This is a genomic window from Apibacter muscae (assembly GCF_007845635.1).
GTDB lineage: Bacteria > Bacteroidota > Bacteroidia > Flavobacteriales > Weeksellaceae > Apibacter > Apibacter muscae.
In genome coordinates this window covers 1-57,671 of sequence record NZ_SELG01000037.1, presented here as the reverse complement: position 1 = coordinate 57,671, position 57,671 = coordinate 1, and the positions used below count along the sequence as shown (strand labels likewise).

Annotated in this window: 60 protein-coding genes, 1 tRNA gene and 1 other RNA gene (1 of these 62 running past the window's edge); 33 read left to right on the top strand and 29 right to left on the bottom strand. The window is 29.0% G+C overall.

The features are described from left to right. Positions 1–70: the start of a nicotinate phosphoribosyltransferase gene (gene pncB / locus ETU08_RS08510; RefSeq protein ID WP_146262602.1), read on the bottom strand. Its footprint begins 1,091 nt before the window's first position; 70 of the gene's 1,161 nt are visible here — the first part of the coding sequence; it begins with the start codon at positions 68–70; its stop codon lies off the left edge, out of view. Between the two features lie 192 nt (positions 71–262). On the opposite strand from pncB, the gene ETU08_RS08505 reads away from it, so the two are divergent. Together ETU08_RS08505 and ETU08_RS08500 are read left to right on the top strand one after the other, a co-directional pair. Continuing rightward, complete coding sequence (locus ETU08_RS08505) at positions 263–934, top strand: hypothetical protein (protein ID WP_146262601.1); 672 nt, start codon at positions 263–265, stop codon at positions 932–934. Between the two features lie 369 nt (positions 935–1,303). Continuing rightward, positions 1,304–1,489 carry a hypothetical protein gene (locus ETU08_RS08500; protein WP_146262600.1) on the top strand — a complete coding sequence of 62 codons (186 nt, stop codon included), beginning with the start codon at positions 1,304–1,306 and terminating at the stop codon, positions 1,487–1,489. A gap of 178 nt (positions 1,490–1,667) precedes the next feature. Here ETU08_RS08500 and pgi read toward each other — a convergent pair whose 3' ends face one another. The 6 genes from pgi to ETU08_RS08470 all read right to left on the bottom strand — a co-directional run bounded on the left by pgi (position 1,668) and on the right by ETU08_RS08470 (position 8,439). After that, the gene (gene pgi, locus ETU08_RS08495) at positions 1,668–3,320 is read right to left on the bottom strand and encodes a glucose-6-phosphate isomerase (RefSeq protein WP_146262599.1); all 1,653 of its coding nucleotides are present in this window, start codon (positions 3,318–3,320) and stop codon (positions 1,668–1,670) included. 214 nt (positions 3,321–3,534) lie between these two features. Beyond that, complete coding sequence (locus ETU08_RS08490; protein ID WP_221410548.1) at positions 3,535–4,176, bottom strand: GH25 family lysozyme; 642 nt, start codon at positions 4,174–4,176, stop codon at positions 3,535–3,537. 28 nt (positions 4,177–4,204) lie between these two features. Continuing rightward, positions 4,205–5,425 (bottom strand): GTPase HflX, encoded by a 1,221-nt coding sequence (gene hflX / locus ETU08_RS08485; RefSeq protein ID WP_146262598.1) that lies wholly within the window; start codon positions 5,423–5,425, stop codon positions 4,205–4,207. 316 nt (positions 5,426–5,741) lie between these two features. Continuing rightward, a complete protein-coding gene (locus ETU08_RS08480) occupies positions 5,742–6,317 on the bottom strand; it encodes a DNA-3-methyladenine glycosylase I (protein ID WP_146262597.1) in 576 nt (191 codons plus the stop codon). Between the two features lie 21 nt (positions 6,318–6,338). After that, entirely contained in the window at positions 6,339–8,009 is a 1,671-nt protein-coding gene (locus ETU08_RS08475) for an LptA/OstA family protein (protein WP_146262596.1), read from the bottom strand. After that, positions 7,990–8,439 carry a Fur family transcriptional regulator gene (locus ETU08_RS08470; protein WP_146262595.1) on the bottom strand — a complete coding sequence of 150 codons (450 nt, stop codon included), beginning with the start codon at positions 8,437–8,439 and terminating at the stop codon, positions 7,990–7,992. Before ETU08_RS08470 ends, ETU08_RS08475 begins: the two co-directional genes overlap by 20 nt. 300 nt (positions 8,440–8,739) lie before the next feature. Between ETU08_RS08470 and msrA the strand changes: the two genes are divergently transcribed. Both msrA and ETU08_RS08460 read left to right on the top strand, forming a co-directional pair. Then, positions 8,740–9,384, top strand: coding sequence for a peptide-methionine (S)-S-oxide reductase MsrA (gene msrA, locus ETU08_RS08465; protein WP_185145304.1), 645 nt, complete (start codon positions 8,740–8,742; stop codon positions 9,382–9,384). A 102-nt stretch (positions 9,385–9,486) separates the two neighbouring features. After that, positions 9,487–10,881, top strand: coding sequence for an NADH-quinone oxidoreductase subunit N (locus tag ETU08_RS08460; RefSeq protein WP_146262594.1), 1,395 nt, complete (start codon positions 9,487–9,489; stop codon positions 10,879–10,881). Positions 10,882–10,952: 71 nt separating this feature from the next. Here the strand turns inward: ETU08_RS08460 and pdxT are convergent, their stop codons facing one another. Next, entirely contained in the window at positions 10,953–11,522 is a 570-nt protein-coding gene (pdxT, locus tag ETU08_RS08455; RefSeq protein WP_146262593.1) for a pyridoxal 5'-phosphate synthase glutaminase subunit PdxT, read from the bottom strand. A gap of 64 nt (positions 11,523–11,586) precedes the next feature. Beyond that, positions 11,587–12,462 (bottom strand): pyridoxal 5'-phosphate synthase lyase subunit PdxS, encoded by an 876-nt coding sequence (pdxS, locus tag ETU08_RS08450; RefSeq protein ID WP_146262592.1) that lies wholly within the window; start codon positions 12,460–12,462, stop codon positions 11,587–11,589. A 123-nt stretch (positions 12,463–12,585) separates the two neighbouring features. Here pdxS and pdxR point away from each other — a divergent pair, with 123 nt between their 5' ends. After that, entirely contained in the window at positions 12,586–14,004 is a 1,419-nt protein-coding gene (gene pdxR, locus ETU08_RS08445; RefSeq protein WP_146262591.1) for a MocR-like pyridoxine biosynthesis transcription factor PdxR, read from the top strand. A 29-nt stretch (positions 14,005–14,033) separates the two neighbouring features. On the opposite strand, the gene ETU08_RS08440 is transcribed toward pdxR, so the two are convergent. The 3 genes from ETU08_RS08440 to secD form a co-directional block, all read right to left on the bottom strand. After that, on the bottom strand, positions 14,034–14,603 hold the full coding sequence (locus ETU08_RS08440; protein WP_146262590.1) for a phosphatase PAP2 family protein: 570 nt from the start codon (positions 14,601–14,603) through the stop codon (positions 14,034–14,036). After that, positions 14,603–14,896: a Sec-independent protein translocase subunit TatA/TatB gene (locus ETU08_RS08435; protein WP_260391079.1), complete on the bottom strand. Its 294-nt coding sequence runs from the start codon at positions 14,894–14,896 to the stop codon at positions 14,603–14,605. Before ETU08_RS08435 ends, ETU08_RS08440 begins: the two co-directional genes overlap by 1 nt. 112 nt (positions 14,897–15,008) lie before the next feature. Next, on the bottom strand, positions 15,009–17,876 hold the full coding sequence (secD, locus tag ETU08_RS08430; RefSeq protein ID WP_146262588.1) for a protein translocase subunit SecD: 2,868 nt from the start codon (positions 17,874–17,876) through the stop codon (positions 15,009–15,011). 197 nt (positions 17,877–18,073) lie between these two features. On the opposite strand from secD, the gene ETU08_RS08425 reads away from it, so the two are divergent. The 3 genes from ETU08_RS08425 to ETU08_RS08415 are packed head-to-tail and all read left to right on the top strand — an operon-like array spanning position 18,074 to position 20,650. Then, positions 18,074–18,637, top strand: coding sequence for an L-threonylcarbamoyladenylate synthase (locus tag ETU08_RS08425; RefSeq protein ID WP_260391078.1), 564 nt, complete (start codon positions 18,074–18,076; stop codon positions 18,635–18,637). A 15-nt stretch (positions 18,638–18,652) separates the two neighbouring features. Continuing rightward, on the top strand, positions 18,653–20,068 hold the full coding sequence (locus ETU08_RS08420; RefSeq protein ID WP_146262587.1) for a CCA tRNA nucleotidyltransferase: 1,416 nt from the start codon (positions 18,653–18,655) through the stop codon (positions 20,066–20,068). A 15-nt stretch (positions 20,069–20,083) separates the two neighbouring features. After that, positions 20,084–20,650, top strand: coding sequence for an IS1096 element passenger TnpR family protein (locus ETU08_RS08415; RefSeq protein ID WP_146262586.1), 567 nt, complete (start codon positions 20,084–20,086; stop codon positions 20,648–20,650). Positions 20,651–20,704: 54 nt separating this feature from the next. Here the strand turns inward: ETU08_RS08415 and accC are convergent, their stop codons facing one another. From accC to ETU08_RS08395, 4 genes are all read right to left on the bottom strand, one after another. Beyond that, positions 20,705–22,063: an acetyl-CoA carboxylase biotin carboxylase subunit gene (gene accC / locus ETU08_RS08410; RefSeq protein ID WP_146262585.1), complete on the bottom strand. Its 1,359-nt coding sequence runs from the start codon at positions 22,061–22,063 to the stop codon at positions 20,705–20,707. Positions 22,064–22,083: 20 nt separating this feature from the next. Continuing rightward, positions 22,084–22,563 (bottom strand): acetyl-CoA carboxylase biotin carboxyl carrier protein, encoded by a 480-nt coding sequence (gene accB, locus ETU08_RS08405; RefSeq protein ID WP_146262584.1) that lies wholly within the window; start codon positions 22,561–22,563, stop codon positions 22,084–22,086. Between the two features lie 117 nt (positions 22,564–22,680). Further along, complete coding sequence (gene rpmF / locus ETU08_RS08400; RefSeq protein ID WP_146262583.1) at positions 22,681–22,881, bottom strand: 50S ribosomal protein L32; 201 nt, start codon at positions 22,879–22,881, stop codon at positions 22,681–22,683. Positions 22,882–22,912: 31 nt separating this feature from the next. Further along, positions 22,913–23,398, bottom strand: a complete 486-nt coding sequence (locus ETU08_RS08395) for a YceD family protein (RefSeq protein ID WP_146262582.1) — start codon at positions 23,396–23,398, stop codon at positions 22,913–22,915. A gap of 677 nt (positions 23,399–24,075) precedes the next feature. On the opposite strand from ETU08_RS08395, the gene atpB reads away from it, so the two are divergent. From atpB to fumC, 10 genes are all read left to right on the top strand, one after another. Continuing rightward, positions 24,076–25,191, top strand: coding sequence for a F0F1 ATP synthase subunit A (gene atpB, locus ETU08_RS08390; protein WP_146262581.1), 1,116 nt, complete (start codon positions 24,076–24,078; stop codon positions 25,189–25,191). Between the two features lie 18 nt (positions 25,192–25,209). Beyond that, entirely contained in the window at positions 25,210–25,407 is a 198-nt protein-coding gene (atpE, locus tag ETU08_RS08385) for an ATP synthase F0 subunit C (RefSeq protein WP_185145075.1), read from the top strand. Between the two features lie 110 nt (positions 25,408–25,517). Continuing rightward, positions 25,518–26,012, top strand: a complete 495-nt coding sequence (locus ETU08_RS08380; protein ID WP_146262579.1) for a F0F1 ATP synthase subunit B — start codon at positions 25,518–25,520, stop codon at positions 26,010–26,012. 2 nt (positions 26,013–26,014) lie between these two features. Next, positions 26,015–26,557, top strand: a complete 543-nt coding sequence (atpH, locus tag ETU08_RS08375; protein WP_146262578.1) for an ATP synthase F1 subunit delta — start codon at positions 26,015–26,017, stop codon at positions 26,555–26,557. Between the two features lie 32 nt (positions 26,558–26,589). Continuing rightward, positions 26,590–28,167, top strand: a complete 1,578-nt coding sequence (gene atpA / locus ETU08_RS08370) for a F0F1 ATP synthase subunit alpha (protein WP_146262577.1) — start codon at positions 26,590–26,592, stop codon at positions 28,165–28,167. Positions 28,168–28,200: 33 nt separating this feature from the next. Further along, the gene (atpG, locus tag ETU08_RS08365) at positions 28,201–29,067 is read left to right on the top strand and encodes an ATP synthase F1 subunit gamma (RefSeq protein ID WP_146262576.1); all 867 of its coding nucleotides are present in this window, start codon (positions 28,201–28,203) and stop codon (positions 29,065–29,067) included. Positions 29,068–29,254: 187 nt separating this feature from the next. Next, positions 29,255–29,352: signal recognition particle sRNA small type (gene ffs / locus ETU08_RS08360), an RNA gene on the top strand. Positions 29,353–29,424: 72 nt separating this feature from the next. Further along, entirely contained in the window at positions 29,425–31,083 is a 1,659-nt protein-coding gene (locus ETU08_RS08355) for a CTP synthase (RefSeq protein ID WP_146262575.1), read from the top strand. After that, on the top strand, positions 31,061–32,884 hold the full coding sequence (gene yidC, locus ETU08_RS08350; protein ID WP_146262574.1) for a membrane protein insertase YidC: 1,824 nt from the start codon (positions 31,061–31,063) through the stop codon (positions 32,882–32,884). The genes ETU08_RS08355 and yidC overlap by 23 nt, the downstream gene beginning before the upstream one ends. Before the next feature lie 102 nt (positions 32,885–32,986). Then, a complete protein-coding gene (gene fumC, locus ETU08_RS08345; protein WP_146262573.1) occupies positions 32,987–34,381 on the top strand; it encodes a class II fumarate hydratase in 1,395 nt (464 codons plus the stop codon). Positions 34,382–34,404: 23 nt separating this feature from the next. Here fumC and ETU08_RS08340 read toward each other — a convergent pair whose 3' ends face one another. The 3 genes from ETU08_RS08340 to lpdA all read right to left on the bottom strand — a co-directional run bounded on the left by ETU08_RS08340 (position 34,405) and on the right by lpdA (position 36,959). Continuing rightward, positions 34,405–34,983, bottom strand: coding sequence for a Maf family nucleotide pyrophosphatase (locus ETU08_RS08340; protein WP_146262572.1), 579 nt, complete (start codon positions 34,981–34,983; stop codon positions 34,405–34,407). Between the two features lie 53 nt (positions 34,984–35,036). After that, positions 35,037–35,414, bottom strand: a complete 378-nt coding sequence (locus ETU08_RS08335; RefSeq protein WP_185145303.1) for a DUF5684 domain-containing protein — start codon at positions 35,412–35,414, stop codon at positions 35,037–35,039. A 156-nt stretch (positions 35,415–35,570) separates the two neighbouring features. Further along, positions 35,571–36,959: a dihydrolipoyl dehydrogenase gene (gene lpdA, locus ETU08_RS08330; RefSeq protein WP_146262571.1), complete on the bottom strand. Its 1,389-nt coding sequence runs from the start codon at positions 36,957–36,959 to the stop codon at positions 35,571–35,573. Between the two features lie 251 nt (positions 36,960–37,210). Here lpdA and ETU08_RS08325 point away from each other — a divergent pair. Next, a tRNA-Ile gene (locus tag ETU08_RS08325) sits at positions 37,211–37,284 on the top strand. A gap of 196 nt (positions 37,285–37,480) precedes the next feature. Further along, positions 37,481–38,695 (top strand): site-specific integrase, encoded by a 1,215-nt coding sequence (locus ETU08_RS08320; RefSeq protein ID WP_146262570.1) that lies wholly within the window; start codon positions 37,481–37,483, stop codon positions 38,693–38,695. A gap of 40 nt (positions 38,696–38,735) precedes the next feature. Here the strand turns inward: ETU08_RS08320 and ETU08_RS08315 are convergent, their stop codons facing one another. Beyond that, positions 38,736–40,208 (bottom strand): hypothetical protein, encoded by a 1,473-nt coding sequence (locus ETU08_RS08315; protein WP_146262569.1) that lies wholly within the window; start codon positions 40,206–40,208, stop codon positions 38,736–38,738. A 285-nt stretch (positions 40,209–40,493) separates the two neighbouring features. Here ETU08_RS08315 and ETU08_RS08310 point away from each other — a divergent pair, with 285 nt between their 5' ends. The 5 genes from ETU08_RS08310 (at position 40,494) to ETU08_RS08290 (ending at position 45,422) form a co-directional block, all read left to right on the top strand. Further along, positions 40,494–41,384 carry an ATP-binding protein gene (locus ETU08_RS08310; RefSeq protein ID WP_146262568.1) on the top strand — a complete coding sequence of 297 codons (891 nt, stop codon included), beginning with the start codon at positions 40,494–40,496 and terminating at the stop codon, positions 41,382–41,384. Positions 41,385–41,573: 189 nt separating this feature from the next. Then, positions 41,574–42,437, top strand: coding sequence for a DUF3871 family protein (locus ETU08_RS08305; protein WP_260391077.1), 864 nt, complete (start codon positions 41,574–41,576; stop codon positions 42,435–42,437). Positions 42,438–42,605: 168 nt separating this feature from the next. Then, positions 42,606–43,664 carry a LysM peptidoglycan-binding domain-containing protein gene (locus ETU08_RS08300; protein ID WP_146262567.1) on the top strand — a complete coding sequence of 353 codons (1,059 nt, stop codon included), beginning with the start codon at positions 42,606–42,608 and terminating at the stop codon, positions 43,662–43,664. A gap of 11 nt (positions 43,665–43,675) precedes the next feature. Further along, complete coding sequence (locus tag ETU08_RS08295) at positions 43,676–44,113, top strand: hypothetical protein (RefSeq protein ID WP_146262566.1); 438 nt, start codon at positions 43,676–43,678, stop codon at positions 44,111–44,113. A 37-nt stretch (positions 44,114–44,150) separates the two neighbouring features. Next, positions 44,151–45,422 carry a PAAR-like protein gene (locus tag ETU08_RS08290; RefSeq protein ID WP_146262565.1) on the top strand — a complete coding sequence of 424 codons (1,272 nt, stop codon included), beginning with the start codon at positions 44,151–44,153 and terminating at the stop codon, positions 45,420–45,422. A gap of 702 nt (positions 45,423–46,124) precedes the next feature. Here the strand turns inward: ETU08_RS08290 and gapS4b are convergent. Continuing rightward, the gene (gene gapS4b, locus ETU08_RS08285; protein ID WP_146262564.1) at positions 46,125–47,231 is read right to left on the bottom strand and encodes a GapS4b family protein; all 1,107 of its coding nucleotides are present in this window, start codon (positions 47,229–47,231) and stop codon (positions 46,125–46,127) included. A gap of 1 nt (position 47,232) precedes the next feature. After that, a complete protein-coding gene (gene gapS4a / locus ETU08_RS08280) occupies positions 47,233–48,213 on the bottom strand; it encodes a GapS4a family protein (protein WP_221410547.1) in 981 nt (326 codons plus the stop codon). A gap of 317 nt (positions 48,214–48,530) precedes the next feature. Here gapS4a and ETU08_RS08275 point away from each other — a divergent pair, with 317 nt between their 5' ends. The 3 genes from ETU08_RS08275 to ETU08_RS08265 all read left to right on the top strand — a co-directional run bounded on the left by ETU08_RS08275 (position 48,531) and on the right by ETU08_RS08265 (position 49,975). Then, the gene (locus ETU08_RS08275) at positions 48,531–48,935 is read left to right on the top strand and encodes a hypothetical protein (RefSeq protein WP_185145302.1); all 405 of its coding nucleotides are present in this window, start codon (positions 48,531–48,533) and stop codon (positions 48,933–48,935) included. Between the two features lie 121 nt (positions 48,936–49,056). After that, entirely contained in the window at positions 49,057–49,395 is a 339-nt protein-coding gene (locus ETU08_RS08270; protein ID WP_146262562.1) for a hypothetical protein, read from the top strand. Between the two features lie 145 nt (positions 49,396–49,540). Further along, the gene (locus tag ETU08_RS08265) at positions 49,541–49,975 is read left to right on the top strand and encodes a JAB domain-containing protein (RefSeq protein WP_146262561.1); all 435 of its coding nucleotides are present in this window, start codon (positions 49,541–49,543) and stop codon (positions 49,973–49,975) included. Positions 49,976–50,351: 376 nt separating this feature from the next. Here ETU08_RS08265 and ETU08_RS08260 read toward each other — a convergent pair whose 3' ends face one another. Then, the gene (locus ETU08_RS08260; RefSeq protein ID WP_146262560.1) at positions 50,352–50,585 is read right to left on the bottom strand and encodes a helix-turn-helix domain-containing protein; all 234 of its coding nucleotides are present in this window, start codon (positions 50,583–50,585) and stop codon (positions 50,352–50,354) included. A 95-nt stretch (positions 50,586–50,680) separates the two neighbouring features. On the opposite strand from ETU08_RS08260, the gene ETU08_RS08255 reads away from it, so the two are divergent. From ETU08_RS08255 to ETU08_RS08235, 5 genes are all read left to right on the top strand, one after another. Continuing rightward, positions 50,681–51,088 (top strand): hypothetical protein, encoded by a 408-nt coding sequence (locus ETU08_RS08255; RefSeq protein WP_146262559.1) that lies wholly within the window; start codon positions 50,681–50,683, stop codon positions 51,086–51,088. An 18-nt stretch (positions 51,089–51,106) separates the two neighbouring features. Further along, a complete protein-coding gene (locus ETU08_RS08250; RefSeq protein ID WP_146262558.1) occupies positions 51,107–51,502 on the top strand; it encodes a hypothetical protein in 396 nt (131 codons plus the stop codon). A gap of 74 nt (positions 51,503–51,576) precedes the next feature. Next, positions 51,577–51,978, top strand: a complete 402-nt coding sequence (locus ETU08_RS08245; protein ID WP_146262557.1) for a hypothetical protein — start codon at positions 51,577–51,579, stop codon at positions 51,976–51,978. Between the two features lie 191 nt (positions 51,979–52,169). Next, positions 52,170–53,441 (top strand): tyrosine-type recombinase/integrase, encoded by a 1,272-nt coding sequence (locus ETU08_RS08240; RefSeq protein WP_146262556.1) that lies wholly within the window; start codon positions 52,170–52,172, stop codon positions 53,439–53,441. Positions 53,442–53,966: 525 nt separating this feature from the next. Next, positions 53,967–54,917 (top strand): BspA family leucine-rich repeat surface protein, encoded by a 951-nt coding sequence (locus ETU08_RS08235; RefSeq protein ID WP_146262555.1) that lies wholly within the window; start codon positions 53,967–53,969, stop codon positions 54,915–54,917. A gap of 6 nt (positions 54,918–54,923) precedes the next feature. Here the strand turns inward: ETU08_RS08235 and ETU08_RS08230 are convergent, their stop codons facing one another. The 6 genes from ETU08_RS08230 to ETU08_RS08210 all read right to left on the bottom strand — a co-directional run bounded on the left by ETU08_RS08230 (position 54,924) and on the right by ETU08_RS08210 (position 57,559). Next, positions 54,924–55,421 carry a thermonuclease family protein gene (locus ETU08_RS08230; protein WP_146262554.1) on the bottom strand — a complete coding sequence of 166 codons (498 nt, stop codon included), beginning with the start codon at positions 55,419–55,421 and terminating at the stop codon, positions 54,924–54,926. Further along, the gene (locus ETU08_RS08225) at positions 55,418–55,966 is read right to left on the bottom strand and encodes a hypothetical protein (RefSeq protein WP_146262553.1); all 549 of its coding nucleotides are present in this window, start codon (positions 55,964–55,966) and stop codon (positions 55,418–55,420) included. The genes ETU08_RS08230 and ETU08_RS08225 overlap by 4 nt, the downstream gene beginning before the upstream one ends. Next, positions 55,953–56,318, bottom strand: a complete 366-nt coding sequence (locus ETU08_RS08220) for a hypothetical protein (RefSeq protein WP_146262552.1) — start codon at positions 56,316–56,318, stop codon at positions 55,953–55,955. Before ETU08_RS08220 ends, ETU08_RS08225 begins: the two co-directional genes overlap by 14 nt. Before the next feature lie 81 nt (positions 56,319–56,399). After that, positions 56,400–56,906, bottom strand: a complete 507-nt coding sequence (locus ETU08_RS08215) for a hypothetical protein (protein WP_146262551.1) — start codon at positions 56,904–56,906, stop codon at positions 56,400–56,402. A 59-nt stretch (positions 56,907–56,965) separates the two neighbouring features. After that, positions 56,966–57,139: a hypothetical protein gene (locus tag ETU08_RS11900; protein WP_185145301.1), complete on the bottom strand. Its 174-nt coding sequence runs from the start codon at positions 57,137–57,139 to the stop codon at positions 56,966–56,968. Positions 57,140–57,145: 6 nt separating this feature from the next. After that, positions 57,146–57,559 (bottom strand): M15 family metallopeptidase, encoded by a 414-nt coding sequence (locus ETU08_RS08210; RefSeq protein ID WP_146262550.1) that lies wholly within the window; start codon positions 57,557–57,559, stop codon positions 57,146–57,148. Positions 57,560–57,671 lie beyond the last annotated feature (112 nt).

Here is a 57,671-nt window from a genome sequence, read left to right as displayed (position 1 = left end):
ATAGCCTTTGAATAGCATGCATGACTGAAAATTTGTAGAGATCGTTATCTGTAAAATATTTTATTATCATAGATGACTGATTTAGGTTTAAATATTTATAATTATTTTTTTTATTTTATAGTAAAGGAATTTTATAATCAAAAATACAATATTAAAAATGAATGTATAGTTTCGTTAAGATTTATTTACACTAGATTATGAAAAATGTTAAACAAGATAAATATTAATTTAGTAATATTTATTTTTGTAAAAAATAATAACTATGATAAAAATTTGTAAATTTTTAATACTATTTATTCCTATAGAAGTTTTTACTCAAACGAGTATAGAAAAAAGTGCAAAAGATTTTATACCCGCAGGATACAATATCTACGAAACTGTTTTTGGAGACTTAAATAAAGATGGACTTGAAGATTGCGTACTCATTATAAAAGGTACAGATAAAAATCAAATCATACAAGATGAATTTCGTGGAGAGTTAGATAGAAATAGGAGAGGGATTATTGTTTTGTTTAATAAAGAAGATCATTACGAACCAGTTCTAACAAACTATAATTGTTTTTCTTCTGAAAATGAGGATGGAGGAATATATTTTCCTCCGGAGTTATATGTAAATGTAAATAAAGGAAATCTCTATATAGATTATTATTATGGAAGATATGGATATTGGACTTATACTTTTAGATATCAAAATTCTGATTTTGAATTAATAGGCTATGATATCACCTCAGGAGGAGTAGTAAAAAATTACATTTCAAGTATAAATTTTTCTACTAAAAAGAAATTTGAAAAAATAAATACCAATGAAGAGGCTGTAGGGGGTGACGAAGTATTTAAGAATGTTTGGAAAGATATTTATATAGATAAACTTCTTAGATTAAGCGAAATTAAAGATTTTGATGGATTGGAAATTCCTTATAAAGTGCTTAATTAAAAAGAAAGAAGATTGAGTTATTCATATTTTTAGTTTTTCTTATATTAATTATATGGCTTATTTATTAAGCCATTATTTGGATATTTAAAAAGAGAGTTAGAATCATATATATGTGTATGATGGCAGTTATTTATGTTATTTAAATGTATTTTACAGAGGTAGAGTTTATCCAATCGGAAGTTTACCCAGATTTATATTTAATTAAGAATAAAGATAAAAGCAAAGATTCATTAGAAATATGAATTAAAAATAAGGTTATTGAGAGAATAAATCTGGAATTTGTAGGCAATGAAAATAAATATACAAGAAAAACTTACAATTACTTTGACCAATAAAATGAAATGTTTATTAATTATTCATTAAAACTTTATGAATATTAAAATGGTTGGGGGTACAAATCCTTTTGGTTATGCTGGAACTGCCCATTTTATATTCCATAAGGAAGATCCTGGAGGTTTCAGTAGTGAACTAGAGTATTATACTCCATATGAATTAGCTTATTTCAATATAAAATTGTGTGAAAATGATTCTACTAAATTTTATGGGGTTTTATGATATTATGACAAGGGAATTGAAACTTATGAAACTATTATTAATATAAAAACTTGTTTATAAAATTAGTTTACCAAAAATGCTCTAATTTAAAACTAAGAAGTTATATATGAAAAGAGCAAGAAAACTATAAAATTTTTCTTGCTCGCAAATTAATATCTATAAACTTTAGTTAATTGAACTATTTTCTCATTTTTTTATAAGCATTGATTAATCCGTTGGTGGAAGAATCGTGAGAAGTTATTTCTTCATCATTAGCCAATTCTGGTTGAACTTTTACTGCCAGCTGTTTGCCTAGTTCTACTCCCCATTGATCGAAGCTATAAATATTCCAAATAACACCTTGTACAAATATTTTTTGCTCATACATGGCAATTAATTTTCCAAGCAATTTCGGAGATAATACATTGTACATAATAGAATTGGTAGGACGATTGCCTTCAAATATTTTGTAAGGTTTTAAAGCTTCAATTTCTTCTGAAGTTTTCCCTTGTTTTGTAAGCTCTTCAACCACTTGTTCCTCCGTTTTACCAAAAGCCAAAGCTTCTGTTTGTGCTAAGAAGTTAGAGACTAAAATTTCATGTTGGTTAGAAACCTTATTTAGGCTATTGGCACCTACTAACAAATCGCAAGGAATTAATTTAGTTCCTTGATGGATTAATTGATAGAAGGCATGCTGTCCGTTAGTACCAGGTTCTCCCCAAATAATAGGTCCTGTTTGTATAGATACTTTTTTACCATTTCTGTCTACATATTTACCGTTTGATTCCATATCTCCTTGTTGAAAATAGGCAGCAAAACGGTGTAAATATTGTTCGTAAGGCAATAAAGCCACGCTTTCAGCATTAAAGAAGTTATTATACCAAATACCTAATAAAGCTAAAATAACAGGAATATTTTTATTAAACTCAGTTTTACGGAAATGTAAGTCAATCTCATGTCCGCCCTCTAATAATTCAGTATAATGTTTAAAACCTATTCCTAAACATATACTAAGTCCTATGGCAGACCATAGAGAATAGCGACCACCTACCCAGTCCCAGAATTCGAACATATTACTCTTGTCTATTCCAAATTTGGTAACTTCTTTTTCATTGGTTGAAAGAGCTACAAAATGTTTAGCTATTTCTGCTTCAGATTTTGCTTGTTTTAGGAACCATTCACGTGCGGTGTGGGCATTAATCATGGTTTCTTGCGTAGTGAATGTTTTGGAAGCTACAATGAATAAGGTAGTTTCAGGATTTAAAGGTTTTAATGTTTCAGCTATATGTGTTCCGTCAATATTGGAGACAAAGTGTATATTTAATCGGGTTTTATAATGTTTCAAAGCTTCAACAGCCATTAAAGGCCCTAAATCAGATCCTCCAATACCGATATTAACAACATCTGTAATTTCTTTGCCTGTGTATCCTTTCCAATTTCCAGAAATTATATCATTGGAGAATTTTTCCATTTGTGATAATACCTTATTTACTTTAGGCATTACATCTTCACCATCTACAAAAATAGGGGTGTTATCTCTATTTCTTAATGCAGTATGCAGAACAGCTCTATTTTCAGTACCGTTAATTTTATCACCGGTAAATTGTTTTTCAATAGCTTCTTTAAGATTGGTTTCTTCAGCCAATTGCAATAACAATTCTATGGTTTTTTCTTCAATCCTATTTTTTGAATAATCAAACAATAGATCGTCGAGCTGTATTGAAAATTTGTTAAATCGATTGGGATCTTCTTTAAACCAATCTCTAAGATGTTTATCTTTTACATTATTATAATGTTCTTCAAGTAACTTCCAAGACTTTGTTTCCTTTGGATTAATTTTTGATAGCGCCATTTTAATATTTTAACTAGATTATTTATAAGTTGTTTTTAAGTTTAATCAAAGTTAATAAAATTAATAAATACATTAATAAATTTACTTGTTTAAATATGACAATTAAATATCAAATACTTATGTTGTATTATTAATTTAATAATCTTTTAAAATCTTTTTTATTCCCATGGAAAACATTTAAATCTACGTAAGTGTTAATACCATTCATGTGGCCTCAATTACTATATTGCCAAAATAACCAATTTCTGTCCCCTTTGATTTTTGGTGAGTGATAAATATTTCTATACCATAATGGATTATCGTGAAATTTATCCATTAAAAAATCTTCATAAAATTCTTGAGTTACATATAAAATTGGTTTTTTCCCGTAATAATTATGTATTTTTTCTTCAAAAATTTTAATTTCCTTTAAGATTTCATTCTTAGAATGGCTGGTTTTACAATTTCCCCCATATTCAAGATCAATTACAGGAGGTAGCATCTCGCTTAACTTAGGGACTGTATTAATAAAATTATTGGCTTGATCATTCCCACTTTTACAAAATGTAAAAAAGTGATAAGCTCCTACGGGAATATTTCTTTCCCAAGCTTTTTTCCAATTGTAACTAAATTTTCTATCAATAAAATCGCTTCCTTCCGTAGCTTTTATATATACAAAATGTACTTCAGTAGTATCTATAAGATCCCATTGAATATTATTCTGGTGTCTAGAAATATCAATACCTCTAATTGGATATTCAGTCTTCGAAGGATAATTAAACCGAAGGCAACCGGTATATAATGCTAGTAAAATTATTAATATTAAAAGTAAAATACTTCCCATGATGAGAAGTATTTTCTTGTTCTTAAATTTCATATTCTTAAATTTTATATAATAAAAGAATCTAGTTTAAATGGTTTCCTTCCTCATCGAAGTATTCAAATAAAAAGTCATTGTAAGGGAAACGTTGGGTATGTATATCTTTTACTTGTTCATAAATTAATTTTTTCATATCACTATAATTTTCTTTGGTTAGTGCAGAAATAAAGATGGTAGGATGTTGTGATTTAGCCATCCACGTTTTTTTCCAATCATCCAAGGAATAATTTTTTTGTGTGATTGGCGTAAGATCATCTTCATCCTTTTTTTCAAAAGTAAAATTATCTATTTTATTAAAAAGCATAATCATAGGCTTATCGGAACAATTTATATCTGCAAGAATTGAATTTACCGATTGTATATGGTCTTCAAAACTAGGATGTGAAATATCAACCACATGAACCAAGAGATCTGCTTCCCGAACTTCATCTAAGGTAGATTTAAATGATTCCACCAATTGAGTAGGTAGTTTTCGAATAAATCCTACCGTATCAGTAAGAAGAAATGGAAGATTACCGATAACTACTTTTCTAACAGTTGTATCAAGTGTAGCAAATAATTTATTTTCTGCGAAAACTTCTGATTTACTTAATACATTCATCAAAGTGGATTTTCCTACATTGGTATACCCGACCAAGGCAACTCGAACAAGTTTGCCCCGATTGTTTCTCTGGGTTGCCATTTGTTTATCAATTACTTTAAGTTTATCTTTTAGTAAAGAAATTCGATCTCGAATAATTCTTCGGTCGGTCTCAATTTCCGTTTCTCCCGGACCTCTTAAACCAATACCACCTTTCTGCCTTTCCAAGTGAGTCCACATACGGGTTAAGCGTGGAAGTAAATATTCATATTGTGCAAGCTCAACCTGTGTCCGTGCATACGAAGTTTGGGCACGTTGTGCAAAAATATCTAATATTAAATTTGTACGATCTATGATTTTCTTTTCTAATTCTTTTTCCAAATTTTTAAGTTGAGATGGGCTGAGTTCATCATCAAAAATTATGGTATCAATTTCATTCTCATTTGCATATTCTAATATTTCTTCCATTTTCCCACTACCTACAAAGGTGCGAGGATTGGGTTGTTCCAATTTTTGGGTAAATCTTTTATATACTTCAGCACCGGCTGTGTTGGCTAAGAATTCCAACTCATCCATGTATTCCTTAAGTTTTTCTTCATCTTGCAAAGGGGTAATTAATCCAACCAAGATGGCTTTTTCATAATGGGTTTCTTTTTTTTCTAGCATATATTTGCTTATAATTTTTTAGCTTCAATTAATTTAGTTTGAATTTAGAACCATGAATAGATTCTATAGATCTAAATTTAAATTTTTAAAATTTAGTCTAAGCTAAAATACCAATATTATTTTAGTTTATAGTTATATAAAGTTTGAAAATTGATTAGTAAAAGGCTTTACTAATCATGAATAGTTAATTAAAACGATCTTAGTAGGACTTAATATTTGGAATTTGTTTAAATAATCATTTGATTCTAAAATGTAGTAAAAAGTAATGTTACTTTGTTTAATGATTTTTTTTATTTAAAAAAACAAAGGTAAAAATTTATTTAGTAAGTGCCAAATTTTTATAACAAATACATTTTTTTAGATGATCGTTAACAATGCCAATAGCTTGTAAGAAAGAATAAACGATGGTTGTTCCTACAAATTTAAATCCTCTTTGTTTTAAATCTTTGGAAATAAGATCAGATAAAGGAGTTGAAGTAGGTACATCATTTATATCTTCCCAACCATTTACTATGGGTTGGTAATTTACATAAGACCAAATGTAGTTTGAAAAGCTGTCAAATTCCTTTTGTATATTCATGAAATGAATAGAATTGGTAACTATTGAATTTATTTTTAACTTATTTCTAATTATACCATCACAAACTAATAATTCATCTAGTTTTTTTTGATCGTATTTAGATATTAGCGTATAGTCAAAATTATCAAAGGCTTTTCTGAAATTTTCTCTTTTTTTTAAAATAGTAATCCAACTTAAACCTGCTTGGAATCCTTCTAATACTAGGAATTCAAAAAGAGTTGAATCCTCATAAACGGGCTTTCCCCACTCAAGATCATGATATTTTATATAGATTTCCTCTTTTCCCACCCAATCACAACGCTGAATAGCCATATTTTTATTGGTTAAAATATTTTAATTAGAAATAGGCTCTACCTCTGATTTCTGGATGGAAACGTCTATGTTATCAACTGAATCTATTCCTTGATCAGGAAAAACATCAGGGAAAATATCATTCCATTTCCTAAGTCTTTCCTTTCCTCTCCAGTTGAACTGAGGGAGATACCTTTGGTTTTCAGGTAGCTTGCTTTCAGGGTAAATTTTCGACTGAGCATCCAATTGGCAGGAAACAATATCAAGTTCTTCATTCACAAACTCCCCTTGAAGAATTCCACAGATAGATATTGCTATTCCAGTTCTTTCCTTTTTTCCTGTCTTTTTGGATTCTTCTTCTACATAAGCTATAGATTCAGCATTGCCTTTTAAATCAATGAAGTGGATTTTGTCATTTTCAAAATAAGCATATAATTTTCTTCCTTTGGCTTGGTTAAATTCGAACTTGGGTGATAATGAATCAACCTTGCTTATAACAAAAGCATTTTCTCTTCCATAAACCGAATCTATGGCTTGTGTTTGAGGATTTAGATATACGGAAAGCGTATCTGAAATTAATTGTCTTCCGCCAGTCGCCCAGAAAATAGGTCTTTTATAAAAGTCCAATCGGCTTGCATCTTCATGATAGACTAATGAATCACTTTTACCAGACATATTGGATTTAAATAGTCTACCGTTATGGTACCCCCTAATTGTTGATTGTTTATTCTTATCCTGTATAGCAATTATGGTATCTGAGTGCATATACAAAGAGTCTTTGGTGAAGGCTTTTACCATATAAGGTCTACCTGTAACTATCGCCGAGTCTTTGAATTGGAATACTTCTCCATACTCACCCATTAAATAACGTTTTTCTTTGGGTTCTTCTAATTTAACATTTTTGATTCCTTTTCCATATCCTGTGATTTCATTAAAATATAAATCATCGGCAGATAAAATTTTCCCTTGATAATGAACTACACCATCCTTTTTTAGGAAAGATTCTTTTGTCTTAGTATTGTAAGTTCCTTGGGTGCCAATAATATAAATGGTAAGATCTTTTTTATTAATAATTTCTGTGAAATTCTTAAAAATAGCAAGACCACTTTGTGTATTATATTTAATATCTGTGCCTAAGATGGTGTAGTCTGGTGATTCTAATGTAGAGTTTGCTCCAAGTTCAATTCTTTTATCTTTAACAAAATATTTACCAATTTTTGTTTTAGTAATATTTTCTCCTTTATATATGGTTCCCCAGTTATCAAAATAAGCAACGTCTGAGTTTGCATCGTAGATGAGCTCCTGAGTTTCAATAATTTGATCAGGAGAAGTTAGTTTTACATCATCATAAGCAACGGCAGTCTTAGTATTTGCATCATAGGTTAATCGCTTACATACCAAATAGGTGTCTTTATCCTTGAAATTTATATTTCCTCTTGCTTCAATAAAGTTTCTATCTTGGAAGTATATAATAGAGTCAGCTTTTAGACTAGAAGTTTCGTGTTCAGCAATTACATTGCCTGAATATACCATATTTCCGTTAAAGACCTTTTCATTAACTTCCTCCAAATCAGCATTGATTAATTTGATAGGAATAGGTTTATTATTTTTTATTGGAACTGGTGGATTAACTTGCGTATGATAGAAACCTAATATAAATAATAGGAAAAAGATGGTTAAATATACCTTTATATTATTTTTTTTTTCTTGCATAGAAATATAAGGAATGGCTTTCAATATCTATATTAAATATTTCTTGTAATGAATCTTTTATGGTCTGTATTCTAGGGTCACAAAATTCAATAACTTCACCGGTATCAAGTAATAATATATGATCGTGTTGTTTTGCATAATAAGATTTTTCGTATAAAGATTGTTGACCTTCACCAAACTGATGTTTTCTTACTAAATTGGCATCCAACAAAATTTCAATGGTATTATAGATAGTTGCTCGGCTTACTCTGTAGTTCTTCTCCTTCATTTTCATATAAAGCCAGTCAATATTAAAATGCTCGTCTGTAGAATAAATTTCTTCAATAATAGCAAATCTTTCAGGAGTTTTTCTATGTCCTCGTTCTTCTAAATATTTTTTTAAAACGTCTTTTACAGTTTCAATATTCTTATTTAGTGTTTCTGCACTCATATTACGATCTATATATTGCAAATATAATTAAAAATAAAGCTAGTATATTTATTTAGTCTCATATTATTTAGATATAGAACTATAATAATAAATAATCAGTACATGTATTTAGAATTAATAAAAATTCTACAATTTTATTTCTATTAAAATATTGATAATCAATATTTTGTATAAACTTAAATTTAATTCTTTTATAAATATAAATTTTTAGTATACTTTTTGATTATTTTGATATTATTATTAAAGAAAATCTGAATTATTATAATATTCTCAATAATTATAAGAAATTGATTTGAATAAATGAAACAGTATATTATTTTTTTTGTAAGTGTTTTTTTGTTCTTTATAGTAAGTTGTCAAACTACGAGAAAAAAAGAAAGCTATTCAGATTATACATCAGGAAAAATGGAAAATATAACAATTGGTGGAGGATGTTTTTGGTGCTTAAGTCCTTGTTTTGAAATGTTAAAAGGGGTGTATAAAGTTACTAGTGGATATTCCGGTGGTAGCACTGAAAATCCCAGTTACGAAGAAGTTTGTACAGGTGAAACAGGGCATGCAGAGGTCATCCAAATTGAATACAATCCGGAAGAAATTTCTCTATCGGAATTGTTGGATGCTTTTTGGTATTTGCATGATCCAACTCAATTAAACAGACAAGGCAATGATGTAGGTACCCAATACAGATCCATTATACTCTACAATTCGCAAGGACAAAAAATTTTAGCAGAGGAATCTATGTTAAAATCTCAAAATACAGATTTATGGAAAGATAAATATGTTACTGAAATTAAACCTTTAACTAAATTTTATCCTGCTGAACTTTATCATCAAGATTATTTTAAACAAAACCCAACTCAACCTTATTGCTCTATGGTAATATCGCTAAAGGTTAAAAAATTTAGAGATAGATTTTATTATAAAATAAAATCTGAATTTAAATGAAAATTTTTTAAAATAATTATTTAATTAATAATAGTTACTTTTTTTCAAAATTGACTTAAAAATAGTAACTTTGGCGACTTAGAAAAATTAAAAATAAGTATAATGAGTGTTATTGTAATTATTTTCCTGTCAGCAATTGTAAGTTTATATCTAGGCATATTTAAAGCAGGAAAGTATTCTCAGCATATTGCTATTTTAGGGTTATTATTAGCTTTAGCTACAACTTTCTTAGGGGAATATCCTTTTTTTTCACGCTATTCACATATGTTGAATTTTGATCAAACTGCGAAAGTTTTTACTCAAATAGCTATTTTTATCACTATCTTAATCTTTTTACTTGGTAATTATGCTTTAAAATTAATTGATCATCATCAATCTGAGATCTATTGTTTGCTTATGTTTGTTTTATGTGGAGGTATCGTATTGTTCTCTTATCAAAACTTAATTACCTTATTTTTAGGAATTGAAATATTATCGATACCATTATATGTATTAGCAGGTAGTAATAAGCACGATCTTCGTTCAAACGAAGCTTCGGTTAAATACTTCCTTTTAGGGGCGTTTGCTACAGGGTTCTTATTATTTGGAATAGCACTTATTTATGGAGTTACAAATTCATTTAGTATAGATGTGATTAGGCAATATAGCATCAATACTACGGATTATCCATCCATATACATGACCGGGATTATTTTACTTTTAATTGGTCTTTTATTTAAAATTTCTGTAGCACCTTTTCACTTTTGGGCTCCTGATGTTTACGAAGGATCACCTTCTGTGATTACGGCTTTTATGTCATCAGTTGTTAAAATTTCAGGCTTTGTAGCTTTATTTAAATTAATGGAGTATGTGTTTGTGGGGCAATTGAATGAATGGCAATACATTGTTTTTTATGTAGCAATTATTACCCTTCTTACAGCTAATATTGTTGGAATATTACAAAATAATGTTAAAAGAATGTTGGCTTATTCTAGCATTTCACATGCGGGTTATTTATTATTGATTTATTTTAATACCGGAATTGAATCAGTTTATACTTTGGCTTTTTATTTACTGGCATATTCTTTAGCAACTGTAGGAGCATTTGCAAGTATAATTTATATTGAAAGAATCACCAATGGAATCACAGATATTAAAGCTTTTAATGGATTGGCAAAAACACAGCCTATATTAGCTATATCTACGACTGTTTCTTTATTGTCAATGGCTGGAATCCCTTTGACCTCCGGATTTATTGCTAAGTTTATGTTGTTTAATCAGGCTATAAAAACTCAACCTCTATTAGTTATCATCGCGATATTAGGATCTGCAATTAGTATAGCCTATTATTTAAAATTAATTATTGCTATGTACTTTAAACCTAGCCATGATGAAATTATAAATGCTAAAAATCCACCATTAATCTATAATATATTAGCGATATTTATTTTTATACTAATAATAGTTTTAGGGATTTATCCTCAGCCTGTATTTACTTGTTTGGCTTTTATTAAATAAAAAATTATTTTATTATACAAAAAAAAGGGAGATTATTAATCTCCCTTTTTTAGCTTTATAAAAGTTTATCTTTATGACTTGCAGAAATTCTGGATGAAATAATTATGAACGCTATTGGATGAAGTAATTTCTGGATGAAAAGATGTAACAAGCATATTATCTTCTTTGGCTGCAACTATTTTATTGTTAACGACAGATAATATATTTGTTTTAGGACCCACTTTAGAAATATATGGTGCTCTAATAAAAGTCATTGGAATTTTACCGATCCCCTCAAATTCAGATTCTGTATAAAAACTTCCTAGCTGCCTTCCATAAGCATTTCTTTTTGCAGTAATATCCATTAAACCTAGATGAGAATTTTCACAACCTTCAATTTTTTTTGCAAGCAAAATTAGTCCAGCGCAAGTGCCAAATGCAGGCAATCCATCGGAAATTAATCCTTTTAAACTATCAAACATATTTAAATCCTTTAATAATTTACCAATGGCAGTGCTTTCCCCTCCTGGTAATATAATTCCCTGCATGTCTTGTTGAAGATCTTTTTTATTTCTAATTTCAAAAGATTCTATATTTATCTCGGATAATTTTTGTTTATGCTCAAGAAATGCTCCTTGTAAAGCTAATACTCCTATTTTCATTTTCTATAATAAATCTATTTAGATAATGGTTAATTAAATAATAATTAACCATTATCTAAGGTCATTATTTACCTCTTTCAGCCATTAATAATTCTATTTCAGCCTCATTAATACCTACCATTGCTTCACCTAAATCCTCAGAGATTTCAAGTAAAACTTTCGGGTCGTTGTAATTAGTTACAGCTTTAACAATGGCTTGTGCTCTTTTTTCTGGATCTCCTGATTTAAAAATTCCAGATCCTACAAAAACTCCTTCTGCTCCAAGTTGCATCATTAAAGCTGCATCGGCTGGAGTTGCCACTCCACCTGCAGCAAAATTAACGACAGGTAGTTTTCCATTCTCATGAACATATTTAACCAAATCATAAGAAACTTGTAACTCTTTAGCTTTATGGAACAATTCATCTTCCTGCATACCTTTTATAAGTCGAATTTCTTCATTCATAGCCCTTAAATGTCTGACTGCTTGTACAACATCTCCAGTTCCTGGTTCTCCTTTTGAACGGATCATAGCTGCTCCTTCTTGTATTCTTCTTAAAGCTTCTCCTAAGTTTTTTGCTCCACAAACAAAAGGAACTTGAAACTTGGTTTTATTTACGTGATATTTATCATCGGCTGGAGTTAACACTTCACTCTCATCAATATAATCTATTTCTAGTGCCTCTAGAATTTGTGCTTCAACAAAGTGACCAATTCTAATTTTAGCCATTACAGGAATACTAACAGCGTTTTGTATACCTTTTATCATCTTAGGATCGCTCATTCTAGAAACTCCGCCCACAGCTCTAATATCTGCTGGAATTCTTTCTAAAGCCATTACGGCACATGCACCACAAGCTTCAGCTATTTTCGCTTGTTCTGGTGTTGAAACGTCCATTATAACCCCACCTTTTAGCATTTGAGCTAAATTTTTGTTTAATTCTAGTCTAGATTCTGTCATTGTTATTTATTTTTTAAATTATTCTACAATTCTTAAATTAAGTAAATGATAAATTTTAACGTAAATGTATTGTATATTTGGCGGGTGTAAATGATACAGTTTTTATAAAAATAACTAGTCCAGATGTTAAGACCTTGGAAATTACAATTAGATATAAAATCTCAATCAAAAAAAGCAATTTATTTACAAATTGCAGATGCTATTATTTCCGATATACGTTCCGGTAGATTAAAAGAAGGAACTGCCTTACCAGGAACTAGAAAACTTGCAGAAGATTTAAAATTAAATCGAAATACTATTGTAGAAGCCTATAATGTATTGCTTAGTGAAGAGTGGTTAGTAACACAGGATAGGAAAGGAACTTTTGTTAATAGTAAACTTCCTATATTACAAAAAGGGAATATAAATAGCGTTTCAAAAGATATTGGTGGATTGCCTAAGCATACATTGAATATAAGTTTTGAAGGTGGCTATCCAGATAGAGATATTGCACCTATCAATGAACTTGCAAGAGCTTACCGTCAAATTTTTAATAGTCAATCACGTTGGCAAATCATGGGTTACGAAAGTGAGTTAGGAAGTAATGAATTTAGAAATGAAATAGCATCAATGTTAAATTTTCAACGTGGTATGCAGGTAAATGATAAAAATATATGCATCACTAGAGGTAGCCAAATGGCTTTATACTTAGTTTCTCAATGTATGCTTAAAAAAGGAGATATCGTAGCAATTGAAAATCCGGGATATCCTTTAGCTTGGAAAACCTTTAAAAATGCTGGTGCAAAGCTTTTATCAATTGAAGTAGATAAACAGGGAATGAATGTTGAATCTTTAAAAAGAAACTTGGAAAATGGAATTAAGGTTAAAGCAGTATTTGTTACTTCACATCATCAATTTCCGACTACAGTATCTCTAAGCCTTGAAAGGCGGCTGTCTTTAATACAATTGTCGAATCAATACAGTTTTACCATTATTGAAGATGACTATGACCATGAATTTCATTTTGATTATCGTCCATTATTACCTTTATCTAGTTACAAAGAATTGAAAAACTTTGTGTACATAGGTACAATGAGTAAAATAATTTCACCGGCTTTAAGAATAGGTTACTTAGTAAGTAACCATTTAAAGTTAATATCTAAGGTAGGAGAATTGAGGAAAATTATTGATATACAAGGGGATAGTATTATGGAGCAAGCTGTTTTGCAATTAATTCAAGAAGGAACTATAAGAAGGTATTTAAAAAAGGCAATTTCTTATTATAAAAATAAGAGAGATTTTACAGAATATTTATTAAATAAATATTTAAAAGATAAAATAACTTTTGATACGCCTAACGGAGGATTGGCTTATTGGATAATTCCTTTAAAAAATATAAATTGGAAAGAACTAGATATTCATTTACAACAAAGAGGAATAAAAATAATAACTCCAGACCATTATGGGTATAATACAATAGTGAATGGAATTAGACTCAGTTATGGAACTATTTCTAAAAGTCAACTAGAAGAAGGGATCAAGATTTTTTCTAAACTTATTTAATTTTAACTCAATATAATAGATTATGATATTTAGTTTAATCGATATTTAGTAAATATATAGGTTAAGATTTTATTATAGAACCAACCTATAAGAAGCCCAAAAATAGCACCAGTTATAATATCTAAAGGGAAATGCACACCCACATAAATTCTACTGTATGAGACTAGTATAGCCCATAAAAAAAATAAATAAGGGGTATACTTATGTTTTGCATAAAATAATTTTGATAAGTAAAATGCTAACGCAAATGTGCTGGCAGCATGAGCAGAGAAGAAACAATAATTCCCTTTACAATTTTCAATAACTAGCCGAAACAATCCATCTAGTTCAGGGTTTCTACATGGTCTAGGTCTTTGAACCCAGTATTTGAATAATGAAGCAATATTGTCCGTAGAAGCAATCATTAATCCAATGGTTATAAGTATTATGATTGATTTTTTTAAACCAAATTTTTCAAAAATTATAATTATAAGAATTATATATACAGGAATCCAGTAATATTCGTCGGTTAAAAATAACCAGAATTTATCATAACTAGAGCTACCTAAATGATTCAGGTATAAAAAAAGTTTTTCATCCCAATAAACAATACGATCCATTAAGTTCTTTTTATGGGGCCATCAAAAGTATCATCAAAGAAATCATTAACATTTTTGTTTGCTTCTTTAATAGAATCATCTATGGTTTTCTTAGTGTCTTTAATTTCTTCTTCAATTTCTTTAAAGGAATCATCGGTGTCAACATGAGACATCACCTCTTTTTTTATGCTATCAGTAGCATCTTTCATAGCTCTAACTCCTTGTCCTAATCCTCTAGCTATTTCAGGGATCTTGTCAGGCCCAAAAATAAGAACTGCTATTAACAAGATTACTAATATTTCTCCAAAGCTCACAATATATCATTTAATGAATACAAAAGTACCAATTTAATTTTGATCAATATTATTAATTAAAATAAAAAAAGAGTCTTTATAAAGACTCTTTTTTTATTTTAATTGTTTGTGTTTAAAGGACTGACTCCTTTAGTTTAGCTTTTGCTTGATCATAAGTACGTCTAGTTAAATCATAGGATAGAGAAGACGCAATATATATAGATGAATACATACCAAAGGTAAATCCTAAAAATAAAGCAAACATAAATCCTTGTAGACTTTCACCCCCAAAAAGGAAGATGATTACAGTAACCATAATGGTAGATATACCTGTATTTATAGTTCTTCCTAAGGTATGATTAATAGCATCGTTATAAAGTTCTTCAAGTGTCATTGAACGAGCTAAATTAAGGTTTTTGTTTTCTCTAATCCTATCGAATACAATCACTGTATCATTAATTGAATACCCAATAATAGTTAAAATGGCTGCAATGAATGATTGGTCTATTTCTACAGAGAATGGTATAATTTTTAACCAGCTTAACACTGAAAAAGCTCCCATAACAATTACAGCATCATGGAAAAGAGCCACTACAGCACCAGTAGACATTTGCCAATTTTTAAATCTAACCAAGATGTATATAAATATCCCAGCCAGAGCAATTGAAACGGCTATAATACCATTTTTAACGATACCACTGGCTACAGTAGGTCCAACTTCTGATGACGATTGAATTCCGTAAGGAGAACCATTAATAAATTCTTCTTTAGAATATCCTTTAGGTAAATATTCTTTAAGACCTGTGTACAATTTTTCTCGAATGCTAAGATCAATGTTAGGGTTATTGTCTCCTAATCCATACTTAGTTGTAATCCTTAATTGGTCTTTGCCACCATATTGTTTAGCATTTATATTACTTGATTCACCACCGACAGTAAAGATTTTTTCTAAAGATTCAGAAACAACTTCAGGATGAATTTCTTTATTTAATTTAATAACATAGGTTCTACCGCCTGTATAATCTACACCTTTATCAAAACCTTTGGTAAAAATAGATATTAAAGCTACAACCATAAGTATTAAAGAGAAGATATAAGCCAATTTTCTTTTTTCCATCCATTTATAATTCACATTCGTAAACCAATTCTTAGTGAATTTAGTTGTTAAAGAAAATTGCTGTCCTTTCTCCATTGCTCCATAGATTAGCATTCCTGTAATAAAAATTGCTGTGAATAGAGTACAGAATATACCAATAACTAATGTAACGGCAAAACCTTTAATAGGACCAGTGCTAAACAATAATACACAACCTACAATTAAAGTAGTTAAATTACCGTCGATAATAGCAGCTAAAGCATGTTTTTGACCTTCTATAAAGGCTTGTTTCAAAGGTTTACCTTTTCTTAATTCCTCCTTAATACGTTCAAATATAATAATATTAGCATCTACGGCCATAGCCATAGAAAGAACTATACCGGCGATACCGGGTAGTGTTAGTACAGATCCCCAGGAAGCCATGATTCCTATTAAATAGAACAGATTTATAACTAGAGCGATGTTGGCATAGATACCTGCTTTGCCGTAATAAAATACCATCCATATCAATATAAAAATGTAAGAAACTAAAATTGAAATTAATCCATTAGTAATGGATTGCTGCCCTAGGGTAGGACCAACAACCTCTGACTGTAAAATATTTGCCTTCGCTGGAAGATTACCAGCTTTTAAAACATCAACCAAGTCACTGGCTTTTTGTTCTGAATAATTCCCACTAATTACAGATTGACCGTTAGGAATTACAGAATTTACAACTGGTGCAGTATAAACTATATCATCCAAAACAACTGCAATAGGTTTGCCTGATGGCTCTCCAGGTTTAGGAGCATTTTTTTCCGTTAACTTTTTCCATTCAATGGAACTCTCAGGCCCCATTTGCATAGCAATTTGAATCCGATTAAATTGATCAAAAGTTAGTTGTGCATCACTAACAGCTCCAACCAATGGGGCTTTATTATTACGCGTACCTTTAATGGCATACAATTCAAGTAAATTATTAGAATCAGGCTCGGAAGACCATAATAATTTATTATAACGTAGGATATTTTTAGCTTTATCAGAATTTATAATACGATTAATGGTAGCTGTATCACTTAATTTAGCCAGAGCAACTGCAGTGGAATTTGGTGCTTGAATTAGCTTTCCCATTAATTGCTTATCGGCAGCTTTTAGGTTAATATACGTTAACATATTCCATGCAGAAGATTTTTCAACCACCTCCCAAAACTCAAGCCTTGCAGAAGTTTGTAATAAATTTTTTACCCGATCGGTATCTGTAACTCCAGGCAATTCAACAAGAATTCTACCTGTGCCAGGAACTCTGGAAATATTAGGCTCATCAATTTTTAGTTTAGTAATACGAGTTCTAATTATATCTATAGCGTTAGAAACTTTAGATTCTATGCTACTGGTAATATATTTTTCAACCTCAGAATCACTGGTGTTATGTTGAATTACCCCAGATAGTTCTTTTGTACCAAATATTTCAGGAGAGGACAATTTTAAATCGGGTTGACCTAATTCTTGTTTTGCTTTTTGAAAAGCCTTAAAGAAATTTTGAGTGAAAGTATTATTGGAAGTGCTAGCTTCTGATGAAGCAATTTCAATGGCTTTGTTAAACACTGTGTTTTCAGTATTATCAGCCAAATCTACTAATAAGTCTTTCTCAGAAATCTCTAAAAGAAGGTTTAATCCTCCCTTTAAATCAAGTCCCAATTTAATTTCTTTTTCTTTAGCACTTTGATAGTCCATTTTGACTATACCTAAATTTAAAGTGTCTTTTGCTAATTTTTCAATTTCAGCTTTTCTCTTTGTTTCATCACCTTTAGAATTTTTTTCAGCTCTAGATTCTAAAAGATTAACATAAATTGTAGGTAATAATTCAATTAAGCAAATTATAGCCAAAGCAATTGCAAAAAATTTGACAAGTCCTTTTCCTTTCATCGATTTAGTTTATGAGATATGTGTCTATTTAACATTAAGTTTGCAAATATAACAGACTATTTTATGTCAACCAATTATTTATAGCACTTTTTAACCCTCTATGATTTTAATTAAAATCACTTTTCGCTATAATTTTTTTTAAAATTTTAAATTGTAAATTATTTCCTTATATATATTTGCAACAATTTTAAATTAATATGGAACAAGAGGAAATTCAAAAAGCAGTACAGGTTATGCAGGATGGAGGGATCATTCTTTATCCAACAGACACAATTTGGGGCATAGGTTGTGATGCTACTAATGAAAAAGCTGTTGAAAAAATATTTAAAATTAAACAACGAACCAAAGAGAAAAATTTAATATTGTTGGTTGAATCTGAAAGACGATTGCAAGAATATGTTGAAGTACCCACGTTGGCTTGGGATTTAATGGATTATTCAGAAAAGCCATTAACCATTGTTTATGAAAATCCTAAAAAATTACCCAAGAGTATTATTTCTGAGGATAATACTGTAGGTATCCGATTGACCAAAGATTTTTTTTGTAAAAAACTTATATCCAAATTAAATAAACCGCTAGTTTCAACATCCGCAAATCTAAGTGGAGAAAAGTCTCCAAAAAATTTTTCAGCAATCAATCATAAAATTTTGGAGGATGTTGATTATATAATAAATTTGCGACATGAAGACGATTGTATATATAGTGGTTCATCTATAATTAAATTAACACCAAATAATAAAGTAACCGTAATAAGACAATAACAATATTTATATTTAATGAATTTAAGTCAGGCTCTACAAAATCCTATTTTTAGGGAGATCTCTAAACTAGCAGATCTTAAAAAACAAAAAACTTATGTTATCGGAGGATTTGTTAGAGATTTCTTACTAGAGAGAAATAATCCTAAAGATATAGATGTTGTTACAGAGGGTAGCGGTATAGACTTAGCTGAGGCACTTTCATTAGAACTTTCTCCTAAACCTAAAGTTTCTTTTTTTAAAAGGTTTGGAACAGCCATGATTAAGTTAAAAGATTACGATCTAGAATTTGTAGGAGCTAGAAAAGAAAGCTATTCGCCGGATAGTCGAAAACCTTTTATTGAAGAAGGTACACTTGAGGATGACCAGAATAGAAGAGATTTCACAATTAATGCATTGGCTATAAGTTTAAATCAAGAAGATTATGGTGCTCTTATAGATCCATTTGATGGATTGCAAGATTTGAGAAATAAAATTCTAAGAACTCCTTTAAACCCTGATATTACCTATTCAGACGATCCATTGAGGATGATTAGAGCTATACGATTTGCAACTCAATTAAATTTTGAAATAGAAAAAAATTCATTTCAATCCATAATTAATAATGCCCATCGTTTTGATATTATATCTAAAGAAAGAATCGCAGATGAATTCAATAAAATTTTAATGTCTCCTCAGCCAAGTATAGGTTTAAAATTATTATATGAAGCAGAATTGTTACAAAGATTTTTACCTGAATTAACCAATCTTCAGGGAATTGAAGAAATTGAAGGACAAAAACATAAAGATAATTTTTTTCATACTTTAGAGGTTGTAGATAATATCAGTAAATATACAGACCATTTATGGCTTAGATGGGCGGCACTTTTACATGATATAGGAAAAGCTCCGACCAAAAGATTTGATAAGAAAATTGGGTGGACATTTCATTCTCATGAGTTTGTAGGAAGTAAAATGGTTGTAACTATTTTTAAAAGATTAAAGCTACCATTAGGGGAACCATTAAAATACGTTCAAAAATTAGTAAAATTTAGCTCTCGCCCTATCTCTTTAGTAACCGATGATGCCTCAGATAGTGCATTAAGAAGATTATTATTTGATATGGGGGACGAACTCGAGGATCTTTTTTTACTATGCAATGCAGATATTACCACTAAAAATAAAAAAAAGCAAGAAAAATTTAAAAAGAATTTTGACTATGTAGAAAGAAAAATTAAAGAAGTTGAAGATAAGGATAAGGTTAGAAATTTTCAACCCCCTATAACCGGAAATATTATCATGGATAATTATGAAATACAAGAAGGTAAACAAATTGGAATTATAAAAGAAAAAATTAAAGAAGCTATATTGGAAGGAATTATAAAGAACGATTATGAAAGTTCTTTTCAATATATGAAAGAATTAGCAAAAAATTTAAACTTAAAACAAAAATAGTTATCAAAAACAATTATGATTTATAAGGTAAGAGTTATTCTTGAAACAGAAGAGGATGTTTTTAGAGATATTGAAATAAAAGGAACCCAGACATTGTGGAATCTTTATGAAGGTATAAAAAGTGCTTTTAGTTTACAAGGGGAGGAGTTGGCATCATTTTATAAATCAGACGAAAAATGGAGCCAAGGCGAGGAGATCCCTCTTGAAGATATGTCTGAGGATGGAGATGGAGAAACGATGTCTGATGTTTATGTTAAAGAAGCGTTAGCCAAAATAGGAGATCGTTTATTATTTGTTTATGACTTTATTAAAATGTGGTCATTCTATGTAGAACTAACCGAAATCATTGAAAAAAAGCCGGTGGTTAATTACCCTTTAACTGTTTATAGATTTGGAAAAATGCCTTTAAAAGCTCCCGATAAAAAATTTGCTTCCTCTACAAATATTGAAGACTTTGGAGATGTGGTTGCTGTTGATGATGTAAGTATTAAATTTGATGCAGATGAGGCAGATTCTTATGAGGATGAAGAGGAAGATGATACTTATGGTGATCTATATGAAGATGAAGAAGATGAAAAATAATTAAAAAAAGCTATTCGAAAGAATAGCTTTTTTTAATACATTTAAAAATATAAATTATAAATCATATTCATATTTTTTATCTAGTACAAAATCTTCCATAAATTTAGTAGTATAGTTACCCTCAATAAAATTAGGATCCTCCATAAGCTGTCTGTGTAAAGGAATAGTTGTTTTAACCCCCTCAATATAGAATTCATCCAAAGCACGTTTCATTTTGTCAATAGCTTCTTTTCGTGTGGGCGCATCCACAATCAATTTGGCAATCATAGAATCATAAAACGGCGGGATGCTATAATGAGGATAGACATTCGTGTCTACACGAACACCAATCCCTCCCGGAATATTCAAGTTAGTAATTTTTCCAGGCGATGGTAAAAATTGATTGTATACGTCTTCTGCATTAATCCTACATTCAATAGAATGATTTTTTGGATAAAAGTTTGTAGATGGTACTTTTTTACCATAAGCGATTTCAATTTGCAACTTTAATAAATCTAGACCAGTCACCTGCTCAGTAATAGGATGTTCTACCTGTATACGGGTATTCATCTCCATAAAATAGAAGTTTTGATGTTTATCTACCAGAAATTCTATGGTACCCAAACCTTCGTATCCAATATATTTAGCTGCTTTAATAGCAGCATCACCCATTTTTTTTCGAAGCTCATCGCTTAAAAAAGGAGAAGGAGTTTCCTCTGCTAATTTTTGATGACGTCTTTGAATTGAGCAATCTCTTTCAGATAAATGTATGGCATTTCCAAAACGGTCACCGGCAATTTGTATTTCAATATGGCGGGGTTCTTCAATTAATTTTTCCATATACATTCCACCATCCCCAAACGCTGCTTGAGCCTCTTGTACCGCAGCTTCCCAATTTTTTTCTAATTCTTCCTTCTTCCATATGGCTCTCATTCCTTTACCTCCACCTCCGGCAGTTGCTTTAATCATAACGGGATATCCAATTTCTTCAGCAATTTTTGCAGCTTCTTCATAAGAAGGGATCAATCCGTCAGAACCAGGAACAGTAGGAACACCCGCCTTTTTCATCGTTTCTTTAGCAGTAGCTTTATCTCCCATTTTTTCAATGTTTTCAGGAGTAGCACCTATGAATTTTATTCCCATTTTTTGACAAGAACGGGAAAAATTAGCATTTTCAGATAAGAATCCATAGCCTGGATGAATTGCGTCTGAATTAGTAATTTCAGCAGCAGTTAAAATATTAATTTGTTTCAAGTATGAATCTTTGCTTGAATGTGGACCTATACATACTGCCTCATCAGCAAAACGCAGATGCAAACTATTTGCATCTGCAGTAGAATATACCGCAACGGTTTCAATCCCCATTTCTTTAGCAGATCTAAGAATTCGCATAGCAATTTCTCCACGATTAGCTATCAGAATTTTTTTAAACATAAATTTAAATTTTTGATTAATTATGAAGGATCTACTAAAAATAAAGGTTGATCAAATTCAACTGGGGACCCATCTTCAGCTAATATTTTAACGATCTTCCCGGATATTTCAGATTCAATTTCATTGAATAATTTCATAGCTTCAATCACACAAACCGTATTACCTATATTAATATTGTCTCCAACATTCACAAAATAATCTTTATCAGGAGCAGGTTTTCTATAGAAGGTTCCGATCATAGGAGACTTGATAGTAATTAGTTTAGAAGTATCGTTACTTATCTCTGTTTCAGAAGTAGTTGGAGCTGTAGTATGAGAATTAATAGTATTAGTTGGTGCAATATTCATAGCATGCGAAGCATGAGGCATGTTAGTATTATATATTACAGCATCTTTATTCGTCTTAATAGAAATTTCAAACTCATCAGTTTTGTATGTTACTTCTGCAACGTCGGATTTAGAAACGAATTTAATTAAATTTTGAATATCTTTAATGTCCATATGAACTTTTTTAATTATTGTAAATGTAGAAAAGAATTGTGTATATCTTCTAATATAAAAACCACTTAATAATACAATTAAATGGCTTTATATAATTTTAAACTTAAGAAAAATAAATTAATCTTCTACTTCTTCAGTAGCCTTTTCCATTACAACTTTACCTCTATAATAAAGTTTCCCTTCATGCCAATAGGCTCTATGAAATAAATGTAATTCTCCCGTAGCAGAACATTTTGCTAATTGAGGAACTGTTGCTTTGTAGTGAGTTCTTCTTTTATCTCTTCTTGTTGTTGATTGACGTCTTTTAGGATGTGCCATAATTCCTTAGATATAGTTTAAATTTATATTTTTAATTATTTGATATTGAATCATTGGGAAGACTATACTTATCCAATAATTCTGTGTATTTATCTTCATGTCCGTTTAAATAACGAGGATGTATGCGTTTCATGGGAATAGATAACAAGATTGCTTCATATGCGAATTGGGCAATATTGAGACTATGTGAACCGTGTGGAAGAACTAATATTTCTTCATTTTCATCGTTGAATTCTTCACCAAATTTCACAAGTATTTTAATGCTATTTTTAATTTGTTGTTCATATTCATCATCAGAAATATCACATCTTAATATAACAGTTCCAATTGTATCCATGTTTAGCTCAAAAAAAGAAGAATGTTTAACAATATTTATATTTACATTGACATTTGGATCACTAAATTCTTGATTGAAATCAAATAAATCAAAAAAATGTTGAGAAATAACCAAATTTATAGCGTTATTTCCTAGTTTTAGTGAGTGTAATGAAATATCGTAATTGCTTAATTTATCCATTTTTCATGAGAAAACATCGGCAAATTTAGTTAATACTTTTAATATTACAAATTTTTATAATTTAAACTTTAATTATAGTCCAAAAAAATGAAATTAAAAAAGAGATTTGATATTTAAATTATATATTTTTAAAGGTAGTATAAACACTAATTAAATTAACCTGAAAATCTCTATATATTTGAATCAAAAATTATTTAAATTAAGTATTGATAAAAAAATGAGTAAATTAGTAATAAACTATATAATGATGAATGTAATTATAGCTATATTTATTATTATATTTTCTTTTTTTATAAATAGTGAATTTTTAAAATTTAACTTAGTTTCCTTAGTAATTATTTGTTCATCGTCAGCATTTGTTTTTTTTATCGTATATCTATTAAATCATATAGGGAAGGATAATAGTTTTTTTATCTATTTATTAGGGACAATTATAAAAAATGCTGTGCTTTTAGGTTTTTGCATAAAATTTAGAGAATTGGTAAGTGATAGAATTTTGTACTTACTATTTCTATATATGATTTTTATGTTTATAGAAATATTTTATATTCATAAGCTAATAAAAGAATAAAATTAAAAAAATAAAATGTTAAATTTTATTAATTATCTACATTAAAATATATAATTGTGTATGTTATGAAAATATTTATCTTTGCAAACCTACGAATGAAATAAACATGAAAAGACTGATTGTATTTTTTTTGACAATGTTATTGTTTGTATGTAATTTTTCACATTTACATGCAAAAGCTTCGGAGAATTCTGATGAATTTAATCCAACTGAGGTTGCAATGCACCACATAAAAGATTCTCATCAATTTGATATCTGGGGTAATAATGTTTTATTTTTACCCATAATTTTATGGACAGAAAATGGTTTAGTTACTTTTTCTTCCAAAGATTTTCATTGTGATGATAGTGGGCAGGTTGTAGTTGAAAAAAAAGGTATGAAATTTATTAAGTTTCATGAGAAAATTTATTACGCTTATACACAGAAAAACGCGAATGGAGAATATATTTCAAATACTCCAAATATTGTAAATCTGGACGAAAATCATCATCCAATGAATCAAGCACCTTGGGATTTTTCAGTTACTAAAAATGTATTTAGTATGTGGATGTCATTGCTTGTATTAATTTTAATATTTATAACCGCAGGGAATTACTATAAATCTAACAAATATAATGGGGTACCTAAAGGAATAGCATCTGTGGTAGAACCTGTTATAGTTTTTATAAGAGATCAGGTAGCTATACCTAATATAGGCTTAAAAAATTATAGAAAATATATGCCATACTTATTGACTGTATTTTTCTTTATATGGTTAAATAACTTAATGGGGATTATTCCATTCTTTCCATTTGGAGCAAATGTAACAGGGAATATAGCAGTAACATTTACTCTTGCAATTATTACATTAATAATAACAACTATTAGTGGGAATAAAAATTATTGGAAACATATTTTCTGGGCTCCAGGAGTACCTGTTCCTATGAAAATATTTTTAGCGCCTATAGAAGTTATAGGGATGTTTACAAAACCATTTTCACTAATGGTTCGTTTGTTTGCCAATATAACTGCAGGACATATTATCATTATAAGTTTAGTTTCTTTAATCTTTATATTTAAAACCTACATGGTAGCCCCAGCTTCAATTGTAGCAGTAGTTTTTATAAGTATGATTGAAATTTTAGTAACAGCTTTACAAGCATACATTTTTACCACTTTATCTGCTTTGTATTTTGGTAATGCAACAGAAGAACATCATGAACAACATCACGAAAATCATTAATTTTTAACATAAATCAATATGGAACTATCAGTAATTGGAGCAGGTTTAGCTGTAATCGGAGCAGGTTTTGGAATCGGGATTATTGGTGCTAAAGCGATGGAAGCTATAGCACGTCAACCTGAAGCACAAAGTAAAATCCAATCTTCTGCATTAATATTAGCTGCATTGATTGAAGCAGTAGCTTTATTTGCAATAGTTGTGTCTTTAATTAAATAAGACGGCAAGAGATTTAAAATATAAGAAACCCGAAATTTTAACGGTTGGTTATTCGGGTTTCTTATTAAAAGATTAATATAATTTAATAAAATACAAAAGCATATTAAAAAATGGATTTATTAACCCCTAATATAGGTCTTGTTTTTTGGACTACGATTTCATTTATTATCTTGTTAATTTTATTGAAAAAATTTGCATGGAAACCTATTTTAAAAGCATTGGAAGATCGGGAGAATTCAATACAAAAATCTTTAGATGAAGCTAAAAATGCAAGGGATGAAATGGCGAAACTTACAGCACAAAATGATAAAATTTTAAAGGAAGCTCGATTAGAAAGAGAAAGTATTTTAAAAGAAGCTAGAGAAGTTAAGGATAAAATTATAAGTGAAGCGAAAGAGATTGCTAATTCTGAAAGTGAAAAAATTATAACTTCTGCCAAAGAAAGTATCAATAGAGAAAGAGTTATGGCGATTAACCAAATTAAATCTGAAGTAGCTGATTTATCAGTAGCTATTGCAAAAGAGGTACTAAAAAAAGAGCTATCCTCAACCGACGAGCAAAAAAAATTGGTAGATACTTTAGTTAATCAGTCAAAATTAAATTAACCATGAGAATTTCAAGATTAGCAAAAAGATATGCATTGGGTTTATGGAATTATGCTATATCTGAAAATCAAGAAAGAGTTGTAATTGAAGAGTTACAAGTAGCAACTGAAAATATTGAGCAAAATAAACAATTTCAATTATTTTTAAAATCTCCGATTATAGAGACGTCTAAAAAGATTGAAATCTCGAAAGAAATATTTAAAAGTTTTACGAAAACATTTCAACATTTTATAATTTTAGTACTCAAACATAAGAGAGAAAATATATTGCTAGACATCTTTAGGGAAACTCTTAAGTTAAATGATGAATATTTAGGTACTCAAAGAGTGGAAATAGTTTCAGCAATATCTTTGGAAGAAGAAACAATTGCTAAGATTTTAAAATCAACACCCAAAATAAATTTTGAGAAATCGATAGTTAAGAATATAGTAGATGAATCCTTGCTTGGAGGATATATTTTACGGATGGAGGACTTTCAAGTAGATGCAAGTGTTAAAACCAAATTATTTAATATTAAGAAAAAACTAAGCGAAAAAGTATATTAAATACTACTTTATAAAACTATAAAAAATAATCAATGGCAAATATAAATCCAGCAGAAGTTTCTGCAATATTAAAGCAACAGTTATCAAATTTTGATAAAGATGTTTCATTAGATGAAGTAGGTACCGTATTACAAGTAGGTGATGGAATTGCTCGTATATATGGGTTAAGTAAGGCTGAACAAGGGGAACTTGTTCGTTTTTCCAATGGTTTAGAAGGAATGGTTCAAAACTTGGAAGAAGATAATGTGGGGGTAATGTTGTTTGGGAAATCCACAGGCATTAAAGAAGGAGATATCGTTAAAAGAACTAAAACGATAGCCTCCATTAATGTTGGTGAAGGTATGATTGGTAGAGTTGTGGATACTTTAGGGCAACCCATAGATGGGAAAGGACCAATTTCAGGAGAATTGTATGAAATGCCTCTTGAAAGAAAAGCACCTGGAGTTGTATTTCGTCAACCGGTGAATGAACCCTTACAAACAGGCATTATTTCCATAGATTCTATGATTCCTATAGGAAGAGGTCAAAGAGAATTAATTATAGGTGATAGGCAAACGGGTAAATCAACAGTAGCTATAGATACTATATTAAATCAAAAAGAATTTTATGACCGAGGAGAGCCGGTTTATTGTATTTATGTAGCTATAGCACAAAAGGCATCAACCGTTGCACAAATAGTAAAGACACTTGAAGACAAAGGAGCAATGGCATATACGGTAGTCGTTGCAGCGAATGCTTCGGATCCTGCACCTATGCAGGTATATGCGCCTTTTGCTGGAGCTTCCATAGGAGAATTCTTTAGAGATACTGGAAGATCAGCCTTAATAGTGTATGATGATTTGTCTAAACAAGCAGTTGCTTATAGAGAAGTTTCATTATTATTAAAAAGACCTCCAGGTAGAGAAGCTTATCCCGGTGACGTTTTCTATTTGCATTCAAGATTATTAGAAAGAGCGGCTAAAGTAATCGCGAACGATGAGGTAGCTTCTAAAATGAATGATTTGCCTGAATCATTAAAAAATATAGTTAAAGGTGGAGGTTCTCTAACCGCATTACCCATTATTGAAACACAAGCAGGAGATGTATCGGCTTATATTCCAACCAATGTAATTTCGATTACAGATGGTCAAATATTCTTAGAATCTGATTTGTTTAATTCAGGAGTACGTCCTGCGATAAATGTGGGTATATCAGTATCAAGAGTAGGAGGGGCTGCACAGATTAAATCCATGAAAAAAGTTTCTGGAACTTTAAAAATAGATCAAGCACAATATAGAGAATTAGAAGCATTTGCAAAATTCGGTTCAGATTTGGATGCAGCAACTGCAGCAGTAATTGCTAAAGGAGAGAGAAATGTGGAGATACTAAAGCAATCGGTAAATTCACCTATGCCTGTAGAGGAACAAGTTGCAATTATATATGCAGGAACAAAAAATTTACTTAAAAATGTTCCTGTTAATAAAGTTCAAAACTTTAAAGATAACTTAACAGACATCTTAAGAACCAAATATTCTGATACATTAAAAGACATAAAAAAAGGAAAAATTGATAATTCAGTAACCGATATTTTAGATTCAGTTATATCAGAGGTTGCTAAAATGTATTCGTAACTTTAATTGTATATAGAATTATAATACAGAAAAATGGCAACATTAAAGGAAATTAGAAATCGAATTACATCTGTAAACTCTACCATGCAGATTACTAGTGCTATGATGATGGTTTCTTCTGCAAAACTAAAAAGAGCCCAAAATTCGATTCAAAAATTGCGTCCGTACTCTGAAAAGATGCAGGAACTTTTAACACATATAACATCTTCCATTGATGAAGATTACGGTTCTGAATATAAGGATAGAGAAGAAATTAAGAAAGTACTATTGGTTGTTATTACCTCCAATAGAGGGTTGGCAGGAGCATTTAACTCAACCGTTGTTAAAGCGGTAAAAAAATTAATAGATACAACTTATAAGGGTATACAGGTAGATATACTTACTATAGGTAAAAAAGGGAATGATTTATTAAGTAAAACTTGCTCTATTAACGAAAACCATAGTGAACTTTGGGATTCTTTAAATTTTAAAAACACTTCTGAAATATCGGAAAAACTTATCGATAAATTTATTCAAGGAGAATATGATAAAATTGATTTAGTTTATAATAGTTTTAAAAATGTGGTAGTTCAATTATTAAAAGTTGAGCAATTTTTACCTTTACAATTAGATAAAGAAGAAATTTCAGCAAAGATTCATTCCGATTATATATTTGAATCGTCTAAAAAAGAAATTTTAGAAAAATTAATACCAAATACTTTGAAGATTCAACTATATAAAGCCGTTTTAGATTCAAATGCAGCTGAACATGGTGCTAGAATGTCTGCAATGCAATCCGCTACAGATAACGCAAAAAGTTTAAAAAATCAGTTGGTTATTTCTTATAATAAAGCTAGACAAGCATCCATCACCAATGAACTTATTGAAATTGTTAGTGGAGCTCAAGCTTTGGAAAGCTAAAAAATATTTACTAAGCATAAAAAAAGATTGAAAGTATATTTCAATCTTTTTTTTATGCTCATAAGTCTATACGCTTTACTAAGATGTATAGGCTTGATAATCATACAAAAACTAGAGGTTTAGCCTTTTTATGGAATAATTATTCTTTATTATTTTGGATATTTTACAAAAATTTCTATTTTTGCAGTGGCAAGTCCTGCACAACCAGCTCCTGTGAATCCTCCAGGGTGGGAACGCAGCAAAGGTAAACGGTTGTAGCGGTGTGATGCAGGTAGCTTGCCTTTTTTTATTGGTTCTAACGGAATACAATTTAGATCCATAAATATTAAAAATACATCTCTAAAAAATTTAAAAATTATGTCTGACCCATTGACTCCCAAATATATTTTTGTTACAGGAGGTGTTACTTCTTCATTAGGGAAAGGGATTGTTGCAGCATCTTTGGGAATGTTGCTAAAAGCAAGAGGTTATAGAGTCACTATTCAAAAATTAGACCCATACATAAATATAGATCCAGGAACCCTTAATCCTTATGAGCATGGGGAATGTTATGTGACTGAAGACGGTGCAGAAACCGATTTGGATCTTGGACATTATGAAAGGTTTTTAAATACTCCAACTAGTAGAAATAACAATGTAACCACCGGGAAAATTTATCAAACGGTTATTGAAAAAGAAAGAAAAGGAGATTTTTTAGGTAAAACTGTTCAAGTGATCCCTCATATTACCAATGAAATCAAAAGACGTATTAAAATACTTGGTAAAAGCGGGGATTTTGATATCATTATTACAGAAATTGGTGGAACCGTTGGAGATATTGAATCCTTACCTTATATAGAAACTGTAAGACAATTGAGATGGGAATTAGGTTATCAAAATTCAATAGTTGTACATTTAACCTTAGTACCATACTTAGCGGCTAGTGGCGAATTAAAAACTAAACCATCGCAACATTCCGTACGTCAATTAATGGAAAATGGTTTGCAAACTAATTTTCTAGTTTGTAGAACTGAGCATGACATTCCTAAAGATGTACGTTCTAAATTAGCGCTATTTTGTAATTTGAACATAGATCATGTAATTGAAAGCAAAGATCTATCAACCATTTATGAAGTACCTCTTTACCTTAAAAAACAAAATTTTGATACCTTAGTATTAAAAGAATTAGGTTTTAATGAAGACAATAAAGAACCTGACTTAACGCAATGGAACGATTTTCTTACTAAATATAAAAATCCGAAAAATAAACTTGAAATTGCTTTAGTGGGTAAATATGTTTCTTTACAAGATTCTTATAAATCTATTGTTGAAGCACTGATACATGCAGGAGCATCGAATGAAACAAAAGTGAATATACGGTGGATATATAGTGGAGATATTCTACCCGAAAATATTTCGGATAAATTAAAAGGGATTGATGGTATTATTATAGCCCCAGGATTTGGTGATAGGGCAATAGCTGGTAAAATTACAGCCTGTCAGTATGCAAGGGTTCATAAAATTCCATTGTTAGGAATATGCCTAGGAATGCAGATTGCTGTCATAGAGTTTGCAAGAAATGTATTAGGTTATGAAGATGCAGACAGTGTTGAATTTAATGTACAATCTGAAAATCCAGTGATCTGTTTAATGGAAGAACAGAAAAATATCACCAATAAGGGAGGCACCATGAGGTTAGGAGCATGGGATTGTAAAATAAAAGAAAATTCGTTAGCTGAAAAAATCTATGGCAATCTTAGTATTAAAGAAAGACATAGACATAGATACGAATTTAATAGTGAATATAAAGAACAGTTTGAAAAAAACGGTCTTGAAGCTATAGGCTCCAATCCAGAAACAGGATTGGTTGAAATTATTCAAGTAAAAGATCATCCGTTCTATATAGGAGTTCAATATCATCCAGAATATAAGAGTACAGTGGCAACACCACATCCTTTATTTTTAGCTCTTATAAAAGCTGCTCAAGATTATCAAAATTATAATAAAATAAAAAATGCAACAAAAAAGCAATTTTGATAAAAATCAAATTATAGGTTTTATACTTATAGGTATAATCTTAATCGGATTTTTAGTTTATTCAAGTAAACAACAGCAAAAAACCATATTAGAAGATCAGAAGGTTGAAAAACAAACAATTGCTTCAGAAAATAAAATTGAGCAATCAACCGTAACAACCAAACCCATTCAACTAGATTCTATTGAAGAAGCAAAAGTTCAACTAATTCCTTTTTCTAATGAGCAATTAGATATAAAAATTAGTACGCAAGGAGCACAGCTAAGAGGAGTAAGATTAAAGAAATGGACGGCTTATGACGAGGCTAACGAATCGCATAAGAAAGATCTTTTTTTAGTTAATGAAGAAAACACAGATTTTAATATTTCTTTTAAAGATAAAACTGGAAAGATTATTAATACTAGAGATTTAGTCTTTACTCCCCAAGTTGGAAAAGATGAAGCTACATTTACCGCAAACCTTGCCAATGGATCTTACATTCAATTCATCTACAAACTTTACGGAGAATATTCTTTAAATTTTAACGTTAAAACTCAAGGATTATCACAAATTACATCAGGTAAGAATGCTACTTTAGATTGGCAACAAAATGCAATAGCATTAGAAAAGGGTAGATCTCAAGAACTTATTTATACTGAATATAGATATAGTTTAAATGATTATAAACAAACCGATTATGATACCAACGGCTTTACAGAAGACAAAGATAAAATTGATTGGATAAGTGTAAAACAACAGTTTTTTGCTACCATTTTAGAGGCAAAAAATGGATTTCATAATTCAAAAGGAGAACAAACCAAGGATGAAGATACTTCTAAATATCTTAAGAAATTTACATTTACTTCTATAGTTCCTATTCACCAGGGTGAAATTAATGAAAATTATACTTGGAATTTCTTGCCCTTAAATTACGATCTTCTAAAATCTTATAAAGCTGATAATAATGAAATAAGCAAACAATTTTCTTACAATATTCCTTTTGGTTGGATGAAATGGTTATGTATATTTTATTTATGGATTTATCAATTTTTAGAAAAATTTGGAATACCCGCAGGATGGATAATCTTTTTAATGACGATTGTTGTTAAGTTAGTAACCTCTCCAATTATGTACAAACAGTATATACAAGGAGCAAAGATGAGGATACTTAAGCCGGAATTGGATGAAATTAATGAGAAGAATAAAAATGCAGATCCATTAAAAAAACAACAAGCAACCATGGAATTGTATAGGAAGGCAGGTGTTAATCCGTTAGCCGGTTGTCTACCTGCATTAATACAAATTCCTATCTTTTATTCCTTGTTTAGATTCTTTCCTAATAATATAGCAATGAGAGGTAAATCATTCCTATGGGCCAATGATTTAACCGCTTACGATTCCATTTATCAATGGAATACCCATATACCTATTTTATCAAGTTTCTATGGAAATCATATAAGTTTATTTACATTATTGTATTGTATAGCCTTATTAATTTATACAAAGATGTCTACCTCAACCATGCAGCCACCTAAACAAGAAGGTATGCCTGATATGAGGTTTATGATGTACTTAATGCCAGTGATGTTTATTTTTTGGTTAAACTCCTATGCTGCAGGATTATCATGGTATTATTTAGTTTCCAATGTTATAAATATTCTTTTAATTATATTAATAAAAAATTATTTCATAGATGAGAAGAAGATACATGCTAAAATGCAAGAAAATAAACTAAAGCCTGCGAAGAAGAAAAGTAAATGGCAACAGAAAATGCAACAAATGATGGAGCAAGCACAGCAACAGCAAGCCAAGAATAAGAAATAATATATTAAATAAACATGATAAAAGACAGCCCAATTGGGCTGTCTTTCTTTTTAACAATAGAATTATAGTTTGTAACTTTAATAAAATAATAAAATTAAAAATATGAATTATCGTATTGAAAAAGATACCATGGGAGAAGTTAAAGTTCCAGAAGATAAATATTGGGGAGCTCAAACTGAAAGATCTAGAAATAATTTTAAGATTGGACCTGAGGGGTCAATGCCTGTTGAAATCGTACATGCTTTTGCAATTTTAAAAAAAGCGGCTGCTTATGCCAATGAATCTTTAGGAGTTTTATCTTCAGAAAAAAGAGATTTAATAGCAAGTGTTTGTGATGAAATTCTTGATAATAAGTTAAACGAACAGTTTCCTTTAGTTATATGGCAAACCGGTTCAGGAACTCAATCCAACATGAATGTTAATGAAGTTATATCTAATCGTGCATGGGTATTGAAAGGTGGGAAATTGGGAGAAAAAAGTTGTATCCATCCCAATGATGATGTAAACAAATCACAGTCTTCCAACGATACCTATCCAACGGCTATGCATATAGCCGCTTATAAAAAAGTGGTGGAACATACTTTGCCCGCAGTAAAAAAATTAAGAGATACGTTACAACTAAAGGCTGAAAGTTTTAAAGAAGTTATAAAAATAGGGAGAACCCACTTGATGGATGCTACTCCATTGACTTTAGGACAAGAATTTTCTGGTTATGTAGCTCAACTTAATTATGCCATTAAAGCAATTGAAAATACTTTACCACATCTTAGCGAATTAGCATTGGGAGGTACGGCTGTAGGAACTGGTTTAAATACCCCTAAAGGATACGATGTAAAAGTTGCTGAATATATTTCAAAATTTACCGGATTACCTTTTGTTACAGCAACTAATAAATTTGAAGCTTTAGCTTCTCATGATGCCATAGTGGAAACTCATGGAGCACTTAAACAATTAGCAGTTTCTTTATTTAAAATTGCTCAAGATATAAGGCTTATGGCTTCTGGACCTAGAAGTGGAATAGGAGAGTTGTTTATTCCTGAAAACGAACCAGGATCTTCCATAATGCCAGGTAAAGTTAATCCTACCCAAAATGAAGCTATGACGATGGTATGTGCGCAAGTATTAGGTAATGATACAGCAATTACGTTCTCTGGCACTCAAGGAAATTATGAATTAAATGTATTTAAACCTGTAATGGCTTATAATTTTCTTCAATCTGCTCAACTATTGGGAGATGCCTGCCTTTCTTTTGATGCTCATTGTGCAACCGGTATTGAGCCCAATCATAAAAGAATAAAGGAGCTGTTGGATAACTCTTTAATGCTTGTAACAGCACTAAACACACATATCGGTTACGAGAAGGCTGCTATCATCGCAAAAACAGCACATAAAAATGGAACTACTTTAAAAGAGGAAGCTATTAATTTAGGATTTGTCACTTCGGATGAATTTGATAAATGGGTACGCCCGGAAGATATGGTTGGTAGTTTAAAATAAGTTATAAATTAAAATGAAGGTTTTTATTTTATACTTTTAAGATATTCATAAACGATATGTGTTGGAAGTCCCATAATTGTATAATAAGAACCTTCAATTTTATAAATTTTAGATAATCCAATCCAGTCTTGTATACCGTAAGAGCCTGCTTTATCTAAAGGACGATAATTGGTTATATAAAAATCAATCTCTTCATCACTTAACTCAGAAAGATAGATTTTAGCACTGTCGGTGAAAATTTTAGTACCCTCAGAAGTAGTAAAGCCAACTGAAGTATATACGGTATGATCAGTATTAGATATTTCTCTTAAAAAATTTTTAGCTTCCTCAATATTCTTAGGCTTTTCTAAGGGATGATCTTTATTCCAAACTATGGTATCTGCCGTTATAAGTAGATCCTTAGATTTTACATTTCCAAAGTGGGATGACTTTTTTTTTGCTAAATATTCTGTAATTTCGTTAGCAACTAATCCCGCTGGATAAGTTTCTTCTACTAAAACAGGTTTACAAACAAACGAAATGTTCAGAGATCTTAATAACTCCTGTCTTCTTGGAGATTGTGAGGCTAAAATTATATTATAAGGAATTTTCATTCTATTCATTAAAAAAAGCTACTTTAAATTTAAAGTAGCTTTATTGTTAATATATTAAATAATTATTGGTCTTGCTTTCCAATTTCACCTAAACTATCAAGAATATCATTTTTTATACCGTCATTGTAGGTAGCATCGCTAAATGCTAACATAGGAAGAAATACGAAAGGTAGTAGAGCCATTCCAACTCCAAAAGCTTTGCTTTTTCCAAATTTTAATGCCCAATCCATATAAACAATTATTAAAACTGCTATATTTACTATGGGTACAAGTAGTAAAATTATCCACCAAGCAGGTCTTTTATTAATTTCGTGGAACAAGACATATAAATTATAAATAGGAATAATTGCTTTCCAGCCTTTATGACCAGATTTTTCATATAGTTTCCAATTAGAAACTATAACAATTACCGAAATAATTAAAACGACTAAATTATTCATTGTTTATATATATTTATTTTAATTATTCAAAGATATTAATAATTAGATCACTTGAACAAAAAAAATCATTTTATATAATAAAAAATATACATTCTATATTATTAAATTATAATTAAAAATCTATTAAAAATTATAGATTCTTAATTAAGTATTTTCTTATAAATCAATGGCTTCACCGTAGGCGGCTTCAGTAGCTCCCTTAAATGCTTCTGAAATGGTTGGATGTGGGTGAATAGTGGTTAGCACTTCATGCGCTGTGGCTTCTAATCTTCTTATAGCAACGGCTTCTGCAATCATATCAGTAACTCCGTTACCAACCATATGGCAACCCAATAATTCTCCATATTTAGCGTCATAAATAACTTTGATAAAACCATCAGTATCTCCATTAGCAGTAGCTTTACCAGAAGCAACAAATGGAAACTTTCCTACTTTTAATTCATAACCGGCTTCTTTAGCTTTTTTCTCAGTCATACCCACTGAGGCTATTTCTGGTGAGCAATAGGTACATCCAGGAATATTACCATAATCTATAGGCTCAACTTTTAAACCTTTAATTTTTTCCACGCATAAAATACCTTCAGCAGAGGCTACATGTGCGAGTGCAGGTCCTGGAATTACATCACCAATTGCATAATAACCGGGTACGTTGGTTTTATAAAAATCGTCAACAAGAATTCTGCCCTTGTCAGTAGCGATACCTACATTTTCAAGTCCAAGATTTTCAATATTGGCAGTTATTCCTACTGCAGATAATACAATTTCAGCTTCTAAAGTTATTTCACCTTGGGAAGTTTTAATGGACGCTCTAACTCCTTCACCATGATCTTCTACTTTCTCAACTGAAGCATTAGTCATTATGTCTATTCCTTGTTTCTTAAGTGATTTTTCTAAATGTTTAGAAACTTCTTCATCTTCTACAGGAACAATTGTAGGTAAATATTCAACTACGGTAACTTTCGTACCTAAACTAGCATAAACATAGGCAAATTCTATACCTATAGCTCCAGACCCTACAACTATCATGGATTTGGGTTGTTTAGGTAGAGTAAGAGCTTCTCTATAACCAATTATTTTTTTTCCATCCTGTGGAAGATTAGGCAATACTCTAGATCTTGCACCAGTTGCAATAATAATGTGAGAAGCTGAGTACTCAGAAACTTTTCCTTCGGAATCTGTAACATCAACTTTTTTTCCAGCTTTCACTTTAGCATTTCCTAAGATTACGTCAATCTTATTTTTTTTCATTAGGAAGCCAATTCCTTTATTCATTTTGTCAGCAACTCCTCGGCTTCTTTTTATAATATTAGAAAATTCATAAGAACCCTCTACTTTATTTAGTCCATATTCTTCGGCATGTTTAATATAATCAAAAACATGAGCACTTTTAATTAATGCTTTCGTAGGGATACATCCCCAGTTCAAGCAAATTCCTCCCAAATTTTCACGTTCAATGACAGCAGTTTTAAAACCTAATTGAGAAGCTCTAATTGCAGTAACATATCCACCAGGTCCGCTTCCAATAACTATTATATCGTAATTCATTATACTTTTTTATAGACAAAAATACTATAATTTTTATTATCTTTTTTAGGAACCTTTTAAATATTTTTATTAAAACTCAAAATTTATAATTTGTAATTATCAGTTTAACAGTTGTTTATTGAATTTTTTTTTTAATGAAAAGTCTAAAAGTAATTATTTGGGATTAAATAATAAAAATATATAGTAAAAATTTACGTTTAAAATTTGCAGGTAATAAAAAAAATAGTACATTTGCACCGCTAATCAGCACTGGTCCTATAGCTCAGTTGGTTAGAGCACCTGACTCATAATCAGGTGGTCCCTGGTTCGAGCCCAGGTGGGACCACATAATTATGAGCCCAAACAAATTATCTAAAATGTTTGGGCTTTTTTTATGCCTGAAAATGAGCAAGTTATCAAGCTTATTACATTAATTTCTACATAACGTCACTTTTATTTTATTTCTTTTTTAGTTAGAAATAGGCATAGAAAAAGGCATACCCTAATTTATAAAAGGCACACCCTATAAATTTTATAATAATATGAATAACAGTAAATTATATATATTATTTGTATTAGATAAAATTAATACAAATTCAAAAGGAGTAGCTCCTTTAAGATGTAGAATAACCTTTCAAAGTAAAAGAAAAATATTTTCAATTGGAATCTTTATTAATCCAAACAATTGGAATAGCAAACAACAAAAAGTTCATCCACCAAATGAAATTAATAACTTTATCAATATACAGATAAGCCTGATTAAACAAAAGATTAATCAGGCTTTTTTATTTCTGCAAATTCAGGAAAAGAATTATGAGGTAGAAGATATTTACCTACAATACATTGGAAAACCTATAAAAGAAGATAAAACCATTTTAAAACTCTTTCAGGAACACAATGATAAGATGGGGAAATTGATAGGCAAAGACTATTCAATAGGTACTTTATGGAAGTTTAAACAATCTTTTGAATTACTTAAAGGGTTTATTAAATTTCAATTTAATAAAAATGATTATCCTTTTAAAAATTTAGATTTGCAATTTATACAGGATTATGAATTTTTCCTAAAGACAGAAAAGAACCTTGCTCTTGCAACAATTAATAAAACTATACAAAGATTTAGAAAGATTATTAAAATAGCTATTTCTCAAGGGATTTTAGATAAAAACCCTTTTTCTGATTATAAAGTAAAGCATATTAAAAAACAGGTTATCTATCTTAATACTGAAGAACTAAGTAAACTGGAGAACTATCATTTCAAAGCAGTAAGATTACAACAAGTAGCAGATATGTTTATATTCTGTTGTTATACAGGATTAGCCTATCAAGAAATGAGTACTTTAGAATCTAAACATATAATAAAAGGCTTTGATGGAAATAAATGGATTAAAATGTATAGACAGAAAACACAAAAAGAAATATCTATACCTCTTTTACCCAAAAGTACTAACATAATAGAGAAATATAATTCTGATGTAAATACTTATCTATTACCTAGAATATCCAATCAAAAGTTTAACTCCTATTTAAAAGAAATAGCAGATATAATAGGTATTAATAAAAATCTCACCCACCATATAGCAAGAAAAACATTTGCTACTACAGTTTTACTCTATAATGATGTTCCTATGGAAATTGTGAGTGAGCTTTTAGGGCATTCCAAAATTACTATTACTCAAGAGCATTATGCAAAAGTAGTCCAGAAGAAGGTAAGCGAGCATATTTTAAAGCTCAAAGGAAAATTAAATGAAAAATGAGAGATATTTTTAAACCTCTCATTTTACTATTAATAGCCTTTTAAGCTACTTTCTCCCACCTTTCAAATTTTAATGTTGGCGGTATCCCTACTGCATTTAGTAATATATCATAAAGTATTTCTTTAACATATTCTTCATTTCCCTCTGTTGTAATGATAGCATCATGCAAAGTGAATAAAGGAATTTCTGGTCTTTGCTCTGAAATTATTTTACAAGCTTTATGAAGTACTAAATTAGCTTCTAAATTTTGTAGTGTACAAGCTAAAGTTCTATGTCTGCTTTGTTTAATAGCTCTATAAATTTCATAAACATCTGGAAAATGTTCTTTGAAAATTACTATTGCATTATTATATGCAATAGATTGATTAGGACTAAAAAATGAACTAAAAACAATTTTTTTAGCCTGTATTCTTATATTATCTCTATCTTTAAGAATACCTTTTTCCAAAAGTAACTCTCCAAATTTCTCATATAATTTTCCTGATTTTACAATTTCAATAAATTGATTTACAGACTTTAACTTATGGGCATTTTCAACTTTATCAATTAGAGAATTGCATAAATTCTTTTTATTATAAGACTTGTTATATGATTGTATTTTTTGTAAAACTTCATTACTCATAAATTTCTGTTTATTAAAAAACACACAAGATAAATAAGGTTGAGAATTTACAATATCTATAGCAACTAATTTTTGTCCATTATAACTTACAAATTGTCTTAAATCACTTTTTAATTGTGTTAAAACAGTATGAAACCTTCCAGCAGTACTGTCAACAGTACTAAGGAATTGTTGTTTATAAAGCTTTAAAAGAACAATATAACGGCAATTAAATCTTGCCATTGGATTAATCTTCTTTCCTTCAGATGAAAAAATATTGAATTGATTTTTCTTATCTTTTTCATACAAATCCCATAAATATTTTTCAGCATTTTTAAAATCAACTGTCAATTTTCCTGTAGAAAACCAATAACTTAAATAGTCTAAGAGGTTATACTCAATACAACAATCATTATTGTCATTATCTGAAGTTTTTACATTAATATACGTTAAAATGCTTTTGATTAGTGTATATTTTGTAATAATCACAGGCTTTACAGGGGTTTGGTATTTTTTAGTAAATCTGAAAGACCTTGATTTTTCACCTTTTAAATATTGTCTATTTTCATAAAATACTCCGTTAGCTACTAAATAATCAAGATACTTTCTATAATCTCTTACTTTTCTTTGAAGTAAGGTACTATATAAAGGAACATAATACATTTCTTCATCTTTATTCCTGCTTGGGGTATCAGTGAGAAGATGAATAATATAAATAAAACAATCCCTATGATACTTGAAATTTGGTGGACTTTTCTTTACCAAATCATCCATATCAAAATTTTCAGGGATATAAAGAGTTAAACTCTTTGGTATTTCTGTATTTACCTGAACTGTTAAATCAGGATTTATTCTATGTAACTCTCCAGCATGATTCTGGATAACAGTATGAGCAACAACTTTGGTTTGCACGTTCCCCTCCTTGGTGGAGGTCTAATCCTTTGTAGGATTAGGTCAAGAGAATAACTTAGAAACAAATCATGACAATTTCTAAGAGATTTCTTTAACTACTTGCTTTTTCATACAAGAATAGGGCAAAGATAATAAGATATTTTTCATTAATTATAATAACAATTAAATATTTTAATACAAAAAATGTATTATGCTGATAATCAATGAATTGATTTTTTTTATTAACCTTTTTCATTTCTAATTAAAATCATTCGTAATAAAATTAACCTTTAAATATTTAACAATATGCAACTCAGACCATCAGAAAGAAAAATAGCAAAAATTAAGATGGCTTTACAAGGAAGTGCAGGAAGTGGGAAGACTTATTCAAGTCTACTTCTTGCCCAAGGATTAACCAATGGAAACTTCTTCAAAGTAGCTATCATAGATACAGAAAATGGAAGTGCTGATTTATATGCCCATTTGGGCAATTATAATGTACTTTCCTTAACTCCCCCCTTTACACCAGAAAAATATATAGAAGCTATTGAGGTATGTGAAAAGGCAACAATGGAAGTTATTATCATTGACAGTATTTCCCATGCATGGGGTGAATTATTGGACTTTCATTCCAGACTGGCAGGAAACTCTTTTACCAACTGGACAAAAGTAACTCCCAGGCAAAAAGCCTTTATTAATAAGATTTTACAATGTAATGCCCATGTAATAGCCACTATGAGAACCAAGCAGGATTATGTATTAAACCAAAAAGGTGGCAAATATATACCTGAAAAAGTAGGATTAAAAGCAGTACAAAGGGATGGACTAGATTATGAATTTACCTTAGTCTTTGATGTAGATATAAAACACTTTGCAGTTTCCTCTAAAGACAGGACAGGATTGTTTAAGGGAAAACCCGAATTTGTTATCAATACCTACACAGGAAAACGAATTCTGGAATGGTGCAATCAAGGCTCATTACCAGTAAAGTCTTCTCCTTATACTAAGCTATCTGAAAATGAAGTCTACCAAAAAATAGAGTCTTGCACCAGCCTTTCAGATTTATCTGAACTCTATAAAGAATACCCGGAATATCAAAATAATCTAAACCATGTATTTATGGAGAAGAAAAAACTGTTATCCCAATTAACCAACCCTCAAAACTTTTCAACCAATGGACATACTCAAAATCACTAAACCAGTTTCACCAGAAGAAGCTTTTTACATTAAATCTATAAAAAATGCTAACATAATAGAGAAATCTTTATCTGAAAATAATTTATTTATAATAATGTTAATTTAATAATAATTTATTTTCTCAAATAATCAACCCAAGCCTTTTATAGAAGTTAATACAGAAAAAGCAACCCTCTATCATCTAAAAAAATGATTGTATTATACCCGTATTTTCAAAAAGATAATGAAAAAACTATAGCCCATCAGAAGTTTATAGAAATAACACAAGAGTGTATAAGCAAGATATTTTCTTGTCATAATTTGGAGATTCCAGAAATTAGGGTATCTCATCCAATTAAAGGAAGAATAACCGAAGCAATCCATAAAAATGCAAAAGATTTATTAGACCATGAAAAAACCATTTATTATGAAAGAATGGCATTTATTATCAGAATACCAAGCATTACAGAAGATATACAAGAAAATCCTTTAGAATTAACTATTGGAGGAGTAAGAGCCTACAACCAGGAAAACTTATATAACCGAAAGTTTATGGAAAAGTTTAAGTTTTTTATTGGATTCCAGAATTTAGTGTGTTGTAATTTATGTGTAAACTCAGATGGATATGTAGAGAATATGCGAGTTTCTTCCTACCAAGAACTACAAAATAGTATTCTACAAGTATTACAAAAGTATGAAGCAGAAAAGCATCTCAATCAGATGAAACAACTCCCTGAATATAGTTTAACAGAACAACAATTTGCTCAATTATTAGGAAAAACAAGATTGTATCAACATTTACCTAAAAAAGAAAAAGAGAACTTGCAAATCTCCGAATTAACTTTCAATGATAGTCAGTTTACTAACATTGCAAAAGATTATTATCAGGATGAGAGTTTTTGCAGGGATTCAGTAGGGGATATCAATTTATGGAAAGCATATAACTTATTTACCCAATCCAATAAATCCAGCTATATTGATAGGTTTCTGGAAAGAAATGTAAATGCGTTGAATTTTATTAAAAGCATTCAAAAGACCATGATAGATAAGTCTTACCATTGGTTTTTAAGTTGATTAAGACCATCCTATATGTCTATAGGATGGATTTTTATACCATAAAAACTACCTAACAGAAATAAAATCGCAACCAATACACCCATTAATACTAAAATAAAAATAAAGTTTATCCAAAAAAGAACAAAAATACCTACATTTGAAGAGTTATTTGTTAAACTTATTATTATGGAATATAAAATATATACAGTATATGAAGAGGAGAAATTATCATCTATAGCAGAAAAATTTAATATATCCCCGGAGGATATTAAATCCTTAAATCCAAATGTTAGATTTTTCAAAGTTCCTTTTGGAAGTACTTATGTAGGATATGGACAACAAATTAAGGTACCTATTACTAAAAAAATAAAAACAGAGCAAGAAAATAATAACTTATTAGAAAACTTTACTCAAAAAGCCCGTTATAGATGCAATCAAAATAATCTAGTTACCGTTGATGGTAAACCTCATTTTTCTTGTGAAATAAAAACACAATATTTACTTTCTTCTTTAGAAAAAGATTCTAAAAAGTATTTTAAAATAAATTTAGAAGATTATATAACTTCTATTGAACCAGATGGAATAGGTGAAGCATTCGAGTTAATTAAACAAGTAGAATTTTTACGAAAGAAAATAATCTTTACTCAAAATAATTTAGGTAAAATATCACAAATATATAACTTGAAAGAATTAAAAAAAAATTGGGATTTTTTTTCTAACAATGAAGTTAAAAATATTCCCTTTTTTCAAGAACTAGAAAAAAGAAGCCCTGATACTATTAAGAATTTTATTAAAAATGGAAATAAAGAATTTTCAAATAATGAAGAAATTTCCAATATACTTGATAAAAATTTATTTTACCATATTCTATTAAAGGCTAATTTAGAAGATGAACTAAATGATTATATAATAGAACAACAATCTCAAATTTATCCTACTGTAAAATTAAAAATTAAAGTTATAAATACTAAAGTATCAGAAGATGATTTATCAACTACTTATAGATTAGTTGGTACTTTGGTTAAAGAAAATTTGGATGAAGCTATATTAATTAAATACTATAATGAGATGTATAAACCATTAATTAAATATTCTTTTACTGAGTTTGATTATATCTACAGGATAACCTATGTTATAGAGAATAAAACAGGATTAATGATTCATGCAACTGCTTCTATAAGTGAACAAATAAAAAATAATTATGCTACTGTTACTAAGTATGAATTAAAAAAGGTTGAACTTTAAAGATATAATTTATGAATAAACAAAAAAATACCTTAATTATTATTGTTATTCTGGCAGGATTAGTAGGTATATTTTGTTACTATTTTAATAAAGAAGAAAAAAGTCATGAAACTCCTAATTTTAAATTTGCTGAATTAGGTATTAGTGAAGTTGAGGTTAAAAAAAATGCGGGAGAGCCTATTTATGAAATTACCAATAAAGAAGAAATAGTAAAAGAACTTTTTGAATATAAGTATAAATTTGAAGAATTTATCAAAACTTATAAAAAAAGTAGTGATGGAGAAATTGAAAAAAAATTAGATGTCTTAAATAACGTTTTACGAAATAATCCTCAAGATAAAAATTTAAAAAAAGTAGTGTATAAAATCATACAAACAGATGATGAGGGATATACTTATGATTATCAAAAAAGTATTTATTATTTAGATAAAAAACTTATTTATTTTTAAATATATAGCCCTATAAAAATTATATCTATTAGTAAAAATGAGTAAATCATATATATCTAAAGACACTTATGTAGTTTGTACCTATCAGGAAAATACAGACCCTAAAAAATTAATTCCTACTCGAAATAAAGTTTCTGTTTTTTACAAAAAAGATAAAGCACTCTTAACTGTAGAGGATAAAAATACAAATGAAAAATTTATCTGTAAAAAGCCAATGAATTTATGGATGGCAATAGCAGGGTTAGCTGTAGGGCTAATTTTAGCTTCTAATCCTATTGGATGGGCTGTAGCTGGTATATGTGCAGTAGTTTTAATTGCTGGAGCTACTATAACTATAGTAACTCATGATTGCTCTTCTCCTTTGAAAGAAGGGAAATGGATAAACTATAAAACAACAGTATATTTTAATGGTTATGAAGCTATTACCCAAGAATCCATGCTTACTTGTAAAAGTGGCGGTGTACTACAACCTATGATTAGTTATGATGTAGCAAGTCAGGCTGCAAAATCTATTGCATATGAAAATATAAAAGAAACAGCAATTATTACTGCTGGAGCTATTGCATCAGGATATTTATTAGGAAAACCAATAGCTTCCACTTCTGGCTCTGGGTTACAATTTTTTACTAATAGTATGAGAAAGATTTTTGGTGCTTTTGGCTCTCCATATACTTATGCAGGAATTGCTACAACTTACGCTATGTCATCTGTACAAAGTAGCATAATGAGAGGAAATGATAATTATGCAAATAATGAAATTTATCAGAGAATAAATGAAGCTGAAAAGAAAGATTGTAGTAATATGGTAACCATAGGTGAAGAAACCTATAACACTTTAAAAGATAATGCATCAACATTAGCGCCACCAACATTAGAAGATGCTGTTGTATTATATAAAACAGGACAAGTAGTTATACAAGATGAAGTATTATTAGCTAAATTTAGAGAGCTAGTTTCTATGAGTAGGCAACAATTGAACTCAGAAACAGCTAGGAATTTATGGTCAGAAATACAAACTAATCCAAATTATCAACATGTGTATGATTCCATGCGTAGAAATAGCATTTATAATCAAAATAGGATTACTCCTACCATGAGGGATAATGGTATATCTCACATAGATGATAAGCTATATAATAATAAATGGTCTTTAGAAAATGAAAATTCATTGGCTCAAAAAAGTTCAGCTATTGCTCTATTTTTTGTTCCTCTAGCTAGTGGTTATTTTTCTGAAAATGCAAGAAGAAAATTAGCAGAAACAGCTATCCAAGATGCTACTAATAGTATAAGCGTTATTGCTAAAGATTAATTCCTATTATTATTTTTTAATATTATAATAAGCTAAATATTGGTATAAAAATTATGGTTAATAATTCTATTATTATAACAAAAGGTTTAAGAGGTTTTTGAGGATTAAGATATAAACATAGTTTAAAATAATTTTTGAGAATAAAATAAAAAATATATGAAATTACTTTAAATATAAAATGATATAGAACAAATATAAGTAAAAGTATAACTATTGCAATAATTATACAAATTGCAATAAATATTTTTCCACTTGTTGTATATTGAGAAATATAAGGATTGTAATTTTCATTAAATAAAATAATCCTAAAAGGCCACCACTTAAAAAAACGATGGTTATCATAATGAATAAATCCCATTTGGGGCTTATAAATCCATACAAAGATAGTAGTGTTGTAACAGATAATATAAATAATACTCGATTTTTAAGAAGTACATTTTCGGAATCGTTCCCGAATATACTAATACTTATATAATTAATAATTGCAAGTAGGACAAATAAAAAAGAGAGCTATTTTCCTATTACTTTTTTCGAAACAGTATTATAGTTGGAGCTGACAATCAAATCAAAGTGATTTTTTACAATGAAGTGATAGTTCAACATTTTTTTATTTAATTTCTCATTAGAGATATTACTCTCAAATCTTTGTATAATAAGAGAAAATACTATTATCAAACTTATTAATACCTTTCCCACTACATTCTATATTATTTTTAACCTTTCATAACTCTCAACTTTTTTTATTTCAAACAAATCCAATAATTTTTTTCTAATTTTATTTTCAATACTAGATTGTCTATCTTGTTTATTTAGAATTAAATCTATAGAAAATTGGAATTCAGAATTTTCATCTTTATTTTTAACATAATCAGGAAACCCTAAGTCTATAATAGCTCCTCCCTCAATACTTTTGTAATTTATCTTATATTTTAATTTTATAGATCCGAAAATTAATTTAGGAAAATATTTTTCATCTCTTAAAAGTAAATGATTTTGTAATCCTTTTCCATTTAGTTTTAAATTATCAATTTCATCAAGAAATATTTTCACATCTTCATGACTTACAATACTTTCATCTAAATATAGATCAATATCCGTAATTGATTTAAATTCAAGATAAATATTAAAATCACTAAGAAAAGAATAAAAAAATTTGACTCTTGATGTATTATTAAAATGGTTAAATTTTACAGTTATTATATCTTCATTTGAAGTGATAATTGATTTTTGTTGCATCTTTTCTTTTAAAATATTCATTAGGATATTATTAACTTCAAGTGTTTCTTTAGAAGTTGAATTTTGCTGTACTGAAATTTGAATATCTACATCTGATATTTTATTTAAAGTTATAGCTCCGGAATGATAAGTTTTATTATTCGTCCAATCACTTAATATATTTTCTCTTTCTATATTATATTCGAATATAGCTGTATTTTCATTTTCAAAATAAAATGAGGGATTACCAATTATTTTATAATTAGGTTTATATGTATGCCTTTCAATAATTAAATTATGTAAATCAATATTACCTTCTAAAAGATCTGTAAAGTCAAAATCTGAACTACATTTTATTGAAGATGTTCTATATTTAATAGTTTCTTCTTTAGTTTTTTGTGTATTATATAAAATTTCATAATCCCTTGGACTTATTATGCTTTTCATTAATAATGGAACTGAATTATTTTTTTCATTATGTCCAAGAAAAACTCCTTTCTCTCTTAACATTTGATTAATATTCGAATTTGATACATTTGATTTTATAAGAAGTTGTCTTATATAATCACCTTGAGGTAAAAGCTCTTTTTTCATATTAACTATTTCTAAAATCAGAAGGAAATTTTTTTAATTCTAAATTTTGATTCAATTTATAATTTGGAAACTTTATAAGTTTTTCTTTTACAGATTTTTCATTAATTAAGCTATCATAACTTCGATATTTGATAGTCACTTTATCAACAGCATTTAAGTGATCAAATGACTTTGCAAAATGTAAAATTTGTGATAATTGTTCCTCTTGGTAATCATCATTAATAAAAATTGATAATATAATTTTATTGCTATCTTCAATTCGTAATGGTATAATATCAGAATAAAGATAATTTAATGGAAATATTTTACCATAATAATTATTTTGACTAGCTAGAAAATTTAAGCCACTATTATGATAAACAAAATCAACTTTTTCAGCACCAAATACCTCTTTATTCCTGAAAATACTTTCATATAAAAAGTTAATTTTATTGTTATCTAGTAATATTATTTTATCAAATACAAGATCACTATCTATCAAAATATTATCAACTTTAGAAACTAAATCAAAATTTAAATCACTAGTATTTGATAACCATACTAGAATTCCAAATATTTCTGTTTTATTAATTCCTGCAAAATTACGATTAATATTATTTTTTAATTTAGAGTGATTAAAACACTCAATGGATTGTGCTAAATCTCTTAAATGTGCTTTAAATAAACTAATAGGATATTTAAGGTATTCATCAACCACGTATTTTGAAGAAATTATACCAATATCTAAAGAATAATCCTCTAATGGGCTTTGATAAGATATTAATCCATCTATTCCATGTGTTGTTCTATTAGACTTAGCTTTTTTATCCTTATGTTTTGAGCCTTTTATACAATTTATAGATTCATTTTCTATTAGTGAATTAAAATTTAGAATATCTTCAAATACAAATTTTACAATATTTTCACCTTTTTCCCCTATAGATTTAGACCATTCACCCATGACTACATTATTAAATATAAAAAATGAGGTATAAATATACAAAGTAATTTTATTTTAATATTTTTTTAATAAAAAAAGATATTAATAGATTATAAATAATATAAATAAAAGTTTTAAAATAATATAAATATATTTATTTTTTTTCTAAAAATTTTTCTAAAAAAAATTGAAAGCGCAAACCACCCTATACGAAAGCCCCCCACTGATTTACAGGGAAAAACTCCCCCCGCCCATAAAAAATAAACAAAACCTTTCAGAACCATAAATAAATTCAAGGTGATAGCTGAAACTCACTACTAAACCTAAATTCTATTAAAAACCAATCTAACTTAAAACATTCACACAAAAACACAAAAATCATGGTAACCATTATCAATTACAAAAAAAGACAAAAAGATAACCAAGACTTCTTTATTCTGGAAATTAGTGGAGGAATAGAAATGATACAATCCAAGACCACAGGAAAATTCTATGCCACAGCCAAAAAAGCCTATTTACCTTCTACCTTTGATGAACCTACTTGTCAAGCTCTTATAGGAACTCAGATACAAGGAAAAATAGAAAAAGTAGAATGTGAACCTTATTCCTATACTATCAAAGATACAGAAGAAATAATTTTACTTAGTCATAGCTATGAGTATGTTCCAGAAAATAACTCTGCTATTTCTCCCAATCAATCTACAACTCAGAATCATTCTTCCTATGTACAAAGAGAACTAGCAGAAAATCATTCCTTTCAAACCAATGAAGAATTAGTAGTTTAGGTTCTTCTAATATAAATATCTCTGAATATTACTCACTAATTCCTTCCACTTTTGTTTTTACCCTACTTAGTAATCTCACAGAAATGGAAGGATTTTTTATTATTTACTTATTTACTCACTTATGATATCTACCCTTACTAACTTAGAAAACTTTGGCTATAGAGAATTAGCCTTAGTTATAGAACTCTTAACTCTTTACAATGAATATAAAATTCCAGAATCCTTTATAAAACAAGAAGTTACTATTATGTTTAATCATTGCAGTGGAATGCTATTTCTAACCAATGCAGACTATCAAGTCTTAATGGTTTATAATGGAAATCTGGAATTATTCCACACTACCCCCTATAAAGGAATAGAAGGCTTTAAAGAAGAACTACTGGAAATGCTCTCAGATAAACAAATTACCCATCCTGAAGATATAGACTTTATTTTATCCCTAGAGCAAGAAGAAAACTAAAATATACTATAACTAATCTATAATCTAAGTCTACTAAAAAGTGCTAAAGTGATCTTTTTTAGAAAACTTTTATTTTAAAAATAAATATCTACTTATTGCTTATATAACCATATCACTATATTCAATCTATATAAAAAATACAATCATGAAAGCATCTGAAATAAAAGTCTCCTATACCAATAAAAACGAAAAAAAAATTAAATTAGAAAATAGTGAACAACTTTATCATTTAGCCCTATCCATCTGGAATAAGAATACCCTAGAACTACAAGAAGAAGTAAAAGTACTCTATTTGAATCAAGCTAATATAGTGTTAGGTTATTATAGCCTAGCTAAAGGAGGAATTTCAGCCTGTTATGTAGACATAAGACTAATACTAAGTACAGCTCTAAAAACCAATGCTTCTGCCATTATAGTAGTCCATAACCATCCCAGTGGAAATAACAAACCTTCCCTAAAAGATAAAGAACTAACTAAAAAAATAAAACAAGCCTGTAGTCTATTAGAATTAGTTCTACTGGATCACATCATTATTGCTAAAGAACATTATTATAGCTTTGCAGACCAAGGAAATCTATAAAAAATAAAAGTAAATATAAAAAAGTTTAAAAAACATCACTCTATCACTTTTTTAGCTTGATAGAATACTTCTATAGAATAACTTCCCCAGATCCTATCCAATTTATGAATCTATAAAAGATAAAAAAAACAGAATAAAATCCTAATTCTATTATGTTGGGAGTTTTATATTTAAAAAAACAGTAGGAGAGAGTAAGAGAACCCCATATACCCAATATATATAGAATTGAAACAGAGGTGTCTCTAGACCATAGAATATAGTTATAGCTAAATTTTAAAGAAAAAGAATATAAAAAACAATTATTTAAAGTTTTAATCTCGGTATTTTAAATTAGTTAAGAAAATAGCAGGTTTTCAATAGATAACTGCCTAATAGCCTAATTTGAAATTTCAATACTCACCAACTCCTCAAGAGACACTTCCAAAGCTTCCGCTATTCTATACAGAGTATAAATGGTAGGATTGGTTCTTCCTGACTCTATTCTGGAAATATTGGTAGGATCTATATCTCCCAGCATTTTTCCCACTAATTCAAGTTGAGAAAATCCTTTAGATTCTCTAACCTGTTTAATTCTTTTTCCAATAATTTTTAGAATTTTATCTTTTTCCAACTTGACTTATTTGACAAGTCAAAGTTGCTTCTTATATTTGTTAAATTAAATGCCATATATGGCAATATCGAAATAATAATTTAAAAATATTAATAATGAAAATACTATGTATACTTTCTGTAATTATATTTCACCTTCCTTTAACACTTTATAAAGATACTATTAGAAGATTTCAAAGAATGGAGAAATATAATCCTGATAAGGCTCTAATTTATAATCAATACAATGGAAATCTTTCTGAAATATCTTTGAGTGTTATTCTTTACTTTCTAAGTAGTCTTCTATTCTCTTTATTTCCTTTAATAGAAGGATTAGAAATAAATTGGCTTATAGCTATAATCTTAAATTTAGGATTAGCATTTTATGTAATTCCTTTCATTGGATTCATATTTTATCCTTCTGATATGATTTTTAATAAGAATACTTTGAAAATTATTGGAAGTATATGCATTATTCTTGGTTTTATACTATTTACTATAGGAATGAGTGATATAGCAGAATAATAATTTAAAATAAAATTTATGAAACAAATAAGCATTTTATTCTTACTGTTAAATTCATTCCTCATAAATGCACAGGAAATAAGACAATTTACAGAGAATTTTACAAGATTTTCTACTATAAAAGATGGAGAACTTGGAATTATCCAAAAAGGGAATGTAACAATAATTTTCAATTATGGGGAAAACAATAATATTAAAATCTATTTTGCCAATGGCAATAATAAAACCTACTATCGTGTTTCTGAAGTTGAAAAAGGAAATACAAAAGATAGAATTGAATTTCAGTATATGAAACTTTTAGATGAAAAAGGAGAGGAATATTATTTTGTAAAATATGAAGATGGAGAAGTTAAACTCTTATATTTAGATTCATTTACATATACAGGTGGATACGGAATTGCCTTATTACCATAACTTTATAATTATAAATTAAATGAATTATAACCATCTCTAAACAGATGGTTTTTTTATGTATAAAAGTCAGAACAATGAAACAAAAAAATATACCTTTTCAGTTAGGAATGGAATATGAAAACTGGGAGTTTGATTTGGAAATATTACCTGATAGGTTAGAAGGGTATGATAGTTATTTATATATAGGTAAGGAGTTTAATTATTTTATGAATTATCCTACAGATAAAACGGAACTTATTTTTATTTTGGATAGATTAGTAGCAGTGATTTTAACTTTTTTAAATATTAAAGTAAATGATTTTAAACAATTTTATGATAGACTACAAATAGAATTTAAAAACAATAATTTATCACAAAATAATGAAGCTATTAAAACCTTATTGATAGCAGATAATGAAAATACTATTTATTTTTTATATGGAGTATCTAATTTAATTTATGCTGTATTTCCTTTACATAATAAGGCATACTTTTAGGCATATATAATTTAATCAAGCTTATAAGTACCTAACAATCAATATGTATAATTATTGGTTCGAGCCCAGGTGGGACCACAAAAGCCTGAAAACTGCACCACATAATGTTTTCAGGCTTTTTTAAAAAATATAATTTTTAGCATTGTAGCTTCAAAGGTTAATAAAAAGATTAATGAAATTGAAGTTTACAAATGAGAAAAAAAATTTTACTTCCAAATGGCTGTTCATGTAGTACTCCTTCAGTTTATCCTTCAAACTGCAAAATAGGAGGAAAGTCTTTATTAAAAAAGAAGTGGTACATCAATTATTATTTTTACGATCCTGAATTTCCAAAACCCAAGCAGGTTGTTATAAAAGGAATGAATGAATATTCCAATTTAGAAGATCGTAGAAATGCAACTAAACTTATTTATGAAGATGAATTAAAAGCTTTGAAAGAGCTGGGATATAACCCCTTTACCAAAAGAAATTTTTGTGAAATAGAAAAACCGAAAAATGAACTTCATAAAGATTTAAACATTATAGAAGCATTTAGACTATCTCACGATAAACTTAAAAAATCAGTTTCCAAAGATTACTTTAATGAAATTCGCATAGCAATTAATAGATTTGAAAAAGGAGCCAGAGAACTTAGAATGTTGAATATAAAAATTAAAGATTTCAAAAGAAGTGAACTTAAAACCATTTTAGAATACCTAAACCTTACCGATCACTACTTTAATAAATTTAGATCTTACCTATCCTCCCTATTCAATGAATTAGTCGAATACGATTGCTGCGAACACAACCTAACCAGAGATATAAGAAAACGAAAAATCATAAAAAAAGTAAGAGAAACATTAGAAATAGAACACCTAAAACAAATAGCCGAATACCTAAAAGAAGAACAACCCTATTTTTATAGATACATGATGATATTCTTTTACTCAGGAGCCAGAAGCTCAGAATTACTTAGAATAAAAAAATGCGATGTAAATATAGAAAAACAAGAATATAAAGTGATTATAGAAAAAGGAAGACAGCATACAGAAACAATCAAAATTATATTACCGGATGCCTTGCCTTTTTGGATAGAATTAATCAATCAAGCAAAAACTAATGACTATTTATTTTCAATTAAATTAAAACCAGGCTCCACAACTATAGATCCAGTACAAATCACTCGTAGATGGAATTATCACATAAAATCTAAAATGGTCATCCATAATAACCAAATAATAGAAAAATCTAACCTGAAAAAAGATGAAAAAGGAATCCCGGTAACCGCTGACTTTTATTCATTAAAGCACCTATTCTTAGATAAAGTAGATGCAAGTTCAGAAAACTATGAAAATATTTCCAGTAGATTAGCATCACATACCACCCCAAACATAACCAATTCAGTATACCTGATAAATAAGAAAAAAAGAGAAAGAGAAAAATTAAAAAACTTAAAAATAGATTTTTTAGAAGAAAGGGCTTAATTAAACCCTTTCTTCTAAAAAAATATTATGATAATTATATAATTCATGGGTTTGTTTCTAAGGGACCAGAGGATTTAAAGGAATAGGAAACAGCTTTCCATCTTATTTTTAACGGATAGGTATATTCCCCAGATTGCATAAAGGATAAATCTGATTTTTTTTAGATATAAAATTAGAGGATGAAAAGATTTTAGATCTTCTGAATGAGGGTTTTACGGTAAAGGAGATTGCTGAATATTTTGAGAAAAGAAATATACATCCATCGAACCCCAGGACTTTAGAAAAAATGGTAGAAAGCTTGTGTAAAAAATTCGGGGTAAAGAATATACGAGAGCTTCTTAATGAATGGAGAAAAAGAAAAATTTAATTTTTATATAAGAGTTATTATTATAATGCTACTAGGTTAGTTGTTCTTTAGTCGTTTTTTATTGTTTTAAATGGAATAGCCTTAGAAATAAGGCTCTTTTTTATTTAGTTATAATAAATAAAATTTGTAGGTTTATAGAGTAATAAAAACAGTTCTCTATGAAAAAGCTATGGTTTCTTTTTGCTTGTTTATTTTGTTTTCTAAATAGCTATGGCAAGGAGGAGGGAAAAGCCTTAAAGAAACTACCTACGATCCAAAAAGCTTGGGTAGATGCAGGTTATTTTGAGTGGAGAACAGAGAGAAACTCTGAACCATATGACGATTGGGTGGAAGGTGAGGTAGGGCTTAAAATCACAGAATTAGGAAAAGAGCAAGAGTATTTGCCAGATGTATCGGATGGGGGACAGTTAACTTCAGCTAGAAAGATGTTTAGATTTGCAACTAAATTAAAAAAAATTCCTTCATTTAATACCCAAAATATAACTGATTTTAGCTATATGTTTGAAGGCTGTGAATCCATAATTACTATACCTTTACTAAATACTTCTAAGGGGGTTAATTTTCGCTATATGTTGTCTGACTGTTTATCTCTAACCAGTATTCCTTTGATAGATACTTCTAATGGAAAAAATTTTAGTCTTATGTTTTATGTTTGCCCATCCCTAGTTAGTATTCCGCTATTAGATACATCAAAAGGAATTTATTTTAACGCTATGTTTTGGGGGTGTGAGTCCTTAGATGCCATCCCTAAGTTAGATACATCAAATGGAGTTAATTTTAGCGGAATGTTTGTTTACTGTACTTCTCTAACAACAATACCTTTTCTAAATACTTCTAGGGGTACTGATTTTAGTTCTATGTTTTTTGGAGCAAGTTCCCTAACCATTATCCCTTTGTTAGACACATCTAATGGAATAGATTTTAGTTATATGTTTTTAGAGTGCTTCTCATTAAACTCTCTACCTAAATTGGATACTTCTAAGGGTACTAATTTTAATGGTATGTTTAATAGTTGTAAATCTTTAACTAAAAAGCCTCAATTAAATTTAAGTAAGGCTATAGATATAACTGATATGTTTAAAGATACCCTCTTTGAAGAAAAAGGCTAGAATATTTTAATTATTATCAAAATATTTATAAGGAGTTTTTTCTTTTTTAGCTTTTCTAAAATCCCAAGGAGCGGTAGGGTTATTCATGCTCCAGATATTGAATTTATTTTTTTTTGCCTCTTGTTCTAAGTCTGAGTATTTCTGAGTTTTATCGAAGTATTTGTAATGCCAAGCTAGACCATTTTTTAGAAGTTCTTCGTTTAAATTCTTTTTTCCAATTAAAATAATACCTAAAACTCTGCCATGTCTATCAAGACCTTTTTGAGTTACTTTCACTATTTTACCGAAGCAAAAAGAACTTGTAAAAGCTGTTGCTTTACTAGAATAATCTTGTCCTTTCTCTGGGTAATCGATGCCAAACAATCTAATTTTTATTTGTTCATTTTCATCAGTGATAATAGTTACAGTATCTCCATCTGCTACTTTTATTACCTTTCCAATTAGGTTTTGAGCAATTAGTAAAGAAGATATAAAAAAGAAGGAGTATATAAATAAGGCTTTCATTTTTTTATAGAATCATTTTTTATTTTATGGCAATTATAGAAATCTAATGCTAAATCTAACTTTGGAGCACTTATAGCATATTTATTTTTTGATTCTAATATTTTAATATCATATTTTTGTAAAGCATACTTATAAATATTTAATGGTATTCCTTTTTTAGAATAACTATATATCATCATATTTTTCTCTTTTTTAACAGAGTAATTAGCATCATTCTTCGAGAATTTATAAAATGTCCTATAAAAATCTAAAGAATCATTTAAACCATTTATATATTTGATCATTTCATCTAAAGATATATTTTTTTCAGATTTTCCTTTTTTAAATACAAGATTTAAAATCTCATTTTTAGATGAATCTATTGCATCCCTTATAGAGTCATTTTTTTGTATTTGTGTTATGAGAGAATCTTTTAATAATATCTGGTTTTCAAGATGTGCATTATATTCTTCTGCTTGATAATTTAAAATAGATAATACAATTATAAAACAAGCATTAAAGATAATTAGAAGTATACAAATGTACGCTGATTTATTTTTTTTCATTATTATAATTTTTAAAAAATAATTTCATTTCTTCAATAGTTAGTCTATCTTCATTTTCAGATTTCCATTTTTCTTTTTCATTTATTAAAATGAACTTAAAGTTAATGTTCATATTTTTAATAGAGTCTTTATATATTTTATCATTTTCTGATTTTCCCATTTTATATCCGAAAGAATAAATACCGATAAAAAATGTTATGATAATACTAATTGCTGTAATAAAGCCTTTTACAGTATTGAGGAAATTAAAAAAATTTTTTACAATACTATAACTTGAAGGAACTTCTATTATGTTTTGTGAAGGAGCTTTGCTTTTTAACTCTTCTATATTTGAATCTGCCTTTTTAGCCATTTTTTTAAACTAATAAGCAAATATACATTTTAAATTTAGTTTATTATGGGGTTGATTTTTATAATACATTAGCATATTTATCTATATTGTATTGAAAAAATATCTTTTTATTAAAATTATATTTAAAAACACAGAACTTATAAAAAGCACCCACCCATAAAAAGGGATGTATTCTTTATTACGACTTTCCCTTTCCAGTTCCGTAATCCTTTGTAATTGTTTTTTATTTTGATCATGATATTGTTTTTCGTAAACTGATTGAATACTATCGGTAGTAGCTTTTATTTTTAGATTCCCTTTCTCGTCCGAGCTTACATGAACATTTCCAAAAGGAGTTTTAATATTTTCATTAATAGGATTTAATTTTCCTTTCTCATTACAAGGATTAGGAATTACAGAAGAATTAGAAGAAGGCAAATAAATTACCTTCTCCCTTTCTATAAAAATACTATCTCTTTTAATTAAAGTGTCATGAATAGTTTTAATACTTTCCTTAGTTACTGTCTTTTTTCTGGTATTACAAGAGAAGAAAAAGAAAAGCATTATAACTAAAAACAAGGAAAGAAAAAATTTAATTGCTATTTTCATGTATCAAAATATTCATTTTTTACAAATAGTTCAGCGTCATTAGCTCCACCCAGTCTATACTACTCAAATACATCAGAAAAATCATCTATAGCATCATACCAATCATCAGAATACTCCTCAGTATTTTCAATTCTTTTCTTTAAAACCTCCCATTGATCCTTTAAAGAAATAGGAAATATATAATCATGACCTGATTCGTCAGATTCTATTAAAATTTGCATATATTCACTCATAACTCATTATTTTAATTCGAAGTGAGGATAATCCCTAAATTTCCAATGTCCACCCCATTCAATTCTAATTCCCAAACTCTTAGCAGTATTTAAAATGTGAGAAGCAATAGTACGCAATCTAATATCATCATTTACCTGAACAGAACCGTTATAATAAGGGTATAAATCAACAGCATATCCATAACCATCTGCTTTGGGTTGATGATTAGATTTATTTCTTACTCCATCTGCATTGGTTACTATTTTTCCAGGATTAGTTCTTCCTTTTGCATATAATTCTTTTTGTTGTTCTGTAGTTCTTATACCATCTGTAATGGTAAAATCAATCGGAGTATTTTTAATAGCTTCATTCATCACTTTGACTAAATTTGGATGAATGCCTTTTAAATTGTTTTTTGATCTTTTACTAAATATTGCCATTTTAATTATTATTAGTTTTTAAAGGATTCTTTTCATTTTTTTCCTCTCTTTTTTTGAGTAAAAAAGAAGAAAGCTCCGGAATTCTTTTTACGATCTGTAAGCCCAAAAATTC

Coding starts and splice junctions, on each gene's coding strand:
- ETU08_RS08415 (WP_146262586.1), top strand. CDS start 20,084: ATGATTTATAAGGTAAGAGTTATTCTTGAAACAGAAGAGGATGTTTTT.
- hflX (WP_146262598.1), bottom strand. CDS start 5,425: ATGCTAGAAAAAAAAGAAACCCATTATGAAAAAGCCATCTTGGTTGGA.
- ETU08_RS08210 (WP_146262550.1), bottom strand. CDS start 57,559: ATGGCAATATTTAGTAAAAGATCAAAAAACAATTTAAAAGGCATTCAT.
- ETU08_RS08355 (WP_146262575.1), top strand. CDS start 29,425: ATGTCTGACCCATTGACTCCCAAATATATTTTTGTTACAGGAGGTGTT.
- ETU08_RS08425 (WP_260391078.1), top strand. CDS start 18,074: ATGGAACAAGAGGAAATTCAAAAAGCAGTACAGGTTATGCAGGATGGA.
- ETU08_RS08230 (WP_146262554.1), bottom strand. CDS start 55,421: ATGAAAGCCTTATTTATATACTCCTTCTTTTTTATATCTTCTTTACTA.
- lpdA (WP_146262571.1), bottom strand. CDS start 36,959: ATGAATTACGATATAATAGTTATTGGAAGCGGACCTGGTGGATATGTT.
- ETU08_RS08275 (WP_185145302.1), top strand. CDS start 48,531: ATGGTAACCATTATCAATTACAAAAAAAGACAAAAAGATAACCAAGAC.
- ETU08_RS11900 (WP_185145301.1), bottom strand. CDS start 57,139: ATGAGTGAATATATGCAAATTTTAATAGAATCTGACGAATCAGGTCAT.
- accC (WP_146262585.1), bottom strand. CDS start 22,063: ATGTTTAAAAAAATTCTGATAGCTAATCGTGGAGAAATTGCTATGCGA.
- ETU08_RS08310 (WP_146262568.1), top strand. CDS start 40,494: ATGCAACTCAGACCATCAGAAAGAAAAATAGCAAAAATTAAGATGGCT.
- ETU08_RS08240 (WP_146262556.1), top strand. CDS start 52,170: ATGAGAAAAAAAATTTTACTTCCAAATGGCTGTTCATGTAGTACTCCT.
- ETU08_RS08290 (WP_146262565.1), top strand. CDS start 44,151: ATGAGTAAATCATATATATCTAAAGACACTTATGTAGTTTGTACCTAT.
- ETU08_RS08220 (WP_146262552.1), bottom strand. CDS start 56,318: ATGGCTAAAAAGGCAGATTCAAATATAGAAGAGTTAAAAAGCAAAGCT.
- msrA (WP_185145304.1), top strand. CDS start 8,740: ATGAAACAGTATATTATTTTTTTTGTAAGTGTTTTTTTGTTCTTTATA.
- ETU08_RS08440 (WP_146262590.1), bottom strand. CDS start 14,603: ATGGATCGTATTGTTTATTGGGATGAAAAACTTTTTTTATACCTGAAT.
- ETU08_RS08500 (WP_146262600.1), top strand. CDS start 1,304: ATGAATATTAAAATGGTTGGGGGTACAAATCCTTTTGGTTATGCTGGA.
- ETU08_RS08235 (WP_146262555.1), top strand. CDS start 53,967: ATGAAAAAGCTATGGTTTCTTTTTGCTTGTTTATTTTGTTTTCTAAAT.
- ETU08_RS08305 (WP_260391077.1), top strand. CDS start 41,574: ATGATTGTATTATACCCGTATTTTCAAAAAGATAATGAAAAAACTATA.
- rpmF (WP_146262583.1), bottom strand. CDS start 22,881: ATGGCACATCCTAAAAGACGTCAATCAACAACAAGAAGAGATAAAAGA.
- fumC (WP_146262573.1), top strand. CDS start 32,987: ATGAATTATCGTATTGAAAAAGATACCATGGGAGAAGTTAAAGTTCCA.
- atpB (WP_146262581.1), top strand. CDS start 24,076: ATGAAAAGACTGATTGTATTTTTTTTGACAATGTTATTGTTTGTATGT.
- ETU08_RS08255 (WP_146262559.1), top strand. CDS start 50,681: ATGAAAATACTATGTATACTTTCTGTAATTATATTTCACCTTCCTTTA.
- ETU08_RS08340 (WP_146262572.1), bottom strand. CDS start 34,983: ATGAATAGAATGAAAATTCCTTATAATATAATTTTAGCCTCACAATCT.
- ETU08_RS08460 (WP_146262594.1), top strand. CDS start 9,487: ATGAGTGTTATTGTAATTATTTTCCTGTCAGCAATTGTAAGTTTATAT.
- gapS4b (WP_146262564.1), bottom strand. CDS start 47,231: ATGAAAAAAGAGCTTTTACCTCAAGGTGATTATATAAGACAACTTCTT.
- atpA (WP_146262577.1), top strand. CDS start 26,590: ATGGCAAATATAAATCCAGCAGAAGTTTCTGCAATATTAAAGCAACAG.
- ETU08_RS08225 (WP_146262553.1), bottom strand. CDS start 55,966: ATGAAAAAAAATAAATCAGCGTACATTTGTATACTTCTAATTATCTTT.
- atpG (WP_146262576.1), top strand. CDS start 28,201: ATGGCAACATTAAAGGAAATTAGAAATCGAATTACATCTGTAAACTCT.
- pgi (WP_146262599.1), bottom strand. CDS start 3,320: ATGGCGCTATCAAAAATTAATCCAAAGGAAACAAAGTCTTGGAAGTTA.
- ETU08_RS08245 (WP_146262557.1), top strand. CDS start 51,577: ATGAAACAAAAAAATATACCTTTTCAGTTAGGAATGGAATATGAAAAC.
- ETU08_RS08490 (WP_221410548.1), bottom strand. CDS start 4,176: ATGAAATTTAAGAACAAGAAAATACTTCTCATCATGGGAAGTATTTTA.
- ETU08_RS08250 (WP_146262558.1), top strand. CDS start 51,107: ATGAAACAAATAAGCATTTTATTCTTACTGTTAAATTCATTCCTCATA.
- ETU08_RS08265 (WP_146262561.1), top strand. CDS start 49,541: ATGAAAGCATCTGAAATAAAAGTCTCCTATACCAATAAAAACGAAAAA.
- ETU08_RS08320 (WP_146262570.1), top strand. CDS start 37,481: ATGAATAACAGTAAATTATATATATTATTTGTATTAGATAAAATTAAT.
- accB (WP_146262584.1), bottom strand. CDS start 22,563: ATGGACATTAAAGATATTCAAAATTTAATTAAATTCGTTTCTAAATCC.
- yidC (WP_146262574.1), top strand. CDS start 31,061: ATGCAACAAAAAAGCAATTTTGATAAAAATCAAATTATAGGTTTTATA.
- ETU08_RS08335 (WP_185145303.1), bottom strand. CDS start 35,414: ATGAATAATTTAGTCGTTTTAATTATTTCGGTAATTGTTATAGTTTCT.
- ETU08_RS08380 (WP_146262579.1), top strand. CDS start 25,518: ATGGATTTATTAACCCCTAATATAGGTCTTGTTTTTTGGACTACGATT.
- pdxS (WP_146262592.1), bottom strand. CDS start 12,462: ATGACAGAATCTAGACTAGAATTAAACAAAAATTTAGCTCAAATGCTA.
- ETU08_RS08475 (WP_146262596.1), bottom strand. CDS start 8,009: ATGCAAGAAAAAAAAAATAATATAAAGGTATATTTAACCATCTTTTTC.
- ETU08_RS08395 (WP_146262582.1), bottom strand. CDS start 23,398: ATGGATAAATTAAGCAATTACGATATTTCATTACACTCACTAAAACTA.
- atpH (WP_146262578.1), top strand. CDS start 26,015: ATGAGAATTTCAAGATTAGCAAAAAGATATGCATTGGGTTTATGGAAT.
- secD (WP_146262588.1), bottom strand. CDS start 17,876: ATGAAAGGAAAAGGACTTGTCAAATTTTTTGCAATTGCTTTGGCTATA.
- ETU08_RS08295 (WP_146262566.1), top strand. CDS start 43,676: ATGAATAAACAAAAAAATACCTTAATTATTATTGTTATTCTGGCAGGA.
- ETU08_RS08420 (WP_146262587.1), top strand. CDS start 18,653: ATGAATTTAAGTCAGGCTCTACAAAATCCTATTTTTAGGGAGATCTCT.
- ETU08_RS08215 (WP_146262551.1), bottom strand. CDS start 56,906: ATGAAAATAGCAATTAAATTTTTTCTTTCCTTGTTTTTAGTTATAATG.
- atpE (WP_185145075.1), top strand. CDS start 25,210: ATGGAACTATCAGTAATTGGAGCAGGTTTAGCTGTAATCGGAGCAGGT.
- ETU08_RS08505 (WP_146262601.1), top strand. CDS start 263: ATGATAAAAATTTGTAAATTTTTAATACTATTTATTCCTATAGAAGTT.
- ETU08_RS08300 (WP_146262567.1), top strand. CDS start 42,606: ATGGAATATAAAATATATACAGTATATGAAGAGGAGAAATTATCATCT.
- pdxT (WP_146262593.1), bottom strand. CDS start 11,522: ATGAAAATAGGAGTATTAGCTTTACAAGGAGCATTTCTTGAGCATAAA.
- ETU08_RS08270 (WP_146262562.1), top strand. CDS start 49,057: ATGATATCTACCCTTACTAACTTAGAAAACTTTGGCTATAGAGAATTA.
- ETU08_RS08470 (WP_146262595.1), bottom strand. CDS start 8,439: ATGAGTGCAGAAACACTAAATAAGAATATTGAAACTGTAAAAGACGTT.
- ETU08_RS08480 (WP_146262597.1), bottom strand. CDS start 6,317: ATGGCTATTCAGCGTTGTGATTGGGTGGGAAAAGAGGAAATCTATATA.
- pdxR (WP_146262591.1), top strand. CDS start 12,586: ATGTTAAGACCTTGGAAATTACAATTAGATATAAAATCTCAATCAAAA.